Annotated in this window: 56 protein-coding genes, 1 tRNA gene and 1 riboswitch (2 of these 58 running past the window's edge); of the genes, 2 read left to right on the top strand and 55 right to left on the bottom strand. The window is 34.8% G+C overall.

Features of this window, described 5'->3' with window-relative positions; translation table 11 throughout:
• The 29 genes from CACET_RS04735 to ytxJ all read right to left on the bottom strand — a co-directional run.
• Positions 1–889: the 5' portion of a cobyric acid synthase gene (locus CACET_RS04735; RefSeq protein WP_044823392.1), read on the bottom strand. It extends 638 nt beyond the left edge of the window; the window shows 889 of its 1,527 coding nt (coding positions 1–889); its start codon is at positions 887–889; its stop codon lies off the left edge, out of view.
• A 168-nt stretch (positions 890–1,057) separates the two neighbouring features.
• Positions 1,058–1,858 carry an ABC transporter ATP-binding protein gene (locus CACET_RS04730; protein ID WP_044823393.1) on the bottom strand — a complete coding sequence of 267 codons (801 nt, stop codon included), beginning with the start codon at positions 1,856–1,858 and terminating at the stop codon, positions 1,058–1,060.
• 13 nt (positions 1,859–1,871) lie between these two features.
• Entirely contained in the window at positions 1,872–2,924 is a 1,053-nt protein-coding gene (locus CACET_RS04725; RefSeq protein WP_044823394.1) for a FecCD family ABC transporter permease, read from the bottom strand.
• A 41-nt stretch (positions 2,925–2,965) separates the two neighbouring features.
• Positions 2,966–3,919 (bottom strand): ABC transporter substrate-binding protein, encoded by a 954-nt coding sequence (locus CACET_RS04720; RefSeq protein ID WP_044823395.1) that lies wholly within the window; start codon positions 3,917–3,919, stop codon positions 2,966–2,968.
• A gap of 25 nt (positions 3,920–3,944) precedes the next feature.
• Entirely contained in the window at positions 3,945–4,553 is a 609-nt protein-coding gene (gene cobC, locus CACET_RS04715; protein ID WP_044823396.1) for an alpha-ribazole phosphatase, read from the bottom strand.
• Positions 4,554–4,578: 25 nt separating this feature from the next.
• Complete coding sequence (cobS, locus tag CACET_RS04710) at positions 4,579–5,316, bottom strand: adenosylcobinamide-GDP ribazoletransferase (RefSeq protein ID WP_044823397.1); 738 nt, start codon at positions 5,314–5,316, stop codon at positions 4,579–4,581.
• Entirely contained in the window at positions 5,316–5,861 is a 546-nt protein-coding gene (locus CACET_RS04705) for a cob(I)yrinic acid a,c-diamide adenosyltransferase (RefSeq protein WP_044823398.1), read from the bottom strand. Before CACET_RS04705 ends, cobS begins: the two co-directional genes overlap by 1 nt.
• A gap of 11 nt (positions 5,862–5,872) precedes the next feature.
• Positions 5,873–6,436 carry a bifunctional adenosylcobinamide kinase/adenosylcobinamide-phosphate guanylyltransferase gene (gene cobU, locus CACET_RS04700; RefSeq protein ID WP_044823399.1) on the bottom strand — a complete coding sequence of 188 codons (564 nt, stop codon included), beginning with the start codon at positions 6,434–6,436 and terminating at the stop codon, positions 5,873–5,875.
• Positions 6,437–6,531: 95 nt separating this feature from the next.
• A riboswitch (cobalamin riboswitch) is annotated at positions 6,532–6,710 on the bottom strand.
• 299 nt (positions 6,711–7,009) lie between these two features.
• Entirely contained in the window at positions 7,010–8,098 is a 1,089-nt protein-coding gene (locus CACET_RS04695; RefSeq protein WP_052661225.1) for a CAP domain-containing protein, read from the bottom strand.
• Between the two features lie 125 nt (positions 8,099–8,223).
• The gene (locus tag CACET_RS04690) at positions 8,224–9,525 is read right to left on the bottom strand and encodes a lipase family alpha/beta hydrolase (protein ID WP_044823400.1); all 1,302 of its coding nucleotides are present in this window, start codon (positions 9,523–9,525) and stop codon (positions 8,224–8,226) included.
• Between the two features lie 281 nt (positions 9,526–9,806).
• A complete protein-coding gene (locus tag CACET_RS21070; RefSeq protein WP_044823401.1) occupies positions 9,807–10,343 on the bottom strand; it encodes a methylated-DNA--[protein]-cysteine S-methyltransferase in 537 nt (178 codons plus the stop codon).
• Positions 10,336–11,031 carry a DUF2225 domain-containing protein gene (locus tag CACET_RS04680; RefSeq protein WP_044823402.1) on the bottom strand — a complete coding sequence of 232 codons (696 nt, stop codon included), beginning with the start codon at positions 11,029–11,031 and terminating at the stop codon, positions 10,336–10,338. The genes CACET_RS21070 and CACET_RS04680 overlap by 8 nt, the downstream gene beginning before the upstream one ends.
• A gap of 160 nt (positions 11,032–11,191) precedes the next feature.
• The gene (locus CACET_RS04675; RefSeq protein WP_044823403.1) at positions 11,192–12,709 is read right to left on the bottom strand and encodes a VanW family protein; all 1,518 of its coding nucleotides are present in this window, start codon (positions 12,707–12,709) and stop codon (positions 11,192–11,194) included.
• Between the two features lie 133 nt (positions 12,710–12,842).
• Entirely contained in the window at positions 12,843–14,801 is a 1,959-nt protein-coding gene (locus CACET_RS04670) for a cell division protein FtsA (protein ID WP_044823404.1), read from the bottom strand.
• 141 nt (positions 14,802–14,942) lie between these two features.
• Positions 14,943–15,563: an endonuclease III gene (gene nth / locus CACET_RS04665; RefSeq protein WP_044823405.1), complete on the bottom strand. Its 621-nt coding sequence runs from the start codon at positions 15,561–15,563 to the stop codon at positions 14,943–14,945.
• Between the two features lie 45 nt (positions 15,564–15,608).
• Positions 15,609–15,890 carry a DUF503 domain-containing protein gene (locus tag CACET_RS04660; protein ID WP_044823406.1) on the bottom strand — a complete coding sequence of 94 codons (282 nt, stop codon included), beginning with the start codon at positions 15,888–15,890 and terminating at the stop codon, positions 15,609–15,611.
• Between the two features lie 86 nt (positions 15,891–15,976).
• Positions 15,977–19,030, bottom strand: coding sequence for an efflux RND transporter permease subunit (locus CACET_RS04655; protein ID WP_044823407.1), 3,054 nt, complete (start codon positions 19,028–19,030; stop codon positions 15,977–15,979).
• Positions 19,017–20,132: an efflux RND transporter periplasmic adaptor subunit gene (locus CACET_RS04650; RefSeq protein ID WP_044823408.1), complete on the bottom strand. Its 1,116-nt coding sequence runs from the start codon at positions 20,130–20,132 to the stop codon at positions 19,017–19,019. Before CACET_RS04650 ends, CACET_RS04655 begins: the two co-directional genes overlap by 14 nt.
• A gap of 166 nt (positions 20,133–20,298) precedes the next feature.
• Complete coding sequence (locus CACET_RS04645; RefSeq protein ID WP_044823409.1) at positions 20,299–21,486, bottom strand: glycine C-acetyltransferase; 1,188 nt, start codon at positions 21,484–21,486, stop codon at positions 20,299–20,301.
• Between the two features lie 294 nt (positions 21,487–21,780).
• Entirely contained in the window at positions 21,781–24,123 is a 2,343-nt protein-coding gene (locus CACET_RS04640; RefSeq protein ID WP_044823410.1) for a Lon protease family protein, read from the bottom strand.
• Positions 24,124–24,204: 81 nt separating this feature from the next.
• Positions 24,205–25,341, bottom strand: coding sequence for a tRNA epoxyqueuosine(34) reductase QueG (queG, locus tag CACET_RS04635; protein ID WP_044823411.1), 1,137 nt, complete (start codon positions 25,339–25,341; stop codon positions 24,205–24,207).
• Between the two features lie 69 nt (positions 25,342–25,410).
• Positions 25,411–25,959 (bottom strand): signal peptidase I, encoded by a 549-nt coding sequence (gene lepB / locus CACET_RS04630; protein ID WP_044823412.1) that lies wholly within the window; start codon positions 25,957–25,959, stop codon positions 25,411–25,413.
• A gap of 239 nt (positions 25,960–26,198) precedes the next feature.
• Entirely contained in the window at positions 26,199–27,110 is a 912-nt protein-coding gene (locus CACET_RS04625) for a DMT family transporter (RefSeq protein WP_044823413.1), read from the bottom strand.
• Between the two features lie 10 nt (positions 27,111–27,120).
• A complete protein-coding gene (locus CACET_RS04620; protein ID WP_044823414.1) occupies positions 27,121–27,600 on the bottom strand; it encodes a DUF456 domain-containing protein in 480 nt (159 codons plus the stop codon).
• A gap of 335 nt (positions 27,601–27,935) precedes the next feature.
• Positions 27,936–29,633: a nucleoside kinase gene (locus tag CACET_RS04615; protein WP_082058092.1), complete on the bottom strand. Its 1,698-nt coding sequence runs from the start codon at positions 29,631–29,633 to the stop codon at positions 27,936–27,938.
• A gap of 95 nt (positions 29,634–29,728) precedes the next feature.
• Positions 29,729–30,001, bottom strand: a complete 273-nt coding sequence (locus CACET_RS04610; protein ID WP_044823415.1) for an HPr family phosphocarrier protein — start codon at positions 29,999–30,001, stop codon at positions 29,729–29,731.
• A 274-nt stretch (positions 30,002–30,275) separates the two neighbouring features.
• A complete protein-coding gene (locus CACET_RS04605; protein WP_044823416.1) occupies positions 30,276–30,704 on the bottom strand; it encodes a CBS domain-containing protein in 429 nt (142 codons plus the stop codon).
• Positions 30,705–30,847: 143 nt separating this feature from the next.
• Positions 30,848–31,411: a signal peptidase I gene (gene lepB, locus CACET_RS04600; RefSeq protein ID WP_044823417.1), complete on the bottom strand. Its 564-nt coding sequence runs from the start codon at positions 31,409–31,411 to the stop codon at positions 30,848–30,850.
• Positions 31,412–31,497: 86 nt separating this feature from the next.
• Positions 31,498–31,854 (bottom strand): bacillithiol system redox-active protein YtxJ, encoded by a 357-nt coding sequence (gene ytxJ / locus CACET_RS04595; RefSeq protein ID WP_044823418.1) that lies wholly within the window; start codon positions 31,852–31,854, stop codon positions 31,498–31,500.
• A gap of 223 nt (positions 31,855–32,077) precedes the next feature.
• On the opposite strand from ytxJ, the gene CACET_RS04590 reads away from it, so the two are divergent.
• On the top strand, positions 32,078–32,557 hold the full coding sequence (locus CACET_RS04590; protein ID WP_044823419.1) for a hypothetical protein: 480 nt from the start codon (positions 32,078–32,080) through the stop codon (positions 32,555–32,557).
• A 28-nt stretch (positions 32,558–32,585) separates the two neighbouring features.
• Here the strand turns inward: CACET_RS04590 and CACET_RS04585 are convergent, their stop codons facing one another.
• The 20 genes from CACET_RS04585 to CACET_RS04490 form a co-directional block, all read right to left on the bottom strand.
• Positions 32,586–33,296, bottom strand: a complete 711-nt coding sequence (locus tag CACET_RS04585) for a PrsW family intramembrane metalloprotease (protein ID WP_044823420.1) — start codon at positions 33,294–33,296, stop codon at positions 32,586–32,588.
• 137 nt (positions 33,297–33,433) lie between these two features.
• Positions 33,434–34,009 carry a manganese catalase family protein gene (locus CACET_RS04580; protein WP_044823421.1) on the bottom strand — a complete coding sequence of 192 codons (576 nt, stop codon included), beginning with the start codon at positions 34,007–34,009 and terminating at the stop codon, positions 33,434–33,436.
• Positions 34,010–34,034: 25 nt separating this feature from the next.
• The gene (locus CACET_RS04575) at positions 34,035–34,289 is read right to left on the bottom strand and encodes a spore coat protein CotJB (protein WP_044823422.1); all 255 of its coding nucleotides are present in this window, start codon (positions 34,287–34,289) and stop codon (positions 34,035–34,037) included.
• Positions 34,289–34,477 carry a spore coat associated protein CotJA gene (locus CACET_RS04570; protein WP_044823423.1) on the bottom strand — a complete coding sequence of 63 codons (189 nt, stop codon included), beginning with the start codon at positions 34,475–34,477 and terminating at the stop codon, positions 34,289–34,291. Before CACET_RS04570 ends, CACET_RS04575 begins: the two co-directional genes overlap by 1 nt.
• A gap of 174 nt (positions 34,478–34,651) precedes the next feature.
• Entirely contained in the window at positions 34,652–36,181 is a 1,530-nt protein-coding gene (locus CACET_RS04565) for a bifunctional ADP-dependent NAD(P)H-hydrate dehydratase/NAD(P)H-hydrate epimerase (protein WP_044823424.1), read from the bottom strand.
• Positions 36,182–36,246: 65 nt separating this feature from the next.
• A complete protein-coding gene (gene mnmA / locus CACET_RS04560; RefSeq protein WP_044823425.1) occupies positions 36,247–37,356 on the bottom strand; it encodes a tRNA 2-thiouridine(34) synthase MnmA in 1,110 nt (369 codons plus the stop codon).
• A gap of 340 nt (positions 37,357–37,696) precedes the next feature.
• Positions 37,697–38,308 (bottom strand): DUF3298 and DUF4163 domain-containing protein, encoded by a 612-nt coding sequence (locus tag CACET_RS04555; RefSeq protein WP_044823426.1) that lies wholly within the window; start codon positions 38,306–38,308, stop codon positions 37,697–37,699.
• 210 nt (positions 38,309–38,518) lie between these two features.
• Entirely contained in the window at positions 38,519–39,295 is a 777-nt protein-coding gene (gene aroF / locus CACET_RS04550) for a 3-deoxy-7-phosphoheptulonate synthase (protein WP_044823427.1), read from the bottom strand.
• Positions 39,285–39,770 carry a 2-amino-4-hydroxy-6-hydroxymethyldihydropteridine diphosphokinase gene (gene folK, locus CACET_RS04545; protein ID WP_044823428.1) on the bottom strand — a complete coding sequence of 162 codons (486 nt, stop codon included), beginning with the start codon at positions 39,768–39,770 and terminating at the stop codon, positions 39,285–39,287. Before folK ends, aroF begins: the two co-directional genes overlap by 11 nt.
• The gene (folB, locus tag CACET_RS04540) at positions 39,763–40,128 is read right to left on the bottom strand and encodes a dihydroneopterin aldolase (protein WP_044823429.1); all 366 of its coding nucleotides are present in this window, start codon (positions 40,126–40,128) and stop codon (positions 39,763–39,765) included. Before folB ends, folK begins: the two co-directional genes overlap by 8 nt.
• The gene (folP, locus tag CACET_RS04535) at positions 40,121–40,918 is read right to left on the bottom strand and encodes a dihydropteroate synthase (RefSeq protein ID WP_044823511.1); all 798 of its coding nucleotides are present in this window, start codon (positions 40,916–40,918) and stop codon (positions 40,121–40,123) included. Before folP ends, folB begins: the two co-directional genes overlap by 8 nt.
• Before the next feature lie 80 nt (positions 40,919–40,998).
• Positions 40,999–41,565, bottom strand: coding sequence for a GTP cyclohydrolase I FolE (folE, locus tag CACET_RS04530; RefSeq protein ID WP_044823430.1), 567 nt, complete (start codon positions 41,563–41,565; stop codon positions 40,999–41,001).
• Between the two features lie 20 nt (positions 41,566–41,585).
• Entirely contained in the window at positions 41,586–42,404 is an 819-nt protein-coding gene (locus tag CACET_RS04525; protein WP_044823431.1) for an aminotransferase class IV, read from the bottom strand.
• A gap of 23 nt (positions 42,405–42,427) precedes the next feature.
• Complete coding sequence (gene pabB, locus CACET_RS04520) at positions 42,428–43,798, bottom strand: aminodeoxychorismate synthase component I (RefSeq protein ID WP_044823432.1); 1,371 nt, start codon at positions 43,796–43,798, stop codon at positions 42,428–42,430.
• Positions 43,799–43,868: 70 nt separating this feature from the next.
• Positions 43,869–44,462 carry an anthranilate synthase component II gene (locus tag CACET_RS04515; RefSeq protein ID WP_044823433.1) on the bottom strand — a complete coding sequence of 198 codons (594 nt, stop codon included), beginning with the start codon at positions 44,460–44,462 and terminating at the stop codon, positions 43,869–43,871.
• A gap of 293 nt (positions 44,463–44,755) precedes the next feature.
• Positions 44,756–45,235, bottom strand: coding sequence for an HD domain-containing protein (locus CACET_RS04510; RefSeq protein ID WP_044823434.1), 480 nt, complete (start codon positions 45,233–45,235; stop codon positions 44,756–44,758).
• 197 nt (positions 45,236–45,432) lie between these two features.
• Positions 45,433–46,470, bottom strand: a complete 1,038-nt coding sequence (locus tag CACET_RS04505; RefSeq protein WP_044823435.1) for a methyl-accepting chemotaxis protein — start codon at positions 46,468–46,470, stop codon at positions 45,433–45,435.
• Between the two features lie 50 nt (positions 46,471–46,520).
• Complete coding sequence (locus tag CACET_RS04500) at positions 46,521–47,654, bottom strand: FIST signal transduction protein (protein WP_044823436.1); 1,134 nt, start codon at positions 47,652–47,654, stop codon at positions 46,521–46,523.
• Positions 47,655–47,764: 110 nt separating this feature from the next.
• On the bottom strand, positions 47,765–48,979 hold the full coding sequence (locus CACET_RS04495) for a YecA family protein (protein ID WP_044823437.1): 1,215 nt from the start codon (positions 48,977–48,979) through the stop codon (positions 47,765–47,767).
• A gap of 219 nt (positions 48,980–49,198) precedes the next feature.
• A complete protein-coding gene (locus tag CACET_RS04490) occupies positions 49,199–50,197 on the bottom strand; it encodes a methyl-accepting chemotaxis protein (protein ID WP_044823438.1) in 999 nt (332 codons plus the stop codon).
• Positions 50,198–50,837: 640 nt separating this feature from the next.
• On the opposite strand from CACET_RS04490, the gene cooS reads away from it, so the two are divergent.
• Positions 50,838–52,751 carry an anaerobic carbon-monoxide dehydrogenase catalytic subunit gene (cooS, locus tag CACET_RS04485; protein WP_044823439.1) on the top strand — a complete coding sequence of 638 codons (1,914 nt, stop codon included), beginning with the start codon at positions 50,838–50,840 and terminating at the stop codon, positions 52,749–52,751.
• 178 nt (positions 52,752–52,929) lie between these two features.
• Here the strand turns inward: cooS and CACET_RS04480 are convergent, their stop codons facing one another.
• From CACET_RS04480 to CACET_RS04455, 6 genes are all read right to left on the bottom strand, one after another.
• A complete protein-coding gene (locus CACET_RS04480; protein WP_242846876.1) occupies positions 52,930–54,378 on the bottom strand; it encodes an aminotransferase-like domain-containing protein in 1,449 nt (482 codons plus the stop codon).
• Complete coding sequence (locus CACET_RS04475) at positions 54,293–54,667, bottom strand: DUF134 domain-containing protein (RefSeq protein ID WP_044823441.1); 375 nt, start codon at positions 54,665–54,667, stop codon at positions 54,293–54,295. Before CACET_RS04475 ends, CACET_RS04480 begins: the two co-directional genes overlap by 86 nt.
• 245 nt (positions 54,668–54,912) lie before the next feature.
• The gene (locus tag CACET_RS04470; RefSeq protein ID WP_201777345.1) at positions 54,913–55,407 is read right to left on the bottom strand and encodes a transposase; all 495 of its coding nucleotides are present in this window, start codon (positions 55,405–55,407) and stop codon (positions 54,913–54,915) included.
• A 340-nt stretch (positions 55,408–55,747) separates the two neighbouring features.
• A tRNA-Val gene (locus tag CACET_RS04465) sits at positions 55,748–55,824 on the bottom strand.
• Between the two features lie 106 nt (positions 55,825–55,930).
• Positions 55,931–57,112: an aspartate aminotransferase family protein gene (locus tag CACET_RS04460; RefSeq protein WP_044823443.1), complete on the bottom strand. Its 1,182-nt coding sequence runs from the start codon at positions 57,110–57,112 to the stop codon at positions 55,931–55,933.
• Positions 57,109–57,671 carry the final stretch of an aspartate kinase gene (locus CACET_RS04455; protein WP_044823444.1) on the bottom strand. Its footprint extends 658 nt past the window's final position, so 563 of the gene's 1,221 nt are visible here — the last part of the coding sequence; the start codon falls outside the window, past its right edge; it ends in the stop codon at positions 57,109–57,111. Before CACET_RS04455 ends, CACET_RS04460 begins: the two co-directional genes overlap by 4 nt.

Below are 57,671 nucleotides of genomic sequence, written 5' to 3'. Positions count from 1 at the left end.
TAATAACAATATCTGGATTCCCTATGGTTTCTCCCCTTGTTACGTAGCGTAAATTTACATCTGGTAAAATTTCAAAAACATGAAAATCTGTAAAGTTAGAAATATGAGGAAGTTGCACAACTTCTATGGTTACTTTTCCTTCTTTATTGATGTCCTTCTTAAAGCGTTCAGTTACACTGTCTTCATCCTCTATGTTCAAATCACCATAAGGTATTACCCCTAGTACAGGTACTCCCGTGAGATCCTCTAGCATTTTTAATCCCGGTTCTAAAATTTTTGTATCTCCTCGGAATTTGTTAATGAATATACCCTTTACACGCTTTCGTTCTTCTTCTGTCAACAGCATAATGGTTCCATATAAAGATGCAAACACACCACCTCTATCAATATCTCCAATTAAAATTACAGGACAATCAGCAATTTCTGCCATTCCCATATTTACAATATCTTTATCTCGTAAGTTAATCTCTGCAGGACTTCCTGCTCCTTCTATAACAACAATATCATTGGAGGTAACCAGTTCCTGGTATACTTCTGCAACCATACTTTTTAATTCAGGCTTAAAATCATGATATTCTACCGCTGTCATGTTTTTAAATACTTTTCCCTTGATAATTACTTGGGCATGCTTATCTCCTGTAGGCTTTAAAAGTATAGGATTCATAGATGCTGATGGTTTAATTCCTGCTGCCTCCGCTTGAAATACTTGAGCTCTCCCCATTTCTAGTCCTTCCTCTGTAATAAAGGAATTTAAAGCCATGTTTTGCGATTTAAAAGGAACAACTTTATAACCCTCTTGATGAAAAATCCTACATAATGCCGCTGTTAATAAACTTTTCCCTACTGAAGATGCTGTTCCCTGTAACATAATACTTTTTCCTGTTTTCATCCTCTGCACCCCTTATGTTATGTTTTAAAAACGTATATATTTAATTTCACTGCTACATTAAATCATTGCGCAACTTAATCATTTGGTTATTTATGAATATAAATTTGGATATCTATAGATGTGGGCTTCTAAAATTAAAGTTTAAGTGCCCACATCTATCATTACTTCTTAGTTCTTGTTCCATCCTTTAACAGATATAGGTGTAACCTGTAGATTACCAGTGTAGATGTTTCTATCCACCATCATTTCCATATGATAGGCTTTTTTCAAATTCTCTACTGTCATCACTTTTTCTGTGGCCCCCATTGTAATAATACTTCCTTCGTGTAAAAGTAGCATTTCTTTACTATACCTAGCAGCTAGGTTCAAATCATGCAATACTGCTACAATCATCACCTTTCTATCTTCATTTAGATACTTCAACAAGTCTAATACTTCTATTTGATGATGAATATCCAATGCTGAGGTAGGCTCGTCCAATAAAATCACCTTGGGCTCCTGGGCCAATGCCCTAGCAATAATCACCCGTTGTCTTTCTCCACCACTAACCTCATTGATCGCTCGATCTCGTAAGTGCCAAGTATTGGTTAGTTCCATTGCTTCCCTAGCAATTTCAAAATCCTTCAGTCCTTCCCTCTGAAAACGCATTAAATGAGGATGTCTTCCCATCAACACAATATCCTCAACGGTAAAGTTGTAAGCTACCTCTGTGCTTTGAGGAACCACTGCCATCTCTTGCGCCAATGCTTTTGCAGCATAAGCCTTTAAGTCCTTTTCTCCTAGTAGGATTTTTCCTCTACGGGGATGCAGGTTTCTAGCCATGATTTTTAATAGGGTGGATTTTCCAGAGCCATTGGGTCCGATAATACTGGTAAAACTGTTTTCACCAATAGTGAGGGTTAATTTGTTTAAAATTTTAGCTTCATTATACTGAAAAGTAATGTCTTGTATTTTAATAGAGTTTGTCATATCATCACCTTATCTATATGATTTTTTTGGTTGTTCTTAATAGGTAAATAAAAAAGGGACCTCCTGCCAAAGCAGTGATAATTCCGACTGGAACCTCTGTTGGAGCGATAATCGTTCTAGCAAAGGTATCTACAACAATAAGAAAAATCCCTCCTACTAAACCACTGGCAGGCATAAGAATTCTATTGTCTGAAGAAACCATCATCCGTGTCATGTGAGGAATAATCAGACCCACAAAACCTATAATTCCACTGACAGAAACAGCAAAGGCTGTAATAAATGCACTGGTGATCAATAGAATTTTTTTCGTCTTTTCCACCTCTACACCCATATTTTCCGCAGTTTCTTCTCCCAGCAAGAGTAAGTTTAAGTCCTTTGCAAAAACATATAGTATTATACTTCCAATGATAATAGGTAAAAAAGCTATTTTTACATGACTCCATCCTCTAGCAGAAAAGCTCCCCATCGTCCAAAAAACAATGCTAGTAATATCTTTAGAAGAAACCACCATGATAAAGGAGGTGATGGCTGTAAGAAACTGTCCTGTGGCTACCCCTGCCAATAATAATGTTGTAACAGGAACCTTTGCTTTAACGCTAGCAAGATTATATACAATCAAAGTGGCTATTATCGCTCCTGCGAAGGCAAATATAGAAATAAAACCTATTCCTAAAAAGTAGGTGTTTAGCTTAAATAAAATGGCAATCGCTGCCCCTAAAGCTGCCCCCGAGGAAGTCCCAATAATAAAAGGATCTGCCATAGGGTTTTTTAACATCCCCTGAAAAGCTGTACCTACTACAGATAACCCATATCCCACAAGAAAAGATAAGAAGATTCTAGGTAGTCGTATACTAGAAATAATAGTAATGTGAGAAGTAGGAATGCCCGTCAAATCTATTCTACTTCCCACCCGAGGTATGTGGGAAATGAAAATTTTCAAGCTATCTATAATTCTGATATTAGCAGCCCCTACTACGGAAGCCCCCAACATCACCATAAATAGCACAATCAAAAGTCCTATGAGTATCTTATGATTTTTTTCTTTCGTCTTCATCTCAGCCTCCATAAATTCATTCCCCTCTAGATGAGGGGAATATGCTCCTTCCCTTAAAACACATTAGGGTGGATAGCTCTAGCTACTGCTTCTAAAGCTTCTATAATTCTGATTCCAGGTCTAGAAACTATATTGGGTTCTAATAACCCTACTCGGTTGTGTTGGATAGCACTGATTTCTCCAAAACCTGGTCTGCTTTTTATTTCATCAATTCTTTCTTGTATATCTTTTTCCGTCATTTCATCAAAAGCCATAACGTGGCTGGCAGGAAGTAAATATACCTGTGGATTTCTTTCTACTAGTGCCTCTATACTAAAGATAGGGTATGCACCTTCTCCATCTGCTGCAATATTCTCGCCTTTAGCTAGGTTGATGAGTTCATCCATAAAAGAACCAGAACCTGCTGTCATTAGAGGTTCATCCCAAATCTCATAGAATACCCCCACCACTTCTTGATCCTTGATTTTTTCTAGGATGTTATCTTTTTTTGCAGTTAACTCACCTACAATAGCCTCTGCTGTCTCTTCTCTACCAGTTACTTCACCCATAGAAATAATGGTTTCAAATATTTCCTCGATGGTTTCTGGTTCGTACCTTGCTACTGTAATACCAGAAGCTAGGATTTGCTGTACAACCTCTTCATCCCCTTCACCATAGATGAAGAGAATATCTGGCTCCAACTCAATGATTCTCTCAATATTTAAATTTTTATAACCTCCGATTTTCTCCTTATCTAAAGCCTCTACTGGATAGTCGCAATATTCACTTACAGCAATAATGTGTTCTTCTAAACCTAAAGCAAATAGTATTTCTGTATGACTTGGTACTGCAGAAATAATTCTCTTAGGTTCCTCATTGAGGCTTACAATATTTCCTAAACCATCGGTTACTTCTATAGTAGCACCTGCTTCTAAATTTTCTTCAGTATTAGCAGGTGAAGCACATCCTGCTAATACCACAGAAATAATTAGCAACCCCATAATCAATAACTTTGCTTTTTTGTTCATTTGTGTTGTCCTCCTTAAGTTGTCTCTATTTATTTAAATGACCTAGGTCATTTAAAACAGTTAATACGCAAAAATCCCCATGTTTTTCAATTTTATTGATGCTACAATGATTCACTTTGAAGTTCCAATGATGTTTTATATCTCCTGTAATTAAGTGAGCAATAGCACTGCGAATAACGCCTGAATGAGCAACTAAAACAATCTTTTTATCTACATGTTGAGAAAGCATTTCATCTACAGCAGCGGCTACTCTATCATGCATCTCCTCTAGACTTTCCCCTTGTGGAAACTTCAGTTTTATATAATCCTTTTCTAATCCTTCATATACATTAGGATGCTTTTCTTTTATTTCCTCTATTGTTAAACCCTCTGCTTCTCCAAAATTTAGTTCCCTTAAAGCATCCATAGCATATACAGGATACTGTTGCTCTCTTCTTATATAAAAAGCCGTCTCTTCAGCACGCTTCAAACCACTAGTGTACATTACATCTATCGCTATATTTTTAAAGGCTTCTGTTAATTTTTGTGCCTGTTGTCTTCCTGCTTCATTTAAGGAAACATCTGTCCACCCACAAAACCTACTATTGCGATTTTCTTCTGTTTCTCCGTGTCTTACTAAGTATAACTCCGTCATAGACTTCCCCTCTATCCTTGATTTATTATAATTTTAGATTTGTTAGTATCATTAGATATAATATATATAGGATCTCTGTTAGTTCGCACAGAGCTCCTGAAGTATCTCCCGTCATACCACCAATAATCTTTTCACTATATTTTTTAAACAAATAAGAAAACAACCATAAAATAGGGATAAAGAATAAGGAGTTTTTATCTAATACTGCACAAAACGCTGTTATCACCGTAGCTATAATAATCTCTTGTTTTGTAATCTTATCAATAAATATATTACCTAAACCTTCTTTACGAGCATAACTTACATTATAAGAACCATAAACAATGGCTAGTCTTCCCATGACAGGCATTAAGATCAGTGCTGCTAAACCTTTTGTCGGTAGAACTTCAGCTAAACCAAATATTTTGATCAGCAGACCAAATATAATAACAATAACGCCATTTGTACCTAGTCGACTATCCTTCATAATTTCTAAGATTCTTTCTCTTGGACGACTGCTATAAAATCCATCAAAGGTGTCCCCTAGTCCATCTAAATGCAACCCTCCTGTCAGTGCCACATATAAGGCAATCACCAATATACTGGCCATAGTGGTATGTAAACCATATGCAAGTCCTTTATAAGCAACAGCTAAAATCCCCCCCAGCACTAAGCCTACAAGTGGAAAATAAATAACTCCCTTTTTAAAGTCTTCATCATAGGGCAAGTCTTTAGCAATGGTTATTCTACTTAAAAACTGTAAAGTAAGTATAAATCTTGTCATTAGCTTTCGATTCCCTTCCTGGCACCGATTCCTTTTTCAAAGGGATGCTTGATCATTGTCATTTCAGTTACATAATCCGCCAAATCTATTAACTCTTTTGGAGCTTTTCTTCCTGTTAAAATCATTTCAATATCTTCTGGTTTATTTAAAAGGAGGGATTTCACCACTTCCACCTCTATGACATGATTATAGAGTACCGCCATAATTTCATCCATAATGATTAAATTATAAGTTTTATCCTGTAAACACCTTCTAATCATCTCCAAACCCTGTAAAACACTTTTTTTCACCTCTGCTTTTTCTTCTTCTGTCAAGCGAAAGTAAAACTTATTCATAGCGGCAAACCGTATAAACTCGAAGTTAGGAGCTAATTTCCCAATACTATGAACTTCTCCAGTATCTCCTCCCTTCAAGAATTGTACCATCAAAACCTTAAAACCACCTCCTGCTGTCCTAATCCCTTGACCTATAGCAGCAGTGGTTTTGCCTTTTCCATTCCCTGTATAAATATGTATTAATCCCTTTTCAAGTTTTTTCTCCAGCATGCTTTCACCTTCTACTTTATTTTATTTGCTATGCCACAAGTTACAAAATATACGTTACTTACTTCTCTCCCTATGTACTGATTTACTCTTCCTGCAATATCTCTAAAAATTCTAGCTATTTTATTTTCTGGTACAATACCTAGTCCTAGTTCATTGGTGATAAAAACTACCGGCACGTGAAAATCTTTTAAAACTTTGATCAAATCCTGTATTTCTTTAAGAATATTTTTTTCTATCTTATTTACTTCATCCATTGAAACCACATCCCAATCAATAGGTTCTTCAAACATAAGATTCGTAGTCATGATCGTAATACAGTCTAAGAAAATTCCATCTACTTTGCCTTTATAACGCTGAACTTCTTCAGCTAAATTCTTATAGCCTTCTAAAGTCACCCAATTCTCTGGACGGCCTTCTCTATGCTTTTTTATCCGATCCTTCATTTCATCGTCAAAGGCTTGGGCAGTGGCAATATATAGTACTTGTCCATCTATATCCTTGAGAATAGATTCTCCAAAACTACTTTTACCACTTCTCGCTCCACCAGTTACTAAAGTTAGCAAATTTTTTTCCATGTCACACCTCTTTTAGTAAAATCATAAAAGCCCTTACAATCGTGTAAGGGCTAAAAATCAAAAGTTTATTGATTAACATACACCCCTCCCACCGAAGGTTAGTTACAAGTTTGGCAGGTCTCCTGACTCGTGATTCTCTTTACTTACAGCACCTTCCCAGAATATTCCAGTGGTATTTGCTGTTTTCATCCTCACTTACAGTAGCGGGGGCTGTAATGGACTTTCACCATTTTCCCTATTAAGCTTACAAAGCACCAAACATAAGTTGTAAAATTTTTTTCCTTAATTTTATGATAACAAAATATAGTTAAAGTCGCAACTTGTTTTTAAATTATTGTTAAACTTTAAACATATTACCTTGTCAAAGGCACTAACTTGAGCCATAATTTGTCATTGTTATGAAAATACTATTTTTGTCATCCTGTTTTGTCATCCTGAGGGAGGTAACGACCGAAGGATCTTAAGCTTCTTCGCTGTGCTCAGAATCACACTTTTACTTATCGTGGTGTAGGTAACACATGTAAATTCTGAGGGGAGTGAAACGGAATCAAAGAATTTTGGCATATATAATTTTTACAAAGGCGTATAGAACTCCTGCGTATAATAAATACGATATTCACCGCCAAAATAAACTCCTACCCCTAGTCTTTCAAAGTCTCCTAGTATATTTTCCCTATGCCCTAAGGAGTTCATCCAGTTTTCATGAGCATAAATAGCGGAGGTTTGTCCGGCAGCTATATTTTCTCCTGATTTTCTCCATGCAAGACCTTCTTTTTCTATTCGATCAGAAGGTCCTATGCCACTAGGGCTTTCGTGGGCAAAATAATTTCTCATTGCCATATCTTTACTATGCTTTCTTGCAGCTATGGCTGCTTTCTCTTCCCACTGAAGAAGAGGTAATCCGAATCTAGCTCTGGTCGCGTTGGCAAGGTCAAAAACCTGTTTCTCAAAGGCATCTGCCAGTTCCTGATGGATCCCTCCATAAAATCCCTGTAAGGCTTCCTCAGTGGTCTTTTCTATCAGCTGTATCGCAGTTACTTTTTGATCATTGTGCAAGTCAAAAAAAATAGTTGCATAATAATTATCTATTAAATAAGTATGACTTTCCTCAGGAGTCGTTAAATAATAGATCGTGTTTGCCTTTTTGATATACTCTAAAGGATTTCCTAAAAGATCCACAACATATTTTCTATCCGCTCCTACTTGAATATCCCTTTTGGACTGCCATAGAGGGGAGTTTGTATATAACCCTACTACTTTATCCTGTTGAATACCTATTTGAAAATATTTTGAATAGTCCTGGTTATATATATACCATTGAAAACCATATTGACTAGCATCTTGTCTTGCCGGTTGCCCTAGTTTTTCTAGTACTGTTTCTACAGAGTCACCGATTCTTATATCTAAAAGTGCAAACTTCTCTTGATTATCTTTATCAGAAGGCTTATTTTGTCTAAATACATGGTCATTAAAAGGCTTAATTAAAACATTTATAATTCTCTCTTCAACATTCTCCAGCTTAATACTGTTTTTTACTAAGCTCGTATAGTGCCAATTAGATTTGGTTATTCTGCTATTAGACTGCAACAGATTTATTCTTATTCCCACGGTTATCAACCACAACACACTCAGTATGATAATCATTCTTTTTATAAGCTTCATTATTTTAAATCTCCTTTACGTTTTTCTACCTTAATATAATAAGTGACACTTTTTTCTTTATTATATCACACTATATTAAGTTCTCTTCTATAGATGATGTAGAGGAATGATCTTTTAAAATTGCTTTAATCGATTTGAAACCTAAACTGATATCCAAGTTGATATGCCTTTATCTCTTTTTCTTCCTCTGCTTCTTTTAATCCTTCTCCCATTACTATAATCTGCATATTTTTTGCCTCATAATTATCTACCCTCACACTATAGGTTCCTTTAGGAACATTTTGTAGTATAATCCACTGGTGATTTTTAGGATATTTTTCATAAATATAATTATAGGAAGTAAATACTTTTCCTCCTTGAAGATCTATAATTATTTCTTCTTCCTTTTCTACTAAGATATTCAGTGCTCCTGTAAACAAAATATGTAATGTCGTTTCCTCTACTGGTCTAGTCCTCTTTGGTAAATCAGTAGTTTGATTGGTATAAATCTTATTGATATAAGGATAAGCACTTACTACAATATTCCGGTGACTCGCCTCCAAGTAACAGTGTTCACAATCCTCTAACGCTACACTTTTTATTGCTACTGTACCATCTCCATCTAATGTCTCTACTACATCTAAAATACTTTCTTCATATTCCTTCAGTTTTTCTTTATCTACCATTAAGTATTCAGCAGTAGAATAATTATATCCAGCGATCCAATAAGCTTTTCCCACCCTATGCTGTAGCAGGTATACACTTTCATTTAAATAGTCTAATAAATTGTTTCTATATTTCATATAATACCTAGGGACTGTCTTCCACTCCCCGTTTCCATCTTCATAGTATAATATGTCTCCATAATCTAGGGAAGGAATTAATTCTCCTAAAGCTGGAAAAGTTTTATGAATGGTCGCAAGGTTTTCTAAACCTAAAGAGGTATTCATTAGCCTTAGCATCATCCATATATAACCCTTAGTAAGAAAATTATAAAAATGACTTCTCTTCTTGCTAGGCATCAAGTTTCCTGTAGACCATAAGTAATAGGCTTCTATAGTACCTTTGTTGGGGGTAGCTATCGTAATTAACTTATCTACATCATGCTGAAAGCCTCTGCCTTGTATATACGCCCTTGCAACGATTCCACCCATACTATGACAAATTAAATCTACCTTTTTGTTAGGATATCTTTCTTTCACTTGTTTTAATAGAGGTTTTAAGTACACTTCTACAGTGCTTTCATTATTTTTTCGCCAATCATAGTAACAAATAAACAAGTTCTCATTCAGATGATAATTTATCTCTTGCAGTTGTTTTATAAATGGATCATAGACCCAACGAGCTACCCCAAATCCCCACCTGCCTGTTCCAGAGATGATATCATCTCCCATAGAACCCATGAACCCTGGAATGAAGATAATAGGATTATTAGATGAATCTTGCAATATATCCCCTCCTATCTTTATAGATGTATGCTTCTAAAGTTAAATTCTAATATACACAGTCTACGGTTTCTCCCCAAAACCTTAGGTTGCAAATGTGGCCCTTAGTCTATTACAATTTAGGGGCACACATCTATATATAATACAGCTCCAATATAAGTTTATGCATCATTATGGGAGAAAAATACACAAATAGTTCAGTAAGCAATGATCTAACCATGAATATATCAAAACCCACTACAATGAGTGGGTTCTCTAGTGATATGATATTTAATTTGTAAGTCTTAATTAACGGAATTCATTATGACTTTTTCTTCTACAATCTTTATTCCTTCCAATGATAATAGTTTCTCTTTTATATGCAAACCCCCATCATAGCCAACTAGTTTTTTATTCATGCCAATCACTCTGTGACAAGGCACGATGATAGCAATTTTATTTTTTTTATTTGCCATTCCTACAGCCCTCACAGCCTTGGGATTTCCAATTCTTATAGCTATATCTTGATAAGCAACCACCTTACCATAAGGAATACGGAGAAGTTCTCCCCATACTTGGTTTTGAAAAGTCGTTCCTACTAAGTCTAAAGGAACAGTAAAATTCTTTCTGTTTCCTTGGAAATATTCTGTTAACTGTTGCAGCGGCAGGTGATTCACCTCTTCACTATAAGTTATATGAGCCTTAGAAAAATCTTTTGTAAGACTTTGTAAAAACTCCTCTTTTGACTCCCTAAGTCCTACAGCTACTACACCTTTTTCGCTAGATGCTATATGCAAAGAATAGTCTAGTACTTTTTTATTACAATAATAGAGATTAATCATGTGCCTCACACTCTTTTCCTACTTGATGTGCTTCTTTTGCTAACCGCCATTGCTCTCTAGCCATCAGTTGAACTTGTCGTTTTGTCTTAATATCAGGGTGATCTAGAGCCTTACTATACCATTTAATAGCTTCTTGAGGATTTCCTAATTTCCTGTGTAGTTCCCCTACCAAATAAACTGCCGATATCTCGTCTAGCCCCCCCACAGGAAGCACTTCCTGCTGGTAAGCTTCCTCTAAAGACTTTAGTGCATATTGTAAAAACTGGATTTCCTTCCCATCGTTGCATTCACGATAAACCCATGCTAGTCTTAAACATAGGGTTCCAATATACCCTTTAGGTTTTTTTAACAGCTGTGCAACAAGAAGAGCTAATTTATAGCTTCCCTCTACTTCTTCTATACTTCTTACACCTCCATAGTTTCTGTAATTCCATTTTTTCACTATACTATCTTGCAATATTGTTCTCTGTTCTCTATTTAATTCTATGAATTCACTTTCCCCACCACTAAAACCACAATGGGGGCATACCCATATATAGTAGTAGATAGGGTTAATATCTTTATACTGTACATAAAAATCCGTATGTCTCTCCAACACCTTTAAGGCTCTTGTCCTTACTTTTTTTGTAGTGAAGGGTCTTCTGCAGCATGGACAACTGATGTTCTTATCATAGAGTAGGTGTTCCATTTTTTTCCTCCAATATTTATGACATATTATTAATCCGAAACAATAATTCTAAGGCTTTCATCTTCTTTAAAGGAATTAGCTTACACCTTAATATTATATAATAAATCAGACATATAATAAATATAAAAACCCCATCCAGTCGATGAGGTTTTCATATTTATTATATTGGTTGATTATCATCTATTGTGATAACTTCCTCTTGTTTAGGTGGTGTTTCTTGTTTAGGTGGTGTCTCTTGCTTAGGTGGTGTCTCTTGCTTAGGTGGCGTCTCCTGCTTAGGTGGTGTCTCTTCTGTAGTTTTTTCTGTTTCCATCACAGATTTAGGCTTTGTTCCTTCAATAACAACACCATTCACTGGTGTATAATAATCTCTGGAAATCAATTCTCTTTTTATTTCTTTTCCATTTTGAGAATATACCTTATAAGTATTTACTCTATATCCTTTTTTGGCTTCCCTTTCAACCTTCCTCTCTCCAACATACATATTGACATCACTCTTAACCTCTGTTTTAGGCTCTATTTCTTCTGTTGTCTCGGAGGCTAAGCTAATCACAATATTGCTTTCTTTTTTTCCATAAATTCTTACAAACACCCGATTGCCAGATATAATACTTTCTATATAGATGGGATTTTCCATGTTATTCGTAAACTTAAAGTCTATATGATTATAAGATACCGTTGCATCCTGTCCTAATGGCACATAGGCCACCGGCAAGCTATGATTTCTCCTGCTTGTTATTTCTAAGTTTGCCCGCACTACAGCATTATATAAAGTTGTGGATACTTGACAAATACCTCCTCCAATTCCCGGTACCAGCTGCCCATTTACTATTACAGGAGCTTCTTGATATCCCTCGGATACACCTCTTGGACCAGTTTTTTCATTGAAGGAAAGTTCTTCTGATGGCATTAATAGTGATCCATTAATACTATTAGAAGCTATAGATATGTTTTCACTTCTTCCCTGCTGTTGACGATTAAAGGTGGTACTAAATTCTCCTACAACTTCTTGTATATTGTTCAACTTCTCTTGAAGAATTTTTGGAGCAATGTATTCCGTTGGGATCACAATAGCTTCTTGCCCAAAGTTGTCAACAGCCACCATTATTTTTTCTTTTAAGGCCTCTCGGTCCACCTTTATACCTACGACTTCCTTGGTAGTATAAAACACACCATTTTGTCGCTTAATCGTAGCATCTTTTGGTTCTTGATTGATATGCTCTTCAATGGTTAAAAGAATCGTTTCTAATCCCTCTACATCATAAGTAAATTTCAATGGTATTATAGTAGCCTGTTGCTTTAAAGAATAAATATCCTTTATTCTATTCAATGGATTGCCTTTCCTGCCTAAATCATAAGCTTCTTCTATTGCTTCCTCATATAGGTAGGTATAGTCTAAGTCGGTATATGCCAATTGTTGACTATAATTTTCATAAACTAAATCCACCTTAAAGTCTTCAAGCTGTTTTTCATACATATTTTCCAACTTTTTTTGTGCTTCTTGTTTTGTTAAATTACTTACATCAATACCTTCAATAAGTATTTGGGGGTAAATAGTGTTTTTATTTAAGATAAAAAAAGCTAAGGTAGCTATAGCTACAAAACTTGTCAGAAATAATATCCCTATTACTCCAAATATTACTTTTTTCTTTTTTGATTTTACAACAGCTGGCTCCATAATATCACTCCCTGATGCAATTATACTTTACCTAACACACAGCATACAATACAATTTTTAAAAATTTTAATAAATCTTTAGAAATCTGAAATATATTTTAATCCTATTAGTGCTACTGTTTAAATATGTGCTATTATTGAAACTCCTCCCAATATACGGAGATAGTATCTCCCTCCTTTAGAGGGTCTGTATAATTAGCATCTTGTCCATTATGTTTTAGTATTAATTTTCCCTTTACCACTGTCCGGTCAAAGTCAATATAATTAAAGATATCCACAAATATTAAGCTTTCTTTATCTGTACTAATTTTTAAGGGTTCACCATTATAAATAAAATCCAGCGTTTTTTTTTCTTGATTGATTTTTTCTCTGAGTTTTTTTCTATCTATGATAATTTGTTTCCCACTATCTAGCCCATCATCATACTTCACTTTCTTACCATCTATATAAATATCGTGTTCTTGAAAATCAATAGATAAAAAATCACATAAATCTTTTATATCTTTTATTGGATGGTAAACTAACTGATCTCCTTCTTTTAAAATGTCTTGTGGTGAAGCTGTCTTGCCATTGATGTTGACCTCTTGATACCGATAAATCACTTCGGAGTTAACATAAATACACTCTTCCATATTTATTATTTCCTGTAACTGACTAGAGGCCTTCTTCCCCACAGTAGCAGGATGGATGGTAACCTCATCATGATTTTCTATATGTTTATCTAAATGTGCTTCCTTATTATTTACTAGAATTTTTGCTGGTTCTCCATAATCTCCAAACAGAATTTTTTCTTGACCATTCACTGTAATTTTTATGTTATCGCCTTTTTTAGGTATAAGATCTCTTGGGTTAAAGTTCAAAACTGCTAGTGCATCACTTACTTTTAAATTTTCTGTTTTAAATAATCTAATTTTTTTGCTATTGACCTTTACTTCTATAAAATCTGTAGACTTACTTTTTACTGCCTTTGCTAATATACCTATAGGGGTAATCCCTTCTGGCCCGCTAATATTGGTGGAAGTGTCCCACTGTAGATTTTGTATCATATCGATTCCCCTAACAACCACCCTTTCTTGAGGAAGCTCTAAATATTCAGCGATCCTTCTGTTTAAGCCCGGAAGCTGGCTGCCTCCTCCTATTAAAAACACAACACTAGGTGATTTCCCGTTTTGAAGAAGTATATTATCTGCGATCTCTCTTGCTACCAGTTGGATTGCCGGCTGGATTTTTTCCAGTACTTCTTCTGTACTGATCTCATAAGGAATGCCAACAATATCAGTAAAACTCTGGTGGTCTTCTCTACAGAGGTTGCATTTTAGTATTTCCGCAGTATCAAAATCCAACAAAAAGCTTTTTACCAACTCTTCAGTAATCTCATCGCCAGCAGTAGAAGTCATACCATAGGCAGTTACTGTACCATCTTTTGTAATAGCTATATCAGAAGTACCGGCTCCAATATCTACTAAAGCAATGTTTAATAAGCGTAAGTTTTGTGGAACTGCTACCTCAATAGCAGCAATTGGTTCTAAAGTAAGATAACCTACCTCCAATCCTACTTTATTCATAACAGTATGCAAACTATCTACAACAATTCTTGGCAAAAAAGTAGCCAATATATCTGCACTCAATTTTTTCCCTTTATGGCCTATTGGATTGGTGATGATCCCGTCATTTAAATAGTAATTGACAGTTGTATGTCCTACACAAAAGTAGTTCACCAATTCCTCAGACGTCTCTTCCAATTTCTTTTGAGCTTGCTGTATTCCCTCTATTTCAATGGTATTTACAAAATCTCTATTGATTTCTTTATATTCATCCAGTTCTTTTTCTATTGTAATTGGAAAAGTTTTTAGTGCTCTACCAGCAGCTGCTAGGGCAACCTCTTTTAAAGAAAAGCCTGCCTCTGCCTCCAACCGCTCTTTTACTTTTTGTACTACTTCTGCCACACCCTCAATATCATGGATTTGCCCATCGTACATCACCCTTTTTTTATGAAACTCGATGACCCCATGGTGTATGACTATTTTATCCTCCTGCAAAGTCCCCAAGAGACCCACTATACTTCTTGTACCAATATCTAGAACAAATACCATAGTACGACATCCTTTCTACGCATCCTTCTCTTTTATTATGACTTATTCTCTCTTAAACATCAATTCTCCTTTTTCAAAAAAAGAAAGATGTCGAAATTTATTTTAGCACATAAAAAACCACCTAGAAGGAAATTAGGTGGTTTAATGATAAAAGTCACAATGCTGCTGAATTTTACATTCAGCACAATTTGGTTTTCTAGCACTACAACATCTCCTACCATGGAAAATTAATAGATGATGTAGTAAATTCCAATCCTCTTTGTTGGCTATACGTTGCAACTGTTTTTCTGTTTCCAGCACATCCTTCGCCTGAACTAAACCTATCCTGTTAGAAACTCTGAATACATGGGTGTCCACTGCAATTGCAGGAATATTGAAAGCATTGCTCAAAACAACATTAGCAGTTTTTCTTCCTACTCCTGCTAGGGATATCAACTCCTCTAGCGTTGCAGGCACTTCTCCCCCAAAATCATCTTTAAGCTGATGGCACATGGTGAGAATGTTCTTTGCCTTATTTCTATATAGCCCAATCTTTTTTATTTTATTTTCTAGCTCATTTTGAGATAGCGTAAGAAAACGATCTAAATCAGGATACTCTTGAAAAAGTACTTTTGTTATTTCATTTACTTTTACATCTGTCGTTTGTGCTGACATAATTGTAGCAACCAATAGTTGAAATGGTGTAGCATAGTTTAACTCGCATTTTGCATCAGGATATTCTTCCTTCAATAATTTTATGGTCTCGTTGATTTTTTTATTCATTTGTAGCCTTCGCTCCCTGTTGTTTTTCATTAGTTTTTCATCTGTCTATAGTATCTCCACCTGACATTCTGTAATATCTAATCTTCCATCCATCTCAATAAAATGTATTACACTATTCAGCATAGCATCTGCATGTTTTCTACTATTGGTTATACAACAAAAACCGATTTCCGCAATTTGCCATTTGTCTTGATTACCGACTTCTGCAATAGACACATTAAACTTCCCCTTTACTCTCTCTATTATACTTTTAATAATCTGTCTCTTTCCTTTTAATGAACTTACTTCATACATAAAAACCTTCATGGAACAAACTCCTACCAGCATTTTCTCACGTCCCCTATGATTAGTTTATTCATCCCTCTTCTAAATATATATGGCAAGTCACTAATATATGATACATCCTTTGTCCTTTATTGGCTACCAGAACGCAGGTCATCAAGCATAGCATAGACTACCGGTAAAACAATCAAGGTTAAAGGCGTGGACAGTAACAGTCCTCCTATAACGGTAGTTGCTAAGGGCATTTGTACTTCTGAACCTTCGCTAGCACCTAGGGCTAATGGCAGCAACCCTAAAACTGTCGTTAAAGTCGTCATCATGATAGGCCTTAGTCTGGTGGTACCCGCTATTAAAATTGCTTCTTTTTGTTCCTTTTTATTTTCTCGTAAAATGTTAATATAGTCAATCAAAACAATGCCATTATTTACGACAATACCTGACAAAACGATGGCACCAATAATAGCAGGAACACTTAGAGGTATACCTCGAACCAATAGTCCTAGTGCTCCTCCGGAAAAAGCCAATGGTACCGATAACATAATAGTAAAGGGATGCAGCAAAGACTGAAATTGTGTAGCTAATATCATATACACCAGTAAAATTGCTAAGACAACAGCCAAAACAAGGCTGGAATATGCCTCCTCAAGAGCCTCTTTTTGCCCCTTAAACTGGTAGCTATACCCTGCTGGTAAGGGATATACCTCTAGCTCCCTTTCGATATCCTTTACAACACTGTTTAAATCTCGATCTATAATAGCAGCCTTCACAGTAATAGAACGAACTTGATTGGATCTTCTTATAGCATTTGGACCTTGGGAAACTCTATCCTCTACGAAATGCTCTAACGGAAATATTTCTCCTGTCACTATTTGAACTGGAGTTTGCAAAAAATTTCCGACTCCCTCTCGTAGATAGTTTTCTCCTCGAATTACTATATCATATTCTCTGCCATTGACCCTAAATCTTGTTGCCGTCGCACCATGAATAAGGTTTCTTACGGTACTAGCTATCTGTATCGCTTGTAATCCATAAGGAAGTGCAATATCTCTATTTATGTAAAGCTCTAATTGAGGTCTGCCTTCAGTAAAGTTTGATACCACTTCTCTTGTCCCTTCAACCCTTTTAGTCTTTTCAATAAAGTCTTTAGATAGGTTTCTAAGGGTTTCTATATCATCCCCTTTGATCTCTATTTCCACTGCATCGCCCCCAAAACCCATACCCACCAATGAAACATTAGATATCGTTATATTTGCACCGGCAATTTGATTCAGATCTCCACGAATTTTATCCATAATATAAAGCGTTTCCTCCCCACGTTCTTTTAAAGGCTTTAGTCTTACATCAATGGATATCCGGTTTGTTCTACCACTATGGTTGCCAAAGTAGTTATCTCCACCACCTATACTGGTAAAAATTATTTCTATATCTTCGTAGTCTTGAAGAATTTTTTCTACCCTCATAGCTATAGCTTCAGATTCCTTTAGACTGCTGCCATCAGGCAAAGTAGCATGAATCATAAAGGTTCCTTCATCAAACTCAGGAAAATATTCAGCTCCTACCCATAGTATAGAAAGCATGGAAAATAAAAAAATAAAAACCGATAGTGCTAAAACCATACTTCGATGCACTAAACTCCACTCCAGAAGATTCTTATAAAACGTATTTATTTTATTAAACCCTTCTTCAATTCTATCAAAAACCCTATTAGAAGAGGTGTCATTGGGTTTTATTGTTTTAGAAGCCAGCATAGGTACAAGTGTTAAAGATACCCCTAAGGAAGCCAATAAAGAAAAAGTTACGGTTAAAGCTAGCTCCTTAAAAATTTCTCCTGTCATTCCTTCTACAAAAACAATTGGCAAAAATACAGCCAGCGTTGTGAATGTAGAAGCTGCTACAGCCATAGAGACCTCTTGTGCACCATTGATTGCGGCTTCTTTGGCAGAATATCCCTCTTCTCTAAAACGGTAAATATTTTCTAACACAACGATACCGTTATCTACCAACATACCCACCCCTAGGGCAAACCCTCCTAGTGATAATAGGTTCAGCGTAACACCTGAAAAATACATCAGTGTAAAAGTAGCAATAATAGAAATAGGAATAGACAAACCAATCACCAAGGTGTTTTTTAAACTTTTCATAAATAAATACAGTATACAAACTGCCAGCAGTCCTCCAAAAGCTGCTGTTTTTCCTACATTACTTATAGATCTCCTGATAAATTGGGACTGGTCCATCACCGTTGCTATATCAATGTTTGTTAGTTCATCTTGTAGTTCTTCGATTTCCCTATATACATTATTTGTCACTTGGATCGTATTAAAGGTAGGCTGTTTTTGTATAGTCACTCGGATACTAGGGGTACCATTGATCTTAGAGATTTGTTTTACCTCCTCCTCTTTAAAGTCAATTTCTGCTAAATCTTCTAATTTCACTGTTGTACCTGTTGGCAAGGGAATAGGCAATGCCTTAATCTCTTCAATACTCTGAAATTCTGCTACTGTTCTTACGGTTAAAGTTTTTGCACCTTCTATAATTTCTCCACCTGGAAGATTAATATTTTCTCCTCTTAATAAAGCGACTAATTGCTGTTGTGTAATCCCTTGCATTGCCAACCGAAGGGGGTCAATCTTTATATCTACCACCTTCCTTCTTCCGCCGCTTATCCCTATGGAAGCTACTCCCTCTAGCCTTTCTAACCGGGGTTTAATTCTATACTCCACCACTTCCTGCAGTTTTTCTAGGTGGTCACCCATTACACTAAAAATCATGATAGGCAAAGCATTGGGATCAACCTTAAGCACGATGGGCTGTATAACATCCTCTGGCAAATAGTTTTTTACTAAGTCTATTTTTTCTCGAATCTCTAATGTTGCTAGATCCATATCTGTACCTTGATTAAATTCTATCGTCACCATAGAAGTATTCTCCATAGAGGTTGAGTGAATATTTTTTACATTATGTACGATGGCAACTGCTTCTTCGATAGGCTTTGTAACAAGATTTTCTATTTCATAAGGTCCAGCACCAATATATTGGGTATTGATTACTGCTATAGGAATATTCATCTTAGGTAACAGGTCCATTGGAAGTCTTACAAGAGACACAGCACCTAGTAAGAGGATCATAGCGATCAGCATTAGTACAGATATGGGTTTTGTAACAGCCCATTTAGATATCTTCATCCCCATCACCTCTTACAATTATTAATAAAGTGTTTTCATCGATATAATGTTGTCCTTTTATGATAATTTCCTCCCCCTCCTCTACTCCACTGATCACTTCCACAAATTCCCCTGCATCAATACCTAGCTGTACTTGTTTTTTTACAGCCTGCTGATGCTTTATTGTATAAATCATAGGATTGTTTTCTTCAAAAAAAACTGCTTCTTTAGGAATAACCACCGCATCATCTTTTTGTTGTCTCTGAACTCTTATTCTACAAAAAGAACCTGCTAATAAATCTTCTTCTGAATTGTCTATCAGAATTTGTACATAGTGCAAATTCGTTTTTAAGTCTGCTACCTCATTAACAACAGCTACCTTACCTATGGTTTGAAGATCTCCCACCTGTAGAAGCACTTCTTTCCCTAGGTAAAAACTATGATATAGATTTTGAGATACATGTAAGTCAACTTTTAATTGACTTGTATCACTGATGACTAGTGCCGGTTGTGTGTTGAGAACCATTTGATTCTTTTGAAGACTATTTTGTACAACAACTCCTTCTATAGGTGCATAGTACTCCATTTCCTGTAACCCTTCTAGGCTAGTGGCATAGGCTGTCCTGGCTTCCTCTAATTGAGCCTCCGCCATCGCTAAAGTGTTTTCTGGTGCAGTAGAAGGCAACATCTGGGCCTGATAACCTCTCATGATCCCTACGGGAAGATCAGCTGAGGTAGATTGCTGATGACTTTCTAACTGCTGTTTTACGCTTCGATGATTTTTTTGTGCCTGTTCATAGGCTCTTCTAGCTATTTCTACTTGTCGTCTAACGGGCGTTTTGTCTAGTTCAAATAAAAAATCCCCCTTCTTTACTGTATCACCAACCTCTACTGCTAACTTTGTTACTTCTAGTCCAGGAGTTTTAGGAAAAATCATTACATTATTTATCGGCAGAAGCTTGGAGCCTAACATCACTTCTTCAGCAATACTGTTGCTTTTCACTGTAGTAACTTCAACGGCTACTCTTCTTTCTTCCTCACCCCTTTTTGCTTGATTACACGCAACTAAACATATATAGATAATCGCTACTATCGCCACGATTTTCAAAAACTTTTTACACATAAAAAAAACCTCCAAGTAATTACATCATTATAAATTGTTACCAACTTAATATGTGCAATTTCTTGGAGTTTTAAACGAAGGTCGCTTTTACTTTCTTCTAGTTATTTCAAACAAAAACGAATAGACTCAGAGCAAATATTTCAGCGTATTATAGCACTGAAGCTATTTATAAAATTTTCATTTCCTCTCCAACTTTTCTAAAGATCTCTACAGCACGATCTAATTGTTCTTTTGTATGACCTGCTGTTACCATACAGCGGGTTCTTCCGGTGCCTTTTGGTACTGTTGGAAATACAATCCCAGACACAAAAACACCATTTTCAAATAATTTCTTGCTAAATTCCATAGTTTTTCCTTCTTCTCCTATAATCACTGGTGTGATAGGGGTAGCACTTTTTCCTATATCAAAACCTAGTTGGCTAATTTTTTCCTTAAAATATTTTGCATTATCCCAAAGCCGGTCTGTATATTCTGTTGTGCTCATCAGAAGTCTTACAGCCTCCATGATGGCTCCTACTGCTGCCGGTGGTAAGGAGGTGCTAAATAGTAATGGTCTTCCTCTATGGCTTAACCAATCCTTCATTGTACTGCTGCCCGCTACATAACCTCCTATTACACCGATAGCTTTAGATAAAGTACCAATGGTAAAATCTACTCTCCCATGAAGACCGAAATGATCAATGGTTCCTCTACCACTTTCTCCTAGCACCCCTGAACCATGGGCATCATCAACATAGGTCATTGCACTATATTTTTCTGCTAATTCAACAATTTCTGGTAGAGGAGCAATATCTCCATCCATACTAAATACCCCATCTGTAATGATAAGAATATTTCTATATTTATCTCTATTTTCTTTTAAAACTTTTTCTAAATGATTCATATCTGCATGCTTAAAAACAGTTTTGTCTGCTTTACTTAGTCTAGCTCCATCGATAATACTGGCATGATTTAATTCATCAGAAACAATTAAATCACCTTTTTCTGTAACGGCTTGAATCGTCCCAGCATTGCAGTTAAATCCTGATTGAAATACCATGACAGCCTCTTCCCTCTTAAACTCTGCTAACAATTCCTCCAAAGCTTCATGAATATCCATGTTTCCTATAATGGTTCTCACTGCCCCAGCTCCAACCCCATACTTTTCTACAGCCTCTATAGAAGCTTTTTTCAGTTTTGGATGATTGGCAAATCCTAAATAGTTGTTAGAAGACAGGTTAATAACCTTCTTTCCATTTAAAATAACTTCTGCTTCATTGGCTCCTTCTAAGATTGGCAGTTTTCTATACACACCATCATTTTTAAGTTCTTGTATCTTTTCTTTAAGAAAATTTAATTCATGTACATTTGACACGATAGTACCCTCCTCATTATTCATATCTGTTTGACAAAACTTCAAGTACGTGCTTAAGTTATAGATAAACAACATCAGGACTTAATTTTGATATACTAAGGGCTACATTTGCAGCCCACGGTTTTGGGGCGAAACCGTAGACCGTGTATATCAAAATTAAAGTTTGAACTTACTTATCTATATTTATTATTTAATTAAAAATTATAATATTTTCATTTTTCCCCACTACTTAAGATTTAAAACAAAGAAAAAAAAACCTCAAAATATTGAGGCTTAAAGAATTGAAAATCTGTATTAATCTTCATTTACAACTTTGTTAAAATATTTTACTTTTTTCCTTACTTCTTCATATACTTTTTCATAGTTTTCGTCTGTCATAATTTCTATACCTTCATTGATATGCTTTATAGCATAAATATGAAATTCACCTTTTTTTATGGCTTCCACCAACTCGTCACATAACATTAGATTTTCAATATTTTGATATGGAATCATTACCCCTTGGTTTTTTGTAAGTCCTCTTTTTTTACATAATCTATAAAATCCTTCTACTTTTTCAGTAACACCTCCTACAGGCTGTATATATCCCCTTTGATTTACAGAGCCAGTTACAGCAATATGTTGTTTTATGGGAATTCCTGCTAAGCTTGATAATAACGCATATAATTCTGCACTAGATGCACTATCTCCATCTACACCTCCATAAGATTGTTCAAAGCAAATACGGGCTGAAATACTTAAGTTGGTGTTTTGTGCAAAGTTTTGCATCAAAAAACCTGTTAAAATCATTACTCCCTTATCGTAAATATCTCCGCTTAGATTTACTTCCCTTTCAATATTTACGATTCCTTCCTTTCCTACAGCAGTGGTGACAGTAATAACACTGGGTTTGCCAAAAGTATATTCCCCTAAGCTAATTACTGATAATCCATTAATAACACCAATTTTTTTCCCCTCTATATCGATTAAAATTTTCTCTGCTTCAAACATTTCCTCAACTCTATTTTGATATTTATTGAGTCGACACCATTTTTCATGTATAGCTTTGTCCACGTGTTCACCTGTTACCAACAAACTGTTATCTAATTTTGCCCATTGGTTAGCCTCTGTGATCACATCTATAATTTTATTGAACCTTGTTGTCAACTTGTTTTGGTTCTCTGTTAGTCTAGAACTATACTCTATTATCCTAGCCACACCTGAGACATCAAAATGTTTCATTTCTGCACACTTTACATAGGAGCTTATAAAAGCCGCCATTTCTTTCTCATGCTCAAGTGTTCTTTGCATTTCGCTATTAAAATCTACAAAAATCTTAAAGTATTTTTGAAAATCTTCGTCGTACTGATATAATAGATGATACAGTTCTTCACTGCCAATTAAAATAATTTTCAAATCTATTGGAATAGCCTCTAACTTTAGAGAAGCTACATCTACTAATTGATTACCCATATTTTCTATAGTAACTTCTTTTGTATGAAGTACTCTCTTTAGAGTTTCCCACGCATGAGGGTTACTTAATAACTGTTTTGCTTCTAATACTAAATAACCTCCATTAGCCAAGTGAATAGCACCTGGTTTAATATGGAGAAAGTCAGTTTTTAATATACCATTAACATTTTCATATTCGATTTTACCAATTAATTTGTTGACGGTAGGATTAAATTCAATAATTACAGGTGCTCCTTCTATACTGCTGTTGTTTACCAGTAGGTTCACTTTGTATTTTTTAACGAAAGCTTCAATTTCTTTTTTCTTTACTGCTATAGCTTCTTCTTCTTCCTCTTCCTCAATAAAATTTCCGATATTTTCTATCAAGTCTTTTTCTACTTTATAGCAATGTTCTACGATCTTCTGACACTGAGGGTATTTTTCTACTAGCTCATGAATTAGAGGTTTTACAACGAACAACCCTACCCTCATTTCCAATTGCAATAATTTCTTTTTTGCAATACGTTCTAGATTTTTTAATTTTCCAAGAACATCTAGGGCAGTTTTTTGGATTTCTTGAAGTTGTTCTTCTAGTTTTTGGGTTTCTTCTTTGTCTAATTGTTTAATGTCCTCATCGGTCATTTCTTCTCCACTTTCTAAAGGAACAAATACAAATCCAGTGCTGGTACTTTTTATGCTAAACCCCTTTTTCTCAGCAAATTCTGTTAGATATAATAATAATTTATTTTTTTGTTCTTGATAATCTGTGATAATCTCATTTTTTTTCCGATCATAATCTTCACTATTAAAAGCTTGAGGCACTTGTGTTAATAGGTCTTCTATAAGCTCATCCATATCCTTTTGAAACTCTTTGCCTCTACCAGCTGGTAGGTTCAATGCTACCACCTTGCCATTGTTTTCAAAACTATAGACATAACACCAATCGTCAGGTTCAGGCTTTGTTTTAGCAATTTCTCTGATAATCTTCTTAGTATAGGTAGTTCTACCGGTTCCCTTGTTGCCGCCAATGTAAATATTATAACTGGGGTTATCAATTTCCAAGCCAAAGGTCATAGAAGCTTCTCCCTTTTTTTGTCCTATGATTCCCTTCAAAGCCTCTATTTCTTCTGTTGTTTTAAAGTCAAAGTCTTCAGTAGCACAATATCTTTTAACATGCTTATAGGTTAGCTCAGGGTATTTTTTCATATAGGTCCCTCCTTTACAGCAAATCACCTTCACTAACATACTATTCAAAAAGAAGGTGATATTCTACTATAAAGAAAAAATCTATTGGTTTTTAGAGGAAAATATTTTATTAAGGCAATCCTCTATTGTATTGAGTACCTTCTCATCCTGCTCTTTTTTCTTCATTTCCTTGGAAATTTCTTTGCCGGTGAAGGGGTCTAGTTGAAAAATTGCCCATATTCCATATCGTCTTATTTCAGGCCTATCATCTTCTAATAAAGGTAGTAAATGAGGTATTGCTTTTTTATCTCCATTGTTTGCCAGAGCAATAATTGCATTTCTTTGAAGAGTCCTCTTGCCCCTCCATCCTGCTGAAGTTGTTCCATAGGTTTCTTTAAAAGCCTTATTAGACATATAAAGTATTTCTATTAGATCTGGTGTAGGAGAAACCACTTGAGGTGCAAAATCACCTTCCGTCATCAATACTGCTTTTTTATTGTGGGGACAAACACTTTGACAGATATCACAGCCATAAAGGTTTTTTCCTAGAATCTTTCTGTCTTCTTCATCAATATCTTCTTTTTGCTGTAGTAAATTAGATACACATTTTTTAGCATGAAACCCATAAGGACCTTCTATGGCTCCTTTAGGACAATGTTTTATGCATAGATTACACCCTTGGCAGTTTTTGTTTGTTAATGGCTTGTCTTCTTCAAAAGCTATATTATTCAGCATGTAACCTATGAAAAACCAAGAACCATATTTTTCATTAATTAGAAGAGAATTGTATCCATACCACCCTAGACCAGCTCTATAGGCCACCTGTCGATCCACTAGAGGTCCCGTATCTACAAAAATCTTATACTGAAAGTCTTTGTCTTGCTTCTGAATAAAGGCAGCAATTTCTTCTAACTTCTCCTTTAAAACGTAATGATAATCCTTCCCCCAAGCTGTTCTGGCTAGCACACCAGAAAATTCTGTTTCGTGATTTTCGCTCTTTTTAATATTTTCATTGTAATAGGACAACCCTATCACAAGAATTGATTTAGCATCTGTCATGGTTTTCTTAGGATCAATACGAAGTTCTATATCTTTTTCTTCAAAACCAGAAAGATGTCCTAACGCTTCTCTCTTTTCTAAGATGCTTCTTATCTCTTCAAAAGCATTAGCACTTGTAAAACCTAGTAGGTCTATACCGATGGATTTTCCATAATCTTTGATTTGATCTTTTAGCTTCACTCTAATACATCCCTTTCAAGCAGATTCTAAAAACAACCTCAGTCACCACATTAGCAAGGGTGACTGAGGTTAATTATAAGGATTACTAAAAGTTGTTATTTCATTTAGCGGCCATATTCTTAGTATTGCCCTACCTTTAACAAGTCTTTTTCCTATACAACAAAATCTTCTACTATCATTGCTGTTATTTCTATTATCTCCTAAAACAAAAAGTTTATCTTCAGGTACAATACCCTCTATATAACAATAATCTTTGTCTATATAATCTTCCGGACAAATATAATCTTCAAACACTTCTGTATCATTAATCCCCAAAACACCATTTTGTATAATATACATATCCTGCTCTACCGCCACTACTCTTTTAACGAAGAATTCATCTTCTCTGCCTAAGCTTTCAGGGGGAGAAAATATAACAATGTCCCCTCTTTTTATATTTCTACGAAAATAAGGAAGTTTTAAAAAGATGACTCTATCGGAGGTGTTTAAAGTAGGATGCATAGAATCTCCCTCTACATTAGCTATACCAAGTATAAAGGTGTCCATGACTAAAAAAAGCCCTAAGGTAATTATGATCTTTTTCAGTAAGTTATAGTAACGAGAATTGATGCTTTTCATACTATCACTTCCTAAATTATTGATAGGCACTTATAACTGAAGTTGACCACAAAAGAGGTAAATGAGGCTGCTACAAAAGTAGTTTAGATAATCTAGATAAGTTACTTTAATTATACACTATCTTGTTACTTATTTCACATACAAAAGTAGAACTATTATAACTAATTTCAGTTATCATAGGCGTTAGATTAATACAATTATTACCAAATTTCTTTTAAACTATCATCCTGAGCGTATACCTATCCTTCACTGTAGGTAACCAGAGGCTCTGTCTTTTCTTTGTCGGTACCCATAAAGATGTAGAGTCCTGATAATATGAAAATACCACTGAGGATTTGCCCCAAACTAGGAATTTCTTTTAAAAGCAAAACAGCTAAAAAAGTGGCTCCTACTGGTTCCCCCAACATGGTGGTGGCTATTTTATTGGCTTCAATATACTTCAAGGCCCAGTTAAAAATTGTATGTCCACCAATAGTACATAAAACTGCCATTCCGAAAAACAAAGTATAATCTTTAGGCGTATAGCCTGTAAAAGGAAGTTTTAGTACTATATTCATTATCACTAAAAATAAGCTGCAAGTACCATAGGCAATGAACCCATAGGTTAGTGTAGATATCTTTTTTCTTATGCCTCTCCCTATAATAATATACAATGCACCAAAAAAAGCACCTAAAAGAGCTAAAATATTTCCATATAAATGGCCTCTCCCAGCATGAAAGCTTAAAAAGCCCATCATGCTACTACCACCAATAGCCATCAACATTCCCAGAAATCCTTTTTTACTTAACCTTTCTTTAAATAGCATGTATCCAATGATTGCGGTAAAGATAGGTTGTAACCCTACAAGCACTGTTGAAGATACCACTGTCGTATACTTTAGGGAAGTCATCCAAGTAATAAAGTGAAGCGCCAAAAACAATCCACTAACACAGCAAAGCAAAAAATCTTTTCTAACAAGTTCTTGTATCTCCTTTTTCCCTTTTATGAGGGCAACTGGAAGAAAGAGAAAAAAAGTAATCAGCATCCTATACATAGCAATAATGCTAGCAGGGGCTGCTGTATTTTTAATAAGTATTGCAGAAAAAGAAACACCTATTACTGCAATAAATAATAACACATGGACCCTATACATATTTTCTTTATTCTCCATTTTTTTCTCCTTATCGTATAAGATAAATAAAAATTCCAACGACAATAGCTGTTATCAATAACTTCACCACAAGACTAACAAAGTAGGCAATAACACCTGCACCGCCAGCCTTTATAGATTCTTTCCATTCTCTTCCAGATAAAAGTTCTCCCAGTGTCAAGCCCACCACTTGACCAATAATCAACCCTACAACATTTAGGATAACAAGTCCTGAAAATCCTCCTATAAACATACCTATCATTCCCCAAGAGGATACATTAAATTTTTTAGCTGTCATAAAAGATGCTAAATAATCTACTACTATGGTGATAAAAGTTAAAATGGAAAATAATACGATCCAGTATAAGGAGATCACAGCAAAGTCTGTAACAAATCCATACAATACAATCCCCACCAATACCAGTATAGGTCCTGGCAGAATTGGCAAAAAAATTCCCATAACACCTAATATGATAAGAACAAAACTAATAACCATTAATGTATTTTCCATTCTCAATCACCTATCTTTATTAATTCTAGCCACCTGCTGAAAATCCTTTAATATCCTAATCATAGGCGTTAACTTAACACAATTATTACCAAAATTCTCTCCAAATGTCATCCTGAGTGTAGCGAAGGATCTTGGAATAACGAAGATTTTTGCTACTACTAAGATCCTTCGACGCCGCTTTGCTTCCCTCAGGATGACAAATTATGGTTTAAGTTAACGCTATGTTATCCTAATATTATTTACTACATTTTCTTTGCAATTTAGAACAAATTTTTCCTACAGAATAAAAATTTTAAAAAATGGGAGATAAGGAAAATCTCCCTAACTCCCTGCTGTTAGTCTTCTTTTTTTTCTTCTTTATGAAAACTGCTGCCCCCTATAAACTCTCTCAAGATAGAGGTTTTTGGTATATCCTCTTCATTTTCTAACGATATAAAATAATTTAAGAATTTTAATAATCTCTTGGCTTCTGAATAGTAAGTACTTGTATTATGCACTTGCCTCAACAAAGGCTCTGCATACTTTTTTAGTAAGCTTAATTCATAAAACAGTGCAGAGTTAAACATAGTATCTGCTTCCTCTTGAAAAGGAAAAATGTTTTTTTCTTCTCCGCGTCTTACAGATGACCACATAGCTAAAGTAGTTTCTGCATCATTAGAACGGAATTTACTATCTCTGACGATTCGTCTTACTAATCTAGTGTCGGTGGTAGGAATTCTATTATGCTCATCTACATTCAATTGTGTTAGAGCACTAATATATATCTTAAATTTGTTGTTCTTAGAAATAGCAGCAGTTAACTGATCGTTTAAAGCATGAATTCCTTCTAATATGATAGGTTGGTCAGCTTGAATCTGAATCTTATGCCCACGATACTCTCTTTTGCCTGTATGAAAATTGAAGGTAGGTATTTCTACTTCCTCGCCGCTAAGTATTCTTTCCAAGTCTCTATTAAATAGTTTTAAATCAATTGCATAAAGAGATTCAAAATCATACTGGCCCTCTTCATCTAAAGGTGTATTTTCACGATCTACAAAGTAATCATCGAGAGAAATAGCAATAGGTTTGATACCATTTACCTTTAACTGAATCATCAAACGTTGAGCAAAAGTTGTTTTTCCAGAGGATGAAGGACCTGCGATTAAAACAACACGTTTTTCTTTAATATTTTCTGTAATGCTATCGGCTATCTTTGCAATTTTCTTTTCATGTAATGCCTCAGCAATTCTAATAAATTCTCCTTCTTTTTGAGTAACTATAAGATCATTTAAAGATGCAACATAATCAATTTCTAAAATTTCCCCCCATTTTTCACTTTCTCTAAATACCTTAAATAATTTTGGATGTTCTTGAAAGTCTGGAACTTGCCCTTGATCTTCAAACCTTGGAAATTGCAAAACAACACCTGGGGCATAATAATGTAATTTAAAATCTTTTAAATATCCTGTAGAAGGCACCATGTAACCATAAAAGTAGTTTTTCAACCATCCACATTGGTAAATGTTAATATAAGGCTTTTCTCTATATTTTAGTAATCTTACCTTACCCATTTGTCCATAATCTCTAAAAATATCTTTTGCTTCGTCTAGTGGAATCCTGCTTTTTTCGAAGACAACGTCTTCTTCAATAATTTCTTGCATTCTTTGTTGGATTCTCTCTACATCTTCGGCATTTATTGGCCTTTTATAGTGCACCTCACAATATAATCCTTTGCTGATAGAGTGTTCTACTGAAACTTTACAGCTTGAAAAAATTTCTAAACATGCTCTAATAAATACAAAAGCCAAACTCCTTTGATAGATTCTAGAACCAATAGAAGAACATAAATCAATAAATTTCACTTCACAATCTTCATCTAGCGTATACTTTAATTCTTTTAGTTCATTATCTACAAGAGCAGCAACAATTAAATACTTTACATTGTGCTGAAAATCCTTTGAAATCTCTTCTAATGAGATGCCTCTTTCGTATTTATATGGACCTTGCTCATTTATCGTGATGGATATATCGTTCTGCAGCTTTTTACTTCCCATGGAAAGTGTCCCCCTATAGAAATTTTTTAGACCTATTCATATTATTCTCTACAACATATTATATACCTTTTTTTCCTAATAAATTAAAAAAATTACTACTCATCAAAATCGTCAAAACCTCTTTCAATTAAATCTATAATAGCATCAAAAGCTTCCTTTTCATCTTCACCAGATACCTTGATAAGTACATTTTCTCCCATTTTTGCACCCATGCTCATAACATTCATGATACTCTTAGCATTAAATTCACTATCACTTTTTACAATAAAAATGTCTGACTTAAACTTAGAAGCTTCCTTAACTAATTTGCCTGCAGGTCTAGCATGAATTCCAGACTTATTTTTAACCATTACTAGTTTTTCCAACATCAATCTCTCTCCTTTTTGTCTTTTATAAAGTTTCCATTTCTACTAGTATACGCTTAGAAACTATTTTAAATGGTAATATGTACTTTTTTTCTATTTTTTTATTTTAATGTTTTAGTATATACTATCAAAAGCAATTCTATTTTTTCAAATTAGCTTTATAAAACTCTTAAGTATATTTTTACCTTAGAAATTTTTTTATACACCTTCAATAGCAAAGCTATCACAAAAAATGTTCCCAGCAATATGTACTGGGAACATTTTAGAAAACATAAGACTACATCATAGGCCGACTTGGTAAAGAAATATCACTTAAAGCTTTTCCTGCATCATCAACATAAATATTTCTAACTGCTAAATCGCCTATAGCCACAAGACCTACTAGCTTTCCATTTTCAACAACTGGCAGCCTTCTAATCTGATTTTGTGCCATAATTCTCGCTGCTTCATGGGCATGAGTATCAGGCGAAACAAAGATTAGTTCCTTTGACATTACTTTGTCTATATTGTCGGAAACTCTAAATCCATCAACAATCCCTCTTACCACGATATCTCTATCAGTTACAATGCCTATAATATGGTTTTGATTATCACATATAGGAATAGATCCTACATTTAGTTCCTTCATTTTTCTTGCTATTTCATCAATACTAGCATTTGCACTTGAAGCTGAAACATGACTTGTCATAATATCTCTTACTTTCATCTCATAACAACCTCCTCAACTTTTTTCAATATACAGCCATATGCCTTAAACTTAAAATTTGATAGATTAAAATTCACAGGCGTATATCTATATATTTTGCAATTTAGAAGATTTTTATAAGTCTAGCCTCCTATAAAACTTTGTTAATTTAATGCAATTATAGAAGCACTTTTAATTGGAAGATACGTAGTTAAAAATCCTATTCTATTTAGCGGATATAAGCGTAAAAAAGCTTTTCCAATCACATCTTCCATATCTACTAATCCTAGTATATCATCTCTACTATCCAAGCTATTCCCTCGGTTATCACCCATAGCAAATATCTTTCCTTCTGGGATCACTGCATCTATGCTACCCTCCGTATACGAATCCACTAAATAAGGTTCCTCTAAGTATTCTCCATTAATAAATACGCTGCCATCACTTATTACAATCTCTTCCCCTGGTAGGGCAATTACTCTTTTAATTAGTAATTTATCCTTTCCAGCAGGAGTTTTCAGTGGAGAACGAAACACGATAATATCTCCACGACTTGGTGTGCCTTGCTTATACAACAAACGATTTACTATCAAAAAGTTATTTTCGTCTAGTGTTGGTATCATAGAGTAGTTTTTTACGATGGTTGGCTTTATAAAAGTTGTTATAATTAGTGCAATCACTAGTGATAACACAATGGTTTTAATCCACTCAATAATTTCTTTTTTCATCCTTTGTCCCCCTGTTCTACTTTGCAAGAAATCCCTTTAATTATTTTAACACTGTGGTATTTTTAAAGCAACTAAATAAAATTACTTTATATAGAAATAAATTCGTTTACCACCTCAATTAAGTTATCTGAAGTAATATTATTTTGTTGATCATCCCATACAACCTCTTCCTCCATGATCAACATAAGCTGTGGTGCCTCATGGTTAATTTCTAATATTTCTTCTACCGCCTCCGAGACCTCTACATATTCTCTAACATCCACCATACAAAATAAAACATCTTCTTCATTTTCTTCTATAAACTCAATGTATTGTTGATATGCTTCCTCACTTTCAGATAAAGTAATATCGTGCTTAAAAATGAAAACAGGCTTTTTCTTAGACTTTTTCACTATCTTATCTAAATCTTCTACTGTAGTAATTTTTTTTATACGCCTTGACATGATTTACCCTCCCCTAAAATAATCCCTATTGTATTTTTTGTTGATTTTACTAATTGTATATTATCATTTTAGTCATATTATAACTGCTAAAGCAAATATTATGTAATATATTTAAATACTTCTAAATAATTGTGTTAATATTTACATTCATACTTTTATTGAAAAGTTGATCATACTTGTGATATGCTTAATACATAATTACTTAATCAAAGGTGGTAAACAAATGGAAAAAATTAAAGATTTACTCCATGATTTTAGCGATGTTTTTATAGCTGTTGTTATTGCTTCTCTTATGGTTGGTGTAGTGGTTTTTAACTTAGGAGATTGGTTTGACAGTAATAGTACTGCAATAGCTATTGACTCTTCCCCTGAGATCCTTCAAGAAGAAAAATTAGAAATCTCTCAAGAAATTGAAGAAGAAGCTGAGGAAGAATTTGAGGAAAATAGCGCAGAATCAACAGAACCAGTAGAACCAGTAGAACCAGCAGTAGTAGAAGACAAAGTCTTCACGATCCCGTCAGGAACGCCTGCCTCTGGCATTGCAACAATTCTATTAGATAATGGTGTAATTGAGAGCTCCAACGACTTTATTAAAACTGCTGAAGAATTAGACTTATTACTGAAACTTAAATCCGGCACCTTTACGATTCCTAACAATTCTGAATTAAAGGATATTGTAAGAATTATAGCTGGTGAACGATAAAAAAACGACTATATGTCGTTTTTTTTGTTTACTGATCTTCATCTTCTATAATTCGATTGAACTGATCTCTACTATGTTTTGTGTATTGGTTCAATCTTATTAAGTTTAATCTCCACAAATAAATGACGTAGGGAATAAATAAAACCATTAGTAGAGGTATTTGGGCCATTAAAATAAAATTAAATAATCCATGAAATATCGCAGGAATATATAAAGATCTTTGAAAATATTTTCTTTTCACTTCTTCTTCTTCAGTATATTTCGCTAGAGAAAGGTAATAACCCATTGTTACTGCAAAAAGTATATGGGCTGGAACAGATAAAATTCCTCTCATAATGCCTACATAATAATTACTGCTAAATCTAAAAACTACATACATAATATTTTCAACTGTGGCAAATCCAAGGGCTGAAAACCCACAGTAAATAATCCCATCTAGTTTTTCATTGAAATGTTTACTGCGATAAGCAGTATATAAAACCACTGCTCTTTTAAAATATTCTTCTGTTAAGCCCGCTACAATAAAAGAAACAAAGGCAATTCCTAATAAACCAGCAAATATATTAATACTTAGTAGAAGCCTTTGTACAACCAGTACTGGAATAACCGATAGAGCACCTAAGACAAATACCTTTGCAAGCAAAGACAGTGGTTCTCTATCATATCTATCTGTTAAATATAGTCCTATTGCAATAGCAATACTAGGTGTAACTGCAATAACAAATAATCTTGTAACCATAGTTTTCTCCTTCCTAGACTACATAGTATGTTATTTATATAGTATTTTATAAAACAAATCATCTATCCAAATATTTTTTTCCTTTGATTACAAAATAAGGGCACCACATCCTTCGGCACCCTTATTTTACATTGGCTTTAAAAAATTTTTTTTGTCTGCATATATTCTTGCACAATTCTCAATGCTTCCCCAAATCTTTGATAATGTACAACTTCTCTTTCTCTCAAAAATCTCAAGGCATCTTTTACCCCAGGATCATCAGTAAGATCTAATAAATGCTCATATACAGCACGAGCTTTTTGCTCAGCTGCCATATCTTCATGTAGGTCTGTGATAGGGTCTGCATGAGCTTGAATATAGGTTGCTGTCCAAGGCACACCATTGGAATCCGAATAGAATAGTGCACCATCACGTATGGCGTAGAAAGAACCCATATCTACAGCCTTCATATCCTCAACAGTTGCATCTTTTGTTAGCTGATAGATCAAAGTAGTAATTATTTCAACGTGAGCCAATTCTTCGGTACCTATATCCGTTAATAATCCCTTTGCCTCATTGGTGGGAATTGTATATCTTTGATTTAAATATCTTAAAGCCGCTGATAGTTCCCCATCAGGACCACCATACTGTGTTAATAAGTATTGTGCTAACTTAGGGTTAGGTCCACAGGTTACTTTAACTGGATATTGCAATTTTTTTTCATAAATCCACATATACTTTCCTCCTTATACTTCCAAGTTAAAATTCTTCTTCCCACGGCCACGGACTATCTAGCCACTTCCATGGATAGGGACTAGGTGAAAATCCATATTGTAGTAGAGGTCCGTAGGACATTTCATATTGTTGTTTTAGCATCAATAACTGTTGGCTATAACAGTTGAAATCCATTAAAGCCTTTTGGTCAAAGGGATGCGTATCCAAATATAACTGCAATTCAGTTAAAGCAAACTCTACGTCCTGAATTTTTCGCATCAAAATCATTCTTTCTTTCATTACTTTTTACCCTCCCAACGTTTAACATAAGGTTGATATAGTTCTGGGAAAAGTGTACCCTTCATTAAAGCTTCTGTTAAAGGATAAGCGTTCATATAGGTTTGATAAGGTACATAAGCATGGGCTAACATTACATACATAGGCATAAAGGGGATAGGGTATATGCCAGGGTAAGGTGTATGCATCATAAGATATTTCCTCCTTCTTTAAGATAATACAGAAATTTTCCTGTAATACTATACTATTCCACTTACGGCATTTTGGTGTTTTTATTGTAATAAATTATTTTCTTTAGACATATATTTATATTTAGAGAAAAAGAAAAGCAGAGGATTTTCCTCCGCTTCTAAGCTGGTTTTATGCTATTTTTTCATAATTTCCTGTATCACTGTTGGTATTTCGTATATAATATCACCTGCCATCATGCTATACTCTCCTAATCTTATTGCTGCCCTATCCCCTGCTGTGCCATGAAGATATGCTGCCGCCATAGTAGCCTTTAGTGGTTCTACACCTTGAGAAAGAAGTCCTGTAATCATCCCCGTGAGAACGTCTCCACTGCCGGCAGTAGCCATACCGGGATTTCCTGTTCTATTGATAAAAACTTCTCCTTGAGGATTCGCTATGACGGTTCTTGCTCCTTTTAATAAAGTGATCACACCCCACTTTTCTGAGAAATTTCTTGCAATATCCAATCTATGGTCATTCACTTCTTGAATAGATAATCCTGTTAGCCTAGACATTTCCCCCGGATGAGGGGTTATAATGCAAGGTACCTTTAAGTCCTTCAGCAAGCTTATATTATTTGCCAGCATATTTAGTCCATCTGCATCGATCACCAAGGGGACTGTTGCATTTCTTACTACAGTATGTAATATCTCTTCAAATTGCTGACTTCTGCCACAACCAGGCCCTATCGCTATAACATTTTCTTCTTTTATGTAATCCAGTATACCCTTTTCTAACATTTCTTCTAAGGGAAGGGTTATTCCTTCGATTAATTGATTTTCCAGTATAGGAATAAGGCTATTAGGAACCGCAGTCCTCAGCAGTCCTGTGCCGCATTTTAAGGCAGTTTTTGAAGCTAAAATTGCTGCTCCGGACATACCAATAGATCCAGCTATGATAAAAGCCCTTCCATAGCTTCCCTTATGGGTATCGGCATATCTTTTAGGCAGGATGGATTGAACCATATTTTCAGTGATCAGGTGGACTTTAGATTGCATAGAATCTACTGCTTTTTTAGGAATGCCAATATTTTTTATTGATAATTCTCCACCATAGTAACTTCCTGGAAAAAGTATATTGCCTATCTTAGGAAGTTGGAAAGTTACGGTTTTCGTTGCCTTTACTGCTATACCCTGTACCTTCCCATCATTGCCATTTACACCAGAGGGAATATCTACGGCTATGATTTCTTTTCCACTGAGATTCATCTTTATAATTACTTCCTTCATGATTCCCTCTACAGTTCTTTGTAAACCAGTTCCTAACAGTGCATCTATCAGTATACTGTGCTGAGATAAATCTTTTTCAAATTCTTCGATATCCTTACTGTCCATCAACTTCACAATAGGGGCCTTTATTTTTTCTAATATGTCGAAATTGATTTTAGCATCTCCTTTGATATTAGAAAAATCCCCTACAATATATGTGGTAACTTCAATACCTTTATTAAGAAAGTGTCTTGCTATAACGAACCCATCGCCGCCATTATTTCCTACGCCACAAATAATAGCTATTTTTTTATTCTCCTTTGCTATTAAGCACTTTTCTATTTCCTCTACTACAGAAATACCGGCATTTTCCATCAAAATAATTCCTGGGATTTTATAAGTATGTATAGCCAGTTCATCTAACTTTCTCATTTCCTCATTTTTTAGTATTTGCATAATATCCCCCCCCTTTGCTATATGTATTATTTTACCAAAGTCTACTGTATAAGACAAAACAATCCTTAGACCAACTCATGTTTTTTAAAGGTTTTATCAATAGTTGCCCCTCCTAAACAAACCTCATCATCATAGAAAACAACTGCTTGCCCTGGCGTTACAGCTTTTTGAGGTTCTTTAAAAGTTACTTTGCAGCTACCCTCTCCTGTAATATTTACTACAACTCTTTGATCCTGTTGTCTATAGCGAAATTTTGCAGTGCATTCTATCGTTTTAGGCTTTTCTTTTTCGCTTACCCAGTGTAGGTCACTTGCCAATAATCCATAGGTATATAAAGCAGGATGCTCTTCCCCCTGAACAACATACAATATATTATTTTTCAAATCCTTCTCAGCCACAAACCATGGCTCTCCTGAGCCACTTCCCCCTATGCCTAGGCCTTTTCTTTGTCCAAGGGTATAATACATAAGACCATCATGCCGACCCTTTATTTCACCAGATAGACTTCTTATTTCTCCTGGTTGGGCTGGTAAATATCTGCTTAAAAACTCTTTGAAGTTTCTTTCACCGATAAAACAAATTCCTGTACTATCCTTCTTTTTAGCTGTAGGCAATCCTTTTTTCTCTGCAATGCTCCTTACTTCTTCCTTTGTCAATTTTCCTATAGGAAACATTGCTTTAGAAAGCTGATATTGACCTAATGTGTTTAAAAAGTAGGTTTGATCTTTGTTTTCATCCTTCCCCCTTAAAAGTCTATATTCTCCCTCCCTATAATCGATTTGTGCATAATGTCCTGTTGCAAGGAAATCACCGCCAAGTTTGATAGCATGTTGAAGAAATTCTTTGAATTTTATTTCCTTATTGCACATCACATCAGGATTAGGTGTTCGTCCTTTTTTATACTCTTCTAAAAAATAAGCAAATACTTTATCCCAATATTCTTTTTCAAAATTTACAGTGTAATAAGGAATACCTATATAATCACATACTCGTCTTACATCTTCGTAATCTTCTGATGCTGTACAGTATCCAAACTCATCAGTTTCCTCCCAATTTTTCATAAATATTCCGATGACATGATATCCCTCTTCCTTAAGCAACAAAGCTGCCACGGAGGAGTCTACTCCCCCAGACATCCCAACGATTACCTGTGTTTCCTTTTTCGGTTTATCCATAACAATACCTGCCTTTTATATGATAAATAAAATTTCAATCTCTCTATATTCATTATTGTATCTATCCTCTATTCATTGTATACTCTATAATGATTTTTCAAAAATGTATGACAGGGAGACAATTTTTCTGTCTCCCTGTCCAATGTGAAATTATTTTACTTAAGTTGTACAGATATTTTTTATGTGTCATATAAGCAATAATTTATTTATAGATAACCAACTACAAGCTTAAGAAAATTCATTCTGGATGCATTTGCAGGAAATGACTACAGTGTTCATTTCTCAAACCGCAGGAGGTCTTATTTTGTTAAGATATAAAATTGGTTATCTATAAATAGCTTCACTGAATAAAAGCCTTCATAGGATTGCTCTCCTCAATAGTAGATGCCAAAACGGTGTAGGGGATTTCAAACTCTGGTATACCGTAGGCATAGGGAGTATACTCATATAGTTGAAAAAATATAGTTAGATGATCCTTAGTTAAATAAAAATCTTGTTTTTTATCGATTGTTTCAAATTCAACTAAAAGTGGTATATTCTTTTCAATAATTTCTTCCTTTATCACTTCATTAATTTTTTCGATATAATCACTGTTCTTTATAAACAAGTCCTGTAGATCATAGACTTTCCCAGTGCTTAGGTCCACATTAATTGCCTTCACTGCAGTTAATCCATGGGCTGCTCCTTTCGAATAAGAATTAATGTATACTAACATACTTAAGATATTAGCTTCCTTAAGCTTTACTTTATATTCTCCCCAAAACTCTTTTGTATAATCTTCCTCATACCCCTGCTCTATAATCATTTTGTATATTTCTTCTTGGATAAAGTCATTAATTGTTTTCTCCACTTCTTTATCTTCTAAGTCTATTACCTCAGGATAAGTTAAGCTCACCCTATGTCTTATTAACTTTCTTGTGACTATTTTCCCTCTGCTCTCTTCTTGAATCATTCAACGAATCACCTCTTTAATATTTTTATCCCCGATTCCCCGAAAGTTCTCTATATTTAGTATAGTATTCAATTACAAGAAGAGTGTTACGAAAAGATTTAGATGAGACTTTTTTGTCGTGATACCATCATTGATATAACAAATTTATAATTTCTTATTGGTATAAAATAAAAGCCATATATTTATATATATGACTTTTATAGAAGCAAGTTATAAACTTTGTCGTAATTGTTGATACTCTTGGAAGTTCAATGACTGCGGCCCATCGCTTAAAGCACAAGAAGGGTTAGGGTGAACCTCTATCATTAAACCATTAGCCCCACAGGCTAAAGCAGCCTTTGACATGGGTGCTATCAACTCTCTAATACCTGTAGCATGACTAGGGTCTACAACCACCGGCAGACCTGTCTCTTTTTGCATAATAGGTACAGCAGCTAAGTCTAGTGTATTTCTAGTATAATTATCAAAACCTCGGATGCCTCTCTCACACAAAATAATGTCTTGATTACCATGGGCAGCAATGTACTCAGCCGCCATTATCCATTCATTTATCGTAGCACACATACCTCTTTTTAAAAAGATTGGTTTATTGACATTACCTAATGATTTTAATAAAGAGTAGTTAAACATATTTCTTGATCCTACCTGGATGATATCAGCGTACTCCGATACAACCTCCATATGACTTTCATCCATTAGTTCTGTTATGATGGGCAAACCAACAACCTCTGCCGCCTCTTTTAAATACTCTAACCCTTCTCTGCCTAGACCTTGAAAAGCATAGGGACTAGTGCGAGGCTTAAAAACTCCTCCTCTTAAAACATCTACACCTATTTCCTTTAACGCAGCGGCAGTTTCCATGATCTGCTGCTTTGATTCCACAGCACAAGGTCCTGCTATATATACCGGAGGATGATCTTCACCAAATTTTATCTTTCCAACCTGTACTGTTCTCTTTTCACCGGTTAAAATTTTTTTATCCGCCATAGTCAACCTTCCTAATTCCTTCTTTACAAAGGTTTTTTATTATTTCCTCTATATGCTCGCCATTGTTGGTAATATCTTTTGCAATTTCATAGAGAGGAATCATTACAAAAGCCCTTTCCCACATACGAGGATGAGGTACAGTTAACTTTTCATCATTAGAAGTATAGTCTTCATAGAGTAGAACATCTACATCTATAGTTCTTGGACCCCACCTTATAAGCCTTTTTCGTTGTAGTATTTCTTCAATCTCATTGCAGTAGGACAACAACTCATAGGGAGGTAGGTCTGTATCAATCTCTACAACTACATTTAAAAACACATCTTGATCCGTATATCCTACAGGATCTGTTTCATAGTAAGAGGATACCTTTGTGACAGTAATGGATGGGTGTTGATTGATTTGCTCCACCGCTTGATCTAAATATTCTTTTTTATCCCCCATATTGCTTCCCAAACCTAAATACCCTTTAGCCATTTGACTTTCTCCTTATTTCTATACCAAAATAATCATAGATTCCCCTGACAGGTGCTTCTGGTTTTCGTATAGTAATTAAAATCTCCTTTACCACAGGGAATTGGCTCAAAACAGCATTGGCTATATTTTCTCCCAAGGCTTCTATTAATTGAAACTTTTTATTTTCTACAATATCTTTTGCTATATTATACACTTCGGCATAATTAACAGTATCTTCAACATCATCACTGCTTCCTGCCGTTTTTAAATCAACATACAACTCAATGTCTAAAAAAAACTTTTGTCCTAGAACATTCTCCTCTGGCAATACTCCGTGATAACCATAAAATCCTAAGTTTTTTAAAAGTATTTTATCCATGTTGTTTTAACCTCACGATCGCATCAGTGACCTTAACCGTTCTTACATTTTCTACAATATCATGTACACGAATAATATCAACACCTTGTACAATACCCATGACAGATGTAGCTAATGTTCCTTCTACTCTTTGCTCTGGAGGCAAATCTAAAATTTTCCCTATCATAGATTTTCTTGAAGTACCTAATAGAATAGAATGACCTAGTGCATTAAACTCTCCTAATCTAGCCATGATTTCCATGTTTTGCTCAGGGTTTTTTCCAAACCCTATTCCTGGGTCTAGAATAATCTTTTCTTTTTTTACTCCAGCTTCCAAAGCCATGTTAATAGATTTTTTAAAGAAGTCACTGATAGACTCCATAATATCTTTGTCATATTTTGTTCCTGATTGATTATGCATAACAATAACAGGAACGTCGTATTTTGCAATAACACCTGCCATATCCAAGTCTCTCTGTAAACCCCATACATCATTGATGATATGCGCACCCGCCTGTAGCACTTTTTCTGCTACCTCCGCCTTATAGGTATCTACAGATATAGGAACCTTCACTTCCTTTACCAGCCTTTCTAGTACTGGAAGGAGCCTGCTAAGTTCTACATCAGCAGAAACCTCACCAGCTCCTGGTCTAGTAGACTCTCCCCCTATATCTATAATATCCGCACCCTCAAGCACCATTTTTTGTGCATGTATTATAGCCTTCTCAACATTCAGATAATTTCCACCATCTGAAAAAGAATCTGGTGTTACATTTAAAATGCCCATGACATAGGTCTTAGACCCCAACATCAATGTGTACTGTCCACAATTTAATTCTATTTTTCTATTTGGATAGTATTGAATATTTTGCATCTGAAACAACCTCCAATTTACCTACCAAAGTCAATTAATGCCATGGCTTCTGCTCTTGCTTTTGCATCTTTTTGAAAAACACCTCTTACTACAGAGGTTAGGGTTTTGGCTCCAGGTTTTTTTACGCCCCTCATGGTCATGCACATATGCTCTGCTTCTACTACAACGATTACTCCTTGAGGCTGTAACTTTTCAACAATCGTATCAGCAATCATAGAAGTCAGTCTTTCCTGAAGTTGAGGTCTTCTCGCTATAGTATCCACTACCCTAGCTAGTTTGCTTAAGCCTGTTAGTTTACCATCTTTAGGAATATACCCTACATGGGCTTTTCCGTAAAAAGGTACCAAATGGTGTTCGCATGAAGAATAAAAAGATATATCCTTTACTAAAACCAGCTCCTCATGTTTTTCATCTTGAAAATAGATGTCTAAATGTTCTTTAGGGTCAGCCTCTAACCCCATAAATATCTCTTCATACATTCTAGCAATACGTTTTGGTGTATCTATTAATCCTTCTCTATCAGGATCTTCTCCTATCGCTTCTAGTATGTCTCTTATGGCACGTTCTATTTTTGGTTTATCCATTTTTCTCCCTCTTCCTTTTTTTAGTCTAATGTATCTATATACTGGTTATAATATTCGATCAACTTCTGAGTAATATGATTTTTCTGCAAATCTATTTCTTTATCTTGTATTTGACATATCGGCATAATTTCTAAAAGAGAATTCGTAATAAAGATCTCTTCTGCCATCATTATATCTTCTTTCGTATACTTTCCAACAGCAACTGACAGCTTCGCATCCACTGCAACATCAATAATTTTTTGTCTCATAATTCCTGGTAAAATACCACAGTCTATAGATGGTGTATGCAATATACCATCCTTAACAAAAAAGATATTAGATAAAGTGCCTTCACAGATTTCTCCATGTACATTGGTAAAAACCACTTCATCGTACTGATTGCTTAATGCCTGTTGTCTTACTAAAAAATTTTCCATATAGTTGTTAGACTTAATGTAAGTTAAAATAGAGTAAGGATTTCTTTTTATATTAGTAAAACATAGCTTAAAACCTTTTTTATAGTCTTCACTGGTATATTTATTTTCTCTTGTAGATAAAATAACTTCTTTTTTTTCTGCATTTTTTATACAGGAAATTTTTAGTACACCTGTGGTTAAATGATTTCTTTGTATCAACGCATAGCATTGTTTCTTTAATAAATCTATCTCCAGGTTAAATTGCAAACTTATTTTGTCACAACCATCTTTTAACCGCTCTATATGCTCCTTGAAAAAATATAGGTTATCACCATGAAATTTTATCGTTTCAAAGACACCATAGCCATAGGAAAGTCCCTCTCCTAAAGGTGATATCCCAGCTTTTTCCTTTGAAAGTAAGTGTCCATTTACGGAAATATACATTTTTTTCACCTTAATTCCTATCTTTAACTATTTAGAGCCTCCATCATCGCTCTAGACTTGTGTAGCGTTTCCTCATATTCCAGCTGAGGGTCTGAGTCCCATACCAGACCTCCACCTGCCTGAAAATAAGCTTTGCCATCTTTACATATAATTGTTCTGATAACAATATTTAAATCTATATCCCCATTTAGACCTATATAACCAATAGAACCCGTATAGATATTTCTTTGAGTAGGCTCTAGTTCATCAATAATTTCCATAGCACGAATCTTTGGAGCACCAGTGATAGATCCGCCAGGAAAAGTAGCTGTAATGCAATCGATAACATCACAATTTTCCTTCATTTCTGCCTGTATTGTAGAAACCAAATGATACACTGTTGCATACTCTTCTAATACAAACAACTCAGTTACCTTGACGGTACCAGTTTTTGCTACTCTGCCCAGGTCATTTCTTTCTAAGTCTACAATCATCAACAACTCTGCCTTATCTTTTTCGCTGTTTAGTAAATCTTCTCTATTGGCTATGTCTTCCTCAGGTGTTCTTCCTCTAGGTCTAGTACCTTTGATGGGTCGTGTTTCGATCACATTATCTTTGATCTGTATAAATCGTTCTGGTGAACTGCTTACAATATGTCCTTCTCCAAAATCAATTAAACTTGCAAAAGGAGCTGGATTAATACTTCTAAGCTTTCCATATAACTCATAGGGAGGTTGGTCTATATCACATTCAAAACGTTGCGTTAAGTTTGCTTGATATATATCCCCTGCCCTAATATAATCTCTTATTTTATTAACAGCGTTAACGTATGTCTCCTTTGTAAAATTAGATTTAAATTCTACTGATTGGCTCTTATTACTTATATTTATTTTAACACCTTTTGTCTCTTCTTCATATATTATTTTTGATAGTTTGTTAACAATATTTTCCTCATCTTCATTTATCCCTAAAGCTGCTAGATACGTACGATTCGTATTGTGGTCAACAATAATAATACCATCATATAAACCAAAGTAGCAGTCAGGAATTTTCACGTCATCAATGGCAGTTCTCGGTAGATTTTCAATGTGATGACATAAATCATAAGATAAATATCCTACAAACCCTCCTACAAAAGGAAATTCACTTTTATAATCCATTTTATATTTTGTATATACTTCTTTTAATGTTTCGAAGGGATTACCATAAAAAGTTTCTTTCATGTTATTTTCTACTATTGTGATTTCTTTGTTTTTGCTCTTAAATACCATAAGAGGATTAAACCCAATAAAAGAATATTTTCCTAGCTTTCCATCCGCCATACCACTATCTAGGAAAAAACTATAGGGTTCCTCCTTAAAAATTGTGTATAACTGAAAACTATCTAGTGCAGTATTTATTTCTTTTACGTACATTTTTTCACCCGCTCTTATTGTGATTTTTCTTCTAAAGTATATCCCCACCTAGAACTCAGGTGGGATTTTTTTAGCTTGCTGAAACCAATTCTTGTTGCTTTGCTGTCACTAAAAAATTATTTAAAAGTTCCATACCCATTTCTGTTAAGATTGCTTCAGGGTGAAACTGCACACCTTCAATCCTATAATGTTTATGCCTTATCCCCATAATCTCTCCTTCAGAGGTTTCCGCAGTAATTTCAAAACACTCTGGCAAAGATTCTCGATCTACTACTAACGAATGATACCTAGTGACATTTAAAGGATTATTTAATCCTTTAAACACCCCTTCGTCGGTGTGATAGATGGGATGCACTTTACCATGAACAGGCTCTATAGCCTTTATAACATTACCACCAAATACTTGTCCTATAGTTTGATGTCCTAGGCATATTCCTAGTATAGGGATCTCTCCTTTAAATCTGTTGACTACCTCTATGCATATGCCTGCCTCATTGGGAGTACATGGTCCAGGAGATAGTACAATAATGTCTGGATTTAGTTTTTCTATGTCTTCTATTGTAATGCAATCGTTACGATATACTACAACTTCTTCTTTTAAACTGGATAAATATTGTGTCAAATTATAGGTAAATGAGTCATAGTTGTCAATCATTAATATCAAGCCCTTCACCCCTTAAATTTTTAGATACTATCTAGTGATAGTTCCAATTAATAAAAGCAAAATTTTATAATCTTTTTTACAACTAAATTATACACGTTTTCAAGCTTTATCGTCAAACGAAATTCTGTGAATATCGTCGAAAAAAGCATGTTTGTTAGACTTTTTTCACAGCAACAACCGCCTACATCTCTTGCAAAGACTTGGATATACATGTCTAAATACGCAGAAAACAAAAGATAAATTTTTAACAATTTATTTTTTCCACCTCAGGTTTTCCTTTCCATATGCCCTAATTAATACTGAATTTCTGGCTTTTCATTCTCTTCAAATCGATTACATCCTTCAATTGTTTTACATTCTACACAGGGTCGAGATCTTTTATCTCCTTCATATAGAAGAAAGTCCAGGTCTGATACCAGCTTTTTTCCTTTCCTATGCTTTTCTATAGCCGTTAGTATCAGATGCGTCTCATTGTCAGAATAATTACAATCCCTTAATATAGCCTTTGATAATTCTGCACTAACAAGGGCATGATCTGTTCCATCAGCATATTGTTTCCATCGACCAATATCATGTAACAAAGCCGCTGTATAAATGATTTCCTTTGATACCTTAAGATTTTTCTCAAGAGCAATAATGTAACCTACCCTTGCCACATCTAGAAAATGTTGTAGGTTATGGCGGCAAAAGATACGATCTTTTTCAGCCTCCATATTTTTTTGTAGATACACATTGTATTGAGGGTGGTTTAAAATTTCATTTACTCTCTTCATATTTTCTCCTCCTACATCCGATTCATTACATAAGTACATTGTTTACTTCATCTGTTTTTTTATTAACCACATATTTATAACCATGTAATAAATTTTTAAAAGTCAGTCCCGTTGTATTGGAGACTGACTTTATCTCTATTTGTCTTTTAGGGATATAGGGACTCCCTAAAAATGAGCTTTTTTTATCACAGTTATTTTTAGTTGTTATTGTTTTTCTTGATATCCTGAACTATTTCCTTTTTTAAATCTCCTAAAATATCCTCCATTTGATAAACAAAAGATAATAAATCTATAAAATGAACCGTTTGTTCTTCATTTTTATCAGCTAACTCCTCCATGCTGCCTGCATTCTCCATAGCATGTTTGGATATTTGATGCCATATTTCAGCAATCATAGCGATCTTATTAGAGTTTGTTTCTGTGGTGCTCCAAATTTCATTCATTTTGTCCTTTATTTGAGTCTGAAACTTCAACATACCATCGAAAATGTTTTCTGTAAGGTTGGTTATTTCCATCCCCTTAGATATTTCTTCTACACTTTTTTCAATCTTACTATAAGTCTCCTCCATGGTTTTCGTCATAGTTTGTATTTTTTGATTGATTTCACTGGAGGCTTGTACCGTTTCTTCAGAAAGCTTTTTTACTTCATTTGCTACCACTGCAAAACCTCTGCCATGTTCACCTGCACGTGCTGCTTCAATAGAAGCATTTAAGGAAAGTAAGTTTGTCTGTGATGAAATTGTTTGTATGGTATTGGTAAAACCTTCAATTTCTTTTGAGTTGCTTTTTAATAGATCTATAATTCCAAGAAATTGTTTAAAGGTGGTATCAATCACCTGCATTTGTTCCCCTAGAGAAGCTACAATATCATTGCCTTGGGTTGCTAAATTAAAGGCCTCATTGGTTGTTTTGGCTACTTCCCCAGTAACATGGGATATATTTTCTATATGGGCTACTACTTCGCTTACATTAGCATCCGCTTGCTGAAGCGCTGCACTTTCTTGTATAACATTTTGCACCATGATATTATTTTTTTGAGCAATAAAACCATTGGTCTCACTGGTTTTTTCAATTGTTTTTCGAATAAGCTTAGTGACATCCACAACAACCTCTAATAGTTCCTGCTGGTGTTCTTGATTCTCCTGGTCTTCTAGGCCTTCCTGAACTACTACAGTTTTGGCATGATCGCCTTCTAGATTTTCTTTAGCTGCTTTATTAAAAAATTTCCATTTCACAAGATTGGCCCCCCTTAAATATACAAACTTCAGTATTTATGCGGCGTATACTATTCTCCAAATGCAAGCATAGTAAGGGTTTGGTTAATATGCACCTTCCCATATTGCTCTCCATAAGTAGTAAACCCTACCACTTCTCCCAAATGAGATAGTTCCTTATAAACTTTTTCACAGGCCTTCTCCTTTTCAAATTGAAGGAGTCTTACAATACAGTTAAATCCAATAACGCCCTTCACCTCTGGCAATTGGTCTTTTATGTTTTTTACTGTTTGAGCAGCCGCCAAAACAGGATCTATAGGTTTTAATATAGTGACCATGGTGTTAGGGAAAATTTGGCTATAAAACTGAATAGCACCCTTTTCTAATATTTTGAAGGGAGTAGATATCCAGATTTTTTTAGCATACATACGCCCAATAGGATAACGTGCCATTTGCTCTGCTAGACTTGCTGTCGGGATACCTAATTTTGAGGCATAAGCCTCTGCTGCAGGCATTCCATCCATCTCATAAACAATTCTTCCTCGAATATCTGCCTTCGTAATAAGCAAGGCATGTTCCGTAGGTTCAAAGATATTTTCTCGATAAGTACAGAAGGGATGACTTGTTTTTACAAAAGTGAGTACAGCAGCATTATGGTATACTTTTCCATTAGCACTTACATAGGTCTCGGTAAACTTTAGATCATCCCCTGCACTTCCTCCAACTAGAGGAAATTGATCTGTTTCAAAAATAGAGTGAATTACAGATAAGACCATTTCTTCTGCTGCCTGGAGACCATCCACTAGTAAAATTCCAAAGGCTTTTTTAGACAAGTTAAGATCACTTCGATTTAATCCAGTTTTTTCGAAGGCTTGTATAACATTTTTTCTGTACAACATAGGCTTTGAATGAATATTTTCAATAACCGCTGTGGAGGCATACCAATCACTAGATGAAATACTCATAGCAACAAGAGATTCATTAGAAAAACCCTGTTTTCCTATCTCACCTGCAGAAGTACTTCCAATCACTTCTGCAGCTTCAAAAGCTGCATTTATTTCCTTTGAAACCTGCTGAAAATCATACTTCATACTTGAAAAAAATATAACAAATTTAACTTGCTGCTGTTGAATCTGGTGAATGACTTCTTCAATAGCACTGGCCATATCTGGATTATTACTATATCCCTGTCGAACTTGCAACATCTTCCTTCCCCCCTAGCATAATTTTAGAATTTGTAACTTCTTTGCAGAGTTATATTCATCAGACAACCCACTTATCTTGTCTTCTCCTTTATGATATAATACCGTATTATCTATCCACAACATTTTTTGTACTTTTTTCCACTTCCACAAGGGCATGGATCGTTTCTTCCAATTTTCTTTTTTGTCTTGATATTAAACACTTCGCCATTACCTGCAGAACTCGTAGGCATAAGATGTGGCTTTTCTCTTTGAGCTAACTCTTCAGGGGTATAGCCTTTAATCATCCACTGCCTTGTATTGTTATTAAGATAAATAATTTCTTCTGTAAACCTTTTCATTGTTTCAAAATTAGGTACTTCCAAATGTCGCTGAATAAACTGTGCTATGTTGTTAATGGATTCTCCAGTTCGAATAGCATATATACACTCTTCCACTAAACTACCAGCTTCATTAGGCATGATATTATAATGATCCTTAATGAGTTTCATCATTCTCTCATAAGCATCATTCCTATCAACAAATCCAATCCCCCCCGCTTCATATATTTCATCATAGGAAAAAGGATAGTAGTTTAAATCTGTTCTTTGTCTCTGTTCTTCCTTAAGCTTTTCAACATCAGAAACTTTTTTGTGGCAATATCCCCCATCAACCCTTATGATTTGTCTATAATAGTCTATTGAGTCTTCTATTACCTCTAAATATTCTGGTACAATAATGGAACAGTTTGCTAACTCCTCTAACATAGGAATTAATATGTGTATGTCTAAAACACCATAATAATATAAAAGGCCATAGGTTAAACGAATCCATTTTTCATTACGTTCTAACTTATCAAGGACCTCTTGATTATTTTCGATACTTCTTAGCGCTTCCTCAAATTCTTTTGGCGTTGTTAATACCTTTTTGTCTTCTATTGTTCCCGAAAATACTAACCCTCTACTGCGGTAATACTCTACTTGATGTTTTCTTAAATAAGTATTATAAAGAGCACCATTATTAGCTACAACTTTTTTTACTAACTCAAACCTCCCACGATCTAAATTCCATAAAACCATGGGAAAATCTTCAAACATTTTTTCATTCAATACTTCTACTAATGGCTGTTTTTTAAAGCCACTTACCCCCTGAATTTTCAAGTTTTGTCTAATTTCTGTTAATTCATTCTTTGTAAGAGACATTAACATCTCTTTGAAAGTATATGGAAAATTTATCTTTCTCCACAAAGTGCTTTCTCTTTTTATTTGTCGTTTTTCCATATCCCTCTTCATATCATCCATCGCTTGTAATAATACTGTCTCTATTTTTTCTCCCGTTTTCTCCCTCAAAGTTTCCACTCCTTTAATACTCTGCCTTTTTCTCTAAGTTTTGCCATGGTACTTCTTGAAGTTTCTAGCATAAATTGAATTAAAATTATGTATTTATCTAAATATTATTATAGCACATGGTTTCTATAAATTGTAAGGGAGTGAATCTATTTCCTAGAAGAAAAACATCTATCCTTTCTACTTAGATAGATGTTTTTCCCTGAACTCAAAATATAATTTTTATTCCATTGGCTCATTCACTATTACTGACCACTGTTTTCCCTTATAGGCATTATATCCCTTCGTATGAGCATAACCAATCAGCTGCATCCTGCCACTTTTGTCTTTCTCCAAGGTATACCCATATTCATCTCCCTTTAATACTGCCTGTACCGCTTTAAAATGATTTAGATTCTCCTTTAATATCCGTGTTCTGTCATTAGAAGCAATCACAACACCTTCTTTATTGATCACATAAATATTTCCCTTTTCACTAATCTTTGCATTATCTATAATATCATAGATAAACTTCCAGTCAAACCGTGTAGAAAACACCCCTAAGATTTTACCATTTCCATCTCTTACAGGACAAGAATAAGAAATTGTATATCCTTTTACATCTTGTGAATAGTACATATCTGTTACATACACATCATTTTTTTCTATTGTATTTTTGAACCATTCAGTATGAGCTTTATTGGTGCCTATTAGGCTTTTATCTCTGCCAGTAGCAACCATATCACCATTGATGTCTACTAAAAACAAATCATAATAAACCTCATAAATATCAAGAATACGGTTGATTAAATTGATAGCACCCTCAGTATTTTCATTACTCTTCTCTATCAATGCATTTTTAATAAAATGAAAGGTTGCCCAAGCTTGTACATCACAGTTCCTTTCGAATAAGTTTCTATCTATTTTATCTATAATATCAAAAGCTAAATCCGCTGTCCTTACAGCAATAACCTCATTGGCCTTCTCCTGGATATTGCCTATCAGCATATTGCTCTTCTTATTGGCTTCCGAACTTCTATCAGCAAGTTTTTGTATCTCTTGGGCTACTACTGAAAATCCTCTTCCCCCTTCCCCTGCTCTAGCAGCTTCAATAGCGGAATTTAGAGACAACAATTTTGTCTGTGATGTGATTTGTTCAATGCTTTTCACAACATTTGCCATATTTTTATTCGCTTCTTTTAATTCACTTAAAAGAAACGAAACATTTTTTTGATCTAACAATAGTTTTCCCTCCTTATTTTCCCAAACCTCATAAGTACTTTAAATAAATATATATCTTTTATAGATGTGTACCCCTATACTTAATTTTTAATATACTAAGGGTTACATTTGCAGCCCATGGTTTTTGGGCAAAACCGTAGACCGTGTATATTAAAATTTAGCTTTAAAGGCACATCTATAGTAGGGTTATAATTATTAAACTTTATTTTATCACTAAATTCTGTAAATTAAAAGTCTTTTATTCGACAATCTTTGATATACACTTCCTTTATAAGTAATCAAATACCAACCTCTCCTTTTAGAGAGTGTCCTCATATTTTTCTCCTCTCATGATTCGTATAAACACTGATTTTTATTTAGATAGCGAGTCAATTCTGTATTTTTATTTATTTTTATTGATAATTATACTAACCAACTCTCCCTTTAGTTCCTTTTAATGCAACAGAATATTCTGAGTACACAACCCTGAATACTGTAGTTTATCTGTATTAATACACATGAGTTTTTTTATTCTTGATTACAAGCTTCATTTATAATTATACTAGAAGCAACAATCATTCTGCATATTCTATGTGGAATAGGATTCTATCATTTTATCAGGGGATATTTACATTTCAAATGCTGAAGGGGGATATTTGCTATGGAAGAAAAAAACTTTTCAATCGATCCTACGACAGAAGCGCTGGTGATAAAGGCAGAAAAAGAAGGAATCGAAACGCTATGGGATAGAAAAAAAATCATGAAAACGCCTTGCGGGTTTGGGGAAGAAGGTCTTTGTTGCAGAATATGTGCCATGGGACCTTGTAGAATAAGTCCTACGGCAGGTAAAGGGGCACAAAAAGGTATTTGTGGTGCCACAGCAGATGTTATTGTTGCTAGAAACTTAGTCAGAATGATCGCCGGTGGACTAGCTACCCACTCTGACCACGGAAGAGATATAGCACATGTTTTACATATGGCAAAGAGAGACGGTAATTATAAAATAGCGGATGAGAAAAAGCTTTTAAGCTTAGCTAAAGAATGGGAAGTAGCGACAGAAAACAGAGATATTTATGACATAGCCCATGAAGTAGCCGAAGTTGCACTAAATGAATTTGGAAAACCTTTTGGATCTTTACGACTTCTAGAAAGGGTTCCTGAACAAAGAAAGCAGGTCTGGGATGAGAATAAACTAAAACCCGGTGCTATAGATAAAGAAATCGTAACCATTATGCACTCTACCCATATAGGGTGTTGTGCTGATGCAAAGGATTTAGTACATAAGGGAATGAGGGCTTCCCTTGCTGATGGCTGGGGAGGCTCTATGATCGGTACAGAGTTTAGCGACATATTGTTTGGATCTCCTGTGCCTAGAGAAACAGAGGCAAATCTAGGGGTTTTAGAAGAAGATCAGGTAAACATCATTGTACATGGACATGAGCCTTCCTTATCTGAAATGATCGTTTTAGCGGTAGAAGACCCAGAGCTATTACAGCTGGCAAAAGAAGTAGGAGCAAAAGGCATAAATTTATCTGGTATGTGCTGTACAGCTAATGAAGTTACTATGAGACATGGTGTAAAGATAGCAGGAAATTTTGCTCAACAAGAACTTGCTGTAATTACAGGAGCAGTAGAAGCTGTCATCGTGGATGTTCAATGTATATTTCCAGCTCTTTCACCACTTACAAAGTGCTATCACACTAAATTTATTACCACATCTCCAAAGGCCAAAATTTCAGGTGCAACCCATATAGAATTTGAAGAAGAAAAGGCTTTGGCATCTGCTAAACAAATCGTTAAAGAAGCTATTCTCAACTTTAAAAATAGAGACAAAGAAAAAGTATTTATTCCTAAGACAAAATCTCCAGCGATAGTTGGATATAGTGTTGAATCTATAAAGAGTCAGCTAGATAAAGTAGTGAATTCTCATATTGACCCAATGGGAACCTTAAAACCACTGGCAGATGTTATTAAGGCTGGTGTATTAAGAGGAGCAGCAGGGGTTGTTGGATGTAATAATCCTAAAGTAAAACATGACTACGGACATATAGAACTGATGAAGGAGTTAATCAAAAATGATGTTATTGTTGTAACTACAGGTTGTGCCGCACAGGCAGCAGCAAAAGCAGGGTTGATGAGTAAGGAAGCCAGAAAGTTTGCTGGAAAAGGCCTTGCAACAGTATGTGAACTTGTAGATATACCACCGGTACTTCATATGGGTTCTTGTGTTGATATCAGTCGTATACTTATGTTAGTAGCTGAACTAGCTGAAATGTTAGATGTAGATATGAGTGCCTTGCCAGTAGTTGGTGCAGCACCAGAATGGATGTCAGAAAAAGCGGTTTCCATTGGAACCTATGTCGTCACATCCGGTATCGATACCTGGCTTGGTGTAGCTCCCCCTGTAACTGGTAGTGCCGCGGTAGTTGATCTGTTGACCAATAAAGCAGAGGCTGTGGTAGGAGCTAGATTTTATATTGAGCCTGATCCATATAAGGCAGCACAGCAGATGATTGAAAGAATAGAAGAAAAGCGTGAAGCTTTAGGATTATCACTTGCAGAAGCAGAGGCATAAACTCAGTGAATTCCTTCCAGCCAATTGAAGCATCGGAAAGTACATAGGGTCTTATACCCTAACCAAAAATTCGGATAAAAAAAACAAACCTAGCGTTTAAATGTAAATATTACTAGATTTAATTAGCTAGGTTTGCTTTTATCCAATACTTCACTAAGTTATCTCCCCCACTATTTAGTTAGGTAACGTAGTCTTTGCTTCTTTTAGCTGGAAGTGTTCTTTGATTTAGGAAGTAATTATATATTTTTAAAATGCCCTCTTTAATTTGACTATTGTCTGTCTTACAAATACTAATTTTTAATAAATCTACTGCTTGATTTTTTTGTAAATAACTTTCTCGAATATCTTTAATAATAATATCATCTTTTTTAAATTTAGATAGCATTATGTCATAATCTATAGGCTTGGAAGATCGCATCGAAAGAAAAAAACCAGTATCTGGAATATTTACGTCTAAAATTTCACTATCAAAACTACTACAAATATCCTTTAAATAATCCATGCGATCTTTATAGATATTTCTTAAGCGTGTTACTGAGCGTTTAAACATGCCATTACTTATATAAAGATCTAAAGCCCCCTGGCGGAGTACGGAGGTACGAATATCCGTACACTGTTTATATTTTAAAAATTGTGGTATTAGTATCTCCGGTAAGACTACTGCTGCAATTCTTAGATCAGGTAATAAGATTTTTGAGAAGGTTTTTAGATAAATTACCCTATTTGTATTATCTAGTGAATAGATGGGATCATTGCGGGTATTGGTATCCAAATCCGGAAAGTAATCATCCTCTAAAATATAGACATCGTACTTCTGTGCTAACCTTAAGATTTCTTTTTTTTGATCCATTGAATAAGTACCGCCGGTTGGATCATGAAATCTGGGTACCATATAGAAGCACTTGATATCTTCTTCTCGAAAAATTTTTTCTAACGCACCCAAATCAATCCCATTAAAATCTCTATTAATCCCTATGGTTCTAGCTGAATATAACTGCAAATTTTTAATCATTCTATCGTATGTAGGATTTTCCATTAGAATAGTATTTTTTCCATTGGGAAATTGAAGATTAGCTAATATATTTACAGCTTGCTGTACTCCTGAGGTAACTACAATTTGATTAGATTTACAAAAAATTTGATAGTCTTGGAGATGCCTCATAAGGGTTTCGATTAAAGAAGACAACCCTCGAATTTCTCCATAAGAGAATAACTGCATCCTATCTCTTTCCATCACTTGATTTAGACAATGGTGAATTTCATCATAAGAAAATACACGTATATCTGGAAGTACTGTAGAAAAGTATATGGAAGATTTACTTAGATCTTCTTTTTTTTCATGCTTCGACACCAAGTAATAGCCGCTTTTAGGAACAGAGTATATAAAATGTTCTTGCTCTAGCTCTTTATAGGCTCTAACTGCTGTTAAAGTGCTACATTGAAATTTATCTGCAAGCAATCTTACAGAAGGGAGTTTTTGTCCAGTTTTTATTTTTTCTTCTTCCGATAAGTTTCTTATATAGTCTATAATCAAACTATATTTACTCAAAACCGTCCTCCGCAAAGGCTTCGCCACATCTAAGTCCTCGGCATCCACCACATGTACAGGATTTTTCCATACCTTCACAAAGCTTATACTCTCCCCCCTCAATCCTCAGCACCTTACCATTCACTAGTGACTCTGCAAGTTTTTTTCTAGCATCATTATAAATCCCCTGAACAGTTGTCCGTGCAATATTCATTTTACCTGCACACTCTTCTTGCGTGAAGCCTTTTAAGTCAATCAGTCTTATGGTTTCATACTCATCAATAGTCATGACAACAAAATGTTCCTCATTATTCACAGCATCAAGCGGCCCAAATCGATCACTCTCCGGCAAACAACAGACTTTCCTCCATTTTCGTGGTCTAGGCATAATTTTTTCACCTCTTTCCAATTAGTTTTTGACATATGTCACTTTTAACTTTTATTATACTTTATTTGTGACATATGTCAATATTTTGTTGGAATATTTGGAAGATTTTTATGTGTTTCTTTCTTAATTTTTTGGCTTTGTTAATGGTAAGTGTTGATATTTTAGAAAATAAAAAAAGAATGGCTATATTACGTATATAGTCATTCTTTTTTGTCTATTTTATTTCCCATAGAAAAGATAAGCTGTCATATATAGTATTGATCATCTTTCCATTTTACTGGATTCGTATCGATGTACTGCCATATTTTTTGGTAATCCAGTTCATTTCTAATAATATGGTCATAAAATGATTTTTGCCATATTGAACATCCAACTTGTTTTGTAATAGAACCTTTAAACTGTTGCAAAATTCGTGATATTGTAGGGGCGACCTGTGGTCGCCTAATCCCCTCATTTAATATAATAATCATATGTATATGGTTCGGCATAATTACATATTTGTTAATTTCAGCATTTTCATATATGGAATCAATTTTATGTATCTCCCCATCAATAATTTTACCAAGATCAGATAATGGTGGTTCTATATTAAGGCGACCACAGGTCGCCCCTACATCCCATAATAGATTTTGTCTATTCTTAGTACATATAGTAATAAAGTACACTCCATTTTCGCTATACTTATAGTCTTTCAGCCTTATCTTCTTTCTTTTCTGTGTTGCTACCATATAATCACCCATTTCTGCATTATAGCATTACATCACTGAGGTTATTATGTAAAGAATCATGCCAGAGAAACCTCCGAAAAAGTCAAAAGATTTTCATAATTAGCTGTTGTAATGAGCCTTAAATCACTATTTTATATAATTAGACTCATCAGAATGGACTTTAAAGCTTCATACTTTCAGATATGGAATTTCATTTTTCTAACGAGGAATTTTTCGGAAGTTTCCCAAACACTAACTCACTTTTGTTGTTATCTTTCATGTGTACAATGAATAGTAGTTTTTTTACTTTATCACAGATAAAAAAATAAAAAAGACAACCTAAAATAATTTCAGGTTGTCTTTTTTAGAAGTTTGGTGGGAAATAGTGGACTCGAACCACCGACCTCTTGCATGTCAAGCAAGCACTCTAACCAGCTGAGCTAATCCCCCATACTTATTTAAGTATAACATAGATTATATATAAATATCAAGTATTTTTTATTGTTTTTCTATAATTTTAAGTTAAAGGGACCTACTGGCCCCTTTAACTATATTCTTACCATTCTTTAATAATTTCTTCAAAACTTTCAATAAAAGTATCTACATGTTGTTTTTCAATAATTAAAGATGGAAGCAGTCTTAGTATATTTACATTGGTCATATTCACTAAGATATTTTTTTCTATAAATTTTCCTTTAAGAATTTCATGGTTTTTTAAGATAACAGCTCCCAGCATTAATCCTTTTCCACGGATCTCTCCTATGATTTCTGGATACTGATCCTTTAACCTCTCTAGCTCAGTTTTTAAGTAGTTTCCTACTTCTTTAGACTGAGCGAGGATTCCCTCCTGTAAAATCTCCATTGTTTTCTTACCTAAAGCTGAAGCGATGGGACTAGGTGCAAAGGTAGTGCCATGATCTCCTTCTTTGAAGTAGTGGGCAAGCTTTTCTGCCACCAAAATTCCTCCAAGAGGTAGTCCTCCTCCAACACCTTTTGCAAATAACAATACATCGGGAGTAACATTGGAATATTGGTAAGCGAAGAGTTCTCCTGTTCTTCCCATACCAGTTTGAATTTCGTCCATACATAGTAAAACATTGTATTGATCGCATAAAGCTCTAGCACCTTCAATAAACTCTACAGAAATTACCTGTAGCCCTCCTGAACCAAATACAGGTTCAAATAATAAGGCGGCTGGTTGATGTTTTTTGAAAACTTCTTCTAATTGCTGTAGGTCTTCCTTCTCAAACTCATGTACAGGGAAACCAGGAGTAGGAAAGTCTTGTTGTACCTTTTCCATTCTAGTTAGTTTCAATGCACCTAGGGTTCTTCCGTGAAAACTGTTTTTGAATACAACAATTCCTTGTCGATTGTTTTCTTGTCCATATTTATGAATATATTTTATTGCTGCTTCTGTGCTTTCAGCACCAGAGTTAGCAAAATAAATTTTCCCAGGAAAAGTTGCCTCTACTAATTTTTCTGCCAGCTCTATAGCCGGTTTGTTATAAAAAAAGTTTGAAATATGTCCAAATTGATTACTTTGATTCTTTAATTCTTCTAAAAGTAGAGGATGGCAATGTCCTAGTACATTTACTGCTAAGCCAGAGAATAGGTCTAGATAGGTATGATCCTCTTCATCTGTAATGTACATACCCTCCCCCTTCTTTACAACGATAGACATTCTACCGTAGGTGGGAAGAACATATTTTTGATCCAGTGTTATCCAATCTTTTTTCATTCTGCCATCTCCAATCCAAACCCGCTGCCGATTACTTCAACGGCTCTTAATTCATCTTTTTGATCAACTACCCAAGTTATTTTTATTTCAGAGGTTGTCACCATTTTAATTTCAATATTATTTTTTGCCATCAATTCAAACACTTTCCCAGCTACGCCAGAATGAGAACGCATCCCTAGTCCTACTACGGAGATCTTAGCAATATCAGTATTAACCTCCCACTGGATTGTCTGATCTTCTTCCCGCCATTTCTCTACAATTTCTTCTGCAATATGAAGATCTGTTTTAGGAATTGTAAAGCTGACGTTCATTTTCTTGTCTTCTGTAAGCATTTGTGAAATCATATCCACATTTACTTCTTCCTCTGCTAACTCTCCAAATAATCTATATAAACTGGCAGTAGAGGAAGGTATGTTTAGCAGCGTGACCTGTATGTCATCTACATTTGAAGCCATCCCAGTAATTAAGGTTTCCTCCATTGAAGTATCTCCTCCATTTGTTATAATCGTTCCTCTTTCTTCAGAAAAGGTAGATGCGACATAGATTGGAATCTTATATT

Source organism: Clostridium aceticum, from assembly GCF_001042715.1.
Lineage (GTDB): Bacteria > Bacillota > Clostridia > Peptostreptococcales > Natronincolaceae > Andreesenella > Andreesenella acetica.
This window is presented reverse-complemented; position numbering and strand designations above follow the sequence as displayed.

What these genes read in the sequence shown, in the direction of transcription:
- CACET_RS04730 (WP_044823393.1), bottom strand. Translation starts at nt 1,858, where the DNA reads ATGACAAACTCTATTAAAATACAAGACATTACTTTTCAGTATAATGAA.
- CACET_RS04725 (WP_044823394.1), bottom strand. Translation starts at nt 2,924, where the DNA reads ATGGAGGCTGAGATGAAGACGAAAGAAAAAAATCATAAGATACTCATA.
- CACET_RS04720 (WP_044823395.1), bottom strand. Translation starts at nt 3,919, where the DNA reads ATGAACAAAAAAGCAAAGTTATTGATTATGGGGTTGCTAATTATTTCT.
- cobC (WP_044823396.1), bottom strand. Translation starts at nt 4,553, where the DNA reads ATGACGGAGTTATACTTAGTAAGACACGGAGAAACAGAAGAAAATCGC.
- cobS (WP_044823397.1), bottom strand. Translation starts at nt 5,316, where the DNA reads ATGACAAGATTTATACTTACTTTACAGTTTTTAAGTAGAATAACCATT.
- CACET_RS04705 (WP_044823398.1), bottom strand. Translation starts at nt 5,861, where the DNA reads ATGCTGGAGAAAAAACTTGAAAAGGGATTAATACATATTTATACAGGG.
- cobU (WP_044823399.1), bottom strand. Translation starts at nt 6,436, where the DNA reads ATGGAAAAAAATTTGCTAACTTTAGTAACTGGTGGAGCGAGAAGTGGT.
- CACET_RS04695 (WP_052661225.1), bottom strand. Translation starts at nt 8,098, where the DNA reads ATGAAGCTTATAAAAAGAATGATTATCATACTGAGTGTGTTGTGGTTG.
- CACET_RS21070 (WP_044823401.1), bottom strand. Translation starts at nt 10,343, where the DNA reads ATGATTAATCTCTATTATTGTAATAAAAAAGTACTAGACTATTCTTTG.
- CACET_RS04680 (WP_044823402.1), bottom strand. Translation starts at nt 11,031, where the DNA reads ATGGAACACCTACTCTATGATAAGAACATCAGTTGTCCATGCTGCAGA.
- CACET_RS04675 (WP_044823403.1), bottom strand. Translation starts at nt 12,709, where the DNA reads ATGGAGCCAGCTGTTGTAAAATCAAAAAAGAAAAAAGTAATATTTGGA.
- CACET_RS04670 (WP_044823404.1), bottom strand. Translation starts at nt 14,801, where the DNA reads ATGGTATTTGTTCTAGATATTGGTACAAGAAGTATAGTGGGTCTCTTG.
- nth (WP_044823405.1), bottom strand. Translation starts at nt 15,563, where the DNA reads ATGAATAAAAAAATCAACGAGACCATAAAATTATTGAAGGAAGAATAT.
- CACET_RS04660 (WP_044823406.1), bottom strand. Translation starts at nt 15,890, where the DNA reads ATGCTGGTAGGAGTTTGTTCCATGAAGGTTTTTATGTATGAAGTAAGT.
- CACET_RS04655 (WP_044823407.1), bottom strand. Translation starts at nt 19,030, where the DNA reads ATGAAGATATCTAAATGGGCTGTTACAAAACCCATATCTGTACTAATG.
- CACET_RS04650 (WP_044823408.1), bottom strand. Translation starts at nt 20,132, where the DNA reads ATGTGTAAAAAGTTTTTGAAAATCGTGGCGATAGTAGCGATTATCTAT.
- CACET_RS04640 (WP_044823410.1), bottom strand. Translation starts at nt 24,123, where the DNA reads ATGAAAAAATACCCTGAGCTAACCTATAAGCATGTTAAAAGATATTGT.
- lepB (WP_044823412.1), bottom strand. Translation starts at nt 25,959, where the DNA reads ATGAAAAGCATCAATTCTCGTTACTATAACTTACTGAAAAAGATCATA.
- CACET_RS04625 (WP_044823413.1), bottom strand. Translation starts at nt 27,110, where the DNA reads ATGGAGAATAAAGAAAATATGTATAGGGTCCATGTGTTATTATTTATT.
- CACET_RS04620 (WP_044823414.1), bottom strand. Translation starts at nt 27,600, where the DNA reads ATGGAAAATACATTAATGGTTATTAGTTTTGTTCTTATCATATTAGGT.
- CACET_RS04615 (WP_082058092.1), bottom strand. Translation starts at nt 29,633, where the DNA reads ATGGGAAGTAAAAAGCTGCAGAACGATATATCCATCACGATAAATGAG.
- CACET_RS04610 (WP_044823415.1), bottom strand. Translation starts at nt 30,001, where the DNA reads ATGTTGGAAAAACTAGTAATGGTTAAAAATAAGTCTGGAATTCATGCT.
- CACET_RS04605 (WP_044823416.1), bottom strand. Translation starts at nt 30,704, where the DNA reads ATGAAAGTAAGAGATATTATGACAAGTCATGTTTCAGCTTCAAGTGCA.
- lepB (WP_044823417.1), bottom strand. Translation starts at nt 31,411, where the DNA reads ATGAAAAAAGAAATTATTGAGTGGATTAAAACCATTGTGTTATCACTA.
- ytxJ (WP_044823418.1), bottom strand. Translation starts at nt 31,854, where the DNA reads ATGTCAAGGCGTATAAAAAAAATTACTACAGTAGAAGATTTAGATAAG.
- CACET_RS04590 (WP_044823419.1), top strand. Translation starts at nt 32,078, where the DNA reads ATGGAAAAAATTAAAGATTTACTCCATGATTTTAGCGATGTTTTTATA.
- CACET_RS04585 (WP_044823420.1), bottom strand. Translation starts at nt 33,296, where the DNA reads ATGGTTACAAGATTATTTGTTATTGCAGTTACACCTAGTATTGCTATT.
- CACET_RS04580 (WP_044823421.1), bottom strand. Translation starts at nt 34,009, where the DNA reads ATGTGGATTTATGAAAAAAAATTGCAATATCCAGTTAAAGTAACCTGT.
- CACET_RS04575 (WP_044823422.1), bottom strand. Translation starts at nt 34,289, where the DNA reads ATGAAAGAAAGAATGATTTTGATGCGAAAAATTCAGGACGTAGAGTTT.
- CACET_RS04570 (WP_044823423.1), bottom strand. Translation starts at nt 34,477, where the DNA reads ATGATGCATACACCTTACCCTGGCATATACCCTATCCCCTTTATGCCT.
- CACET_RS04565 (WP_044823424.1), bottom strand. Translation starts at nt 36,181, where the DNA reads ATGCAAATACTAAAAAATGAGGAAATGAGAAAGTTAGATGAACTGGCT.
- mnmA (WP_044823425.1), bottom strand. Translation starts at nt 37,356, where the DNA reads ATGGATAAACCGAAAAAGGAAACACAGGTAATCGTTGGGATGTCTGGG.
- CACET_RS04555 (WP_044823426.1), bottom strand. Translation starts at nt 38,308, where the DNA reads ATGATTCAAGAAGAGAGCAGAGGGAAAATAGTCACAAGAAAGTTAATA.
- aroF (WP_044823427.1), bottom strand. Translation starts at nt 39,295, where the DNA reads ATGGCGGATAAAAAAATTTTAACCGGTGAAAAGAGAACAGTACAGGTT.
- folK (WP_044823428.1), bottom strand. Translation starts at nt 39,770, where the DNA reads ATGGCTAAAGGGTATTTAGGTTTGGGAAGCAATATGGGGGATAAAAAA.
- folB (WP_044823429.1), bottom strand. Translation starts at nt 40,128, where the DNA reads ATGGATAAAATACTTTTAAAAAACTTAGGATTTTATGGTTATCACGGA.
- folP (WP_044823511.1), bottom strand. Translation starts at nt 40,918, where the DNA reads ATGTTGGGGTCTAAGACCTATGTCATGGGCATTTTAAATGTAACACCA.
- folE (WP_044823430.1), bottom strand. Translation starts at nt 41,565, where the DNA reads ATGGATAAACCAAAAATAGAACGTGCCATAAGAGACATACTAGAAGCG.
- CACET_RS04525 (WP_044823431.1), bottom strand. Translation starts at nt 42,404, where the DNA reads ATGTATATTTCCGTAAATGGACACTTACTTTCAAAGGAAAAAGCTGGG.
- pabB (WP_044823432.1), bottom strand. Translation starts at nt 43,798, where the DNA reads ATGTACGTAAAAGAAATAAATACTGCACTAGATAGTTTTCAGTTATAC.
- CACET_RS04510 (WP_044823434.1), bottom strand. Translation starts at nt 45,235, where the DNA reads ATGAAGAGAGTAAATGAAATTTTAAACCACCCTCAATACAATGTGTAT.
- CACET_RS04500 (WP_044823436.1), bottom strand. Translation starts at nt 47,654, where the DNA reads ATGTTGCAAGTTCGACAGGGATATAGTAATAATCCAGATATGGCCAGT.
- cooS (WP_044823439.1), top strand. Translation starts at nt 50,838, where the DNA reads ATGGAAGAAAAAAACTTTTCAATCGATCCTACGACAGAAGCGCTGGTG.
- CACET_RS04475 (WP_044823441.1), bottom strand. Translation starts at nt 54,667, where the DNA reads ATGCCTAGACCACGAAAATGGAGGAAAGTCTGTTGTTTGCCGGAGAGT.
- CACET_RS04470 (WP_201777345.1), bottom strand. Translation starts at nt 55,407, where the DNA reads ATGGGTGATTATATGGTAGCAACACAGAAAAGAAAGAAGATAAGGCTG.
- CACET_RS04460 (WP_044823443.1), bottom strand. Translation starts at nt 57,112, where the DNA reads ATGAAAAAAGATTGGATAACACTGGATCAAAAATATGTTCTTCCCACC.